Origin of the sequence: Rhodococcus maanshanensis NBRC 100610, from assembly GCF_001894865.1 — a bacterium.
GTDB lineage: Bacteria > Actinomycetota > Actinomycetes > Mycobacteriales > Mycobacteriaceae > Rhodococcus_G > Rhodococcus_G maanshanensis.
The window spans coordinates 1-56126 of record NZ_BCXA01000014.1 but is presented as its reverse complement, the minus strand read 5'-3'; the positions used below and the strand labels follow the sequence as shown (position 1 = coordinate 56126).

61 protein-coding genes (1 of these 61 running past the window's edge) are annotated in these 56126 nt (G+C 70.1%); 31 read left to right on the top strand and 30 right to left on the bottom strand.

Translation table 11 applies throughout. The features are described from left to right. Both glf and RM1_RS08070 read right to left on the bottom strand, forming a co-directional pair. Positions 1-970: the 5' portion of a UDP-galactopyranose mutase gene (gene glf / locus RM1_RS08075; protein ID WP_072750811.1), read on the bottom strand. Its footprint begins 251 nt before the window's first position; only the first 970 of its 1221 coding nucleotides appear in the window; it begins with the start codon at positions 968-970; the stop codon falls past the left edge of the window. A 134-nt stretch (positions 971-1104) separates the two neighbouring features. After that, complete coding sequence (locus tag RM1_RS08070) at positions 1105-1866, bottom strand: MerR family transcriptional regulator (protein WP_072750810.1); 762 nt, start codon at positions 1864-1866, stop codon at positions 1105-1107. Between the two features lie 103 nt (positions 1867-1969). On the opposite strand from RM1_RS08070, the gene RM1_RS08065 reads away from it, so the two are divergent. Then, the gene (locus RM1_RS08065) at positions 1970-2530 is read left to right on the top strand and encodes a hypothetical protein (protein WP_218019684.1); all 561 of its coding nucleotides are present in this window, start codon (positions 1970-1972) and stop codon (positions 2528-2530) included. A gap of 21 nt (positions 2531-2551) precedes the next feature. On the opposite strand, the gene RM1_RS08060 is transcribed toward RM1_RS08065, so the two are convergent. Further along, a complete protein-coding gene (locus RM1_RS08060) occupies positions 2552-3103 on the bottom strand; it encodes a MepB family protein (protein WP_072750808.1) in 552 nt (183 codons plus the stop codon). A gap of 80 nt (positions 3104-3183) precedes the next feature. Here RM1_RS08060 and RM1_RS08055 point away from each other — a divergent pair, with 80 nt between their 5' ends. Beyond that, on the top strand, positions 3184-3915 hold the full coding sequence (locus RM1_RS08055; protein ID WP_072750807.1) for a VIT1/CCC1 transporter family protein: 732 nt from the start codon (positions 3184-3186) through the stop codon (positions 3913-3915). A 6-nt stretch (positions 3916-3921) separates the two neighbouring features. On the opposite strand, the gene RM1_RS08050 is transcribed toward RM1_RS08055, so the two are convergent. From RM1_RS08050 to RM1_RS08030, 5 genes are all read right to left on the bottom strand, one after another. After that, positions 3922-4503 carry a TetR/AcrR family transcriptional regulator gene (locus RM1_RS08050; protein ID WP_072750806.1) on the bottom strand — a complete coding sequence of 194 codons (582 nt, stop codon included), beginning with the start codon at positions 4501-4503 and terminating at the stop codon, positions 3922-3924. Beyond that, positions 4500-5729 (bottom strand): cytochrome P450, encoded by a 1230-nt coding sequence (locus RM1_RS08045; RefSeq protein ID WP_072750805.1) that lies wholly within the window; start codon positions 5727-5729, stop codon positions 4500-4502. The genes RM1_RS08050 and RM1_RS08045 overlap by 4 nt, the downstream gene beginning before the upstream one ends. A 45-nt stretch (positions 5730-5774) precedes the next feature. Beyond that, entirely contained in the window at positions 5775-6272 is a 498-nt protein-coding gene (locus RM1_RS08040; RefSeq protein ID WP_072750804.1) for a winged helix DNA-binding protein, read from the bottom strand. A 44-nt stretch (positions 6273-6316) separates the two neighbouring features. Beyond that, complete coding sequence (locus tag RM1_RS08035) at positions 6317-6790, bottom strand: VOC family protein (protein ID WP_072750803.1); 474 nt, start codon at positions 6788-6790, stop codon at positions 6317-6319. Positions 6791-6933: 143 nt separating this feature from the next. After that, entirely contained in the window at positions 6934-8460 is a 1527-nt protein-coding gene (locus tag RM1_RS08030) for a SpoIID/LytB domain-containing protein (protein ID WP_072750802.1), read from the bottom strand. Between the two features lie 220 nt (positions 8461-8680). On the opposite strand from RM1_RS08030, the gene RM1_RS08025 reads away from it, so the two are divergent. From RM1_RS08025 to RM1_RS08015, 3 genes are all read left to right on the top strand, one after another. Continuing rightward, the gene (locus tag RM1_RS08025; protein ID WP_072750801.1) at positions 8681-10924 is read left to right on the top strand and encodes an N-acetylmuramoyl-L-alanine amidase; all 2244 of its coding nucleotides are present in this window, start codon (positions 8681-8683) and stop codon (positions 10922-10924) included. 159 nt (positions 10925-11083) lie between these two features. Further along, the gene (locus tag RM1_RS08020; RefSeq protein ID WP_169922293.1) at positions 11084-12388 is read left to right on the top strand and encodes a sensor histidine kinase; all 1305 of its coding nucleotides are present in this window, start codon (positions 11084-11086) and stop codon (positions 12386-12388) included. Then, on the top strand, positions 12388-13029 hold the full coding sequence (locus RM1_RS08015; protein ID WP_072750799.1) for a LuxR C-terminal-related transcriptional regulator: 642 nt from the start codon (positions 12388-12390) through the stop codon (positions 13027-13029). Before RM1_RS08020 ends, RM1_RS08015 begins: the two co-directional genes overlap by 1 nt. A 23-nt stretch (positions 13030-13052) precedes the next feature. On the opposite strand, the gene RM1_RS08010 is transcribed toward RM1_RS08015, so the two are convergent. Next, the gene (locus tag RM1_RS08010) at positions 13053-13640 is read right to left on the bottom strand and encodes a TetR/AcrR family transcriptional regulator (RefSeq protein ID WP_072750798.1); all 588 of its coding nucleotides are present in this window, start codon (positions 13638-13640) and stop codon (positions 13053-13055) included. A gap of 110 nt (positions 13641-13750) precedes the next feature. Between RM1_RS08010 and RM1_RS08005 the strand changes: the two genes are divergently transcribed. Continuing rightward, positions 13751-14836: an NAD(P)H-dependent flavin oxidoreductase gene (locus tag RM1_RS08005; protein WP_072750797.1), complete on the top strand. Its 1086-nt coding sequence runs from the start codon at positions 13751-13753 to the stop codon at positions 14834-14836. Here the strand turns inward: RM1_RS08005 and RM1_RS08000 are convergent. Further along, positions 14833-15663: an HAD family hydrolase gene (locus tag RM1_RS08000; RefSeq protein WP_245816140.1), complete on the bottom strand. Its 831-nt coding sequence runs from the start codon at positions 15661-15663 to the stop codon at positions 14833-14835. The two genes, RM1_RS08005 and RM1_RS08000, sit on opposite strands and share 4 nt — an antisense overlap. 244 nt (positions 15664-15907) lie before the next feature. Between RM1_RS08000 and RM1_RS07995 the strand changes: the two genes are divergently transcribed. Next, on the top strand, positions 15908-16825 hold the full coding sequence (locus RM1_RS07995; protein WP_143069491.1) for an Ig-like domain repeat protein: 918 nt from the start codon (positions 15908-15910) through the stop codon (positions 16823-16825). Positions 16826-16888: 63 nt separating this feature from the next. Here the strand turns inward: RM1_RS07995 and RM1_RS07990 are convergent, their stop codons facing one another. From RM1_RS07990 to RM1_RS07980, 3 genes are all read right to left on the bottom strand, one after another. Further along, positions 16889-17467: a SanA/YdcF family protein gene (locus tag RM1_RS07990; RefSeq protein ID WP_425528720.1), complete on the bottom strand. Its 579-nt coding sequence runs from the start codon at positions 17465-17467 to the stop codon at positions 16889-16891. A gap of 65 nt (positions 17468-17532) precedes the next feature. Next, a complete protein-coding gene (locus RM1_RS07985; RefSeq protein WP_072750794.1) occupies positions 17533-18276 on the bottom strand; it encodes a lysophospholipid acyltransferase family protein in 744 nt (247 codons plus the stop codon). Positions 18277-18352: 76 nt separating this feature from the next. Beyond that, entirely contained in the window at positions 18353-19537 is a 1185-nt protein-coding gene (locus tag RM1_RS07980) for an LCP family protein (protein ID WP_245816139.1), read from the bottom strand. Between the two features lie 256 nt (positions 19538-19793). Between RM1_RS07980 and RM1_RS07975 the strand changes: the two genes are divergently transcribed. After that, positions 19794-21341 (top strand): MBL fold metallo-hydrolase, encoded by a 1548-nt coding sequence (locus tag RM1_RS07975; protein WP_072750792.1) that lies wholly within the window; start codon positions 19794-19796, stop codon positions 21339-21341. Between the two features lie 32 nt (positions 21342-21373). Here the strand turns inward: RM1_RS07975 and RM1_RS07970 are convergent, their stop codons facing one another. Beyond that, positions 21374-22405, bottom strand: a complete 1032-nt coding sequence (locus RM1_RS07970; RefSeq protein ID WP_169922292.1) for an alpha/beta hydrolase family protein — start codon at positions 22403-22405, stop codon at positions 21374-21376. Between the two features lie 558 nt (positions 22406-22963). On the opposite strand from RM1_RS07970, the gene RM1_RS07965 reads away from it, so the two are divergent. From RM1_RS07965 to RM1_RS07955, 3 genes are all read left to right on the top strand, one after another. Then, positions 22964-23257 (top strand): hypothetical protein, encoded by a 294-nt coding sequence (locus tag RM1_RS07965; protein ID WP_072750790.1) that lies wholly within the window; start codon positions 22964-22966, stop codon positions 23255-23257. Between the two features lie 95 nt (positions 23258-23352). Beyond that, on the top strand, positions 23353-23946 hold the full coding sequence (locus RM1_RS07960) for a hypothetical protein (protein WP_072750789.1): 594 nt from the start codon (positions 23353-23355) through the stop codon (positions 23944-23946). Between the two features lie 54 nt (positions 23947-24000). After that, positions 24001-24402 (top strand): VOC family protein, encoded by a 402-nt coding sequence (locus tag RM1_RS07955; RefSeq protein ID WP_072750788.1) that lies wholly within the window; start codon positions 24001-24003, stop codon positions 24400-24402. A gap of 13 nt (positions 24403-24415) precedes the next feature. On the opposite strand, the gene RM1_RS07950 is transcribed toward RM1_RS07955, so the two are convergent. Further along, complete coding sequence (locus RM1_RS07950) at positions 24416-25828, bottom strand: MFS transporter (RefSeq protein ID WP_245816138.1); 1413 nt, start codon at positions 25826-25828, stop codon at positions 24416-24418. 105 nt (positions 25829-25933) lie between these two features. Between RM1_RS07950 and RM1_RS07945 the strand changes: the two genes are divergently transcribed. Further along, positions 25934-26383, top strand: a complete 450-nt coding sequence (locus RM1_RS07945; RefSeq protein ID WP_072750787.1) for a winged helix-turn-helix transcriptional regulator — start codon at positions 25934-25936, stop codon at positions 26381-26383. A gap of 3 nt (positions 26384-26386) precedes the next feature. Here the strand turns inward: RM1_RS07945 and RM1_RS07940 are convergent, their stop codons facing one another. Then, a complete protein-coding gene (locus tag RM1_RS07940) occupies positions 26387-28177 on the bottom strand; it encodes an AMP-dependent synthetase/ligase (RefSeq protein ID WP_072750786.1) in 1791 nt (596 codons plus the stop codon). A 68-nt stretch (positions 28178-28245) separates the two neighbouring features. Between RM1_RS07940 and RM1_RS07935 the strand changes: the two genes are divergently transcribed. Then, a complete protein-coding gene (locus RM1_RS07935) occupies positions 28246-28875 on the top strand; it encodes a TetR/AcrR family transcriptional regulator (RefSeq protein WP_072750785.1) in 630 nt (209 codons plus the stop codon). A gap of 32 nt (positions 28876-28907) precedes the next feature. After that, positions 28908-29342: a DUF6841 family protein gene (locus RM1_RS07930; protein WP_072750784.1), complete on the top strand. Its 435-nt coding sequence runs from the start codon at positions 28908-28910 to the stop codon at positions 29340-29342. 4 nt (positions 29343-29346) lie between these two features. Here RM1_RS07930 and RM1_RS07925 read toward each other — a convergent pair whose 3' ends face one another. Beyond that, positions 29347-29739 (bottom strand): ankyrin repeat domain-containing protein, encoded by a 393-nt coding sequence (locus RM1_RS07925; RefSeq protein ID WP_072750783.1) that lies wholly within the window; start codon positions 29737-29739, stop codon positions 29347-29349. A 21-nt stretch (positions 29740-29760) separates the two neighbouring features. Next, on the bottom strand, positions 29761-31017 hold the full coding sequence (serS, locus tag RM1_RS07920; protein WP_072750822.1) for a serine--tRNA ligase: 1257 nt from the start codon (positions 31015-31017) through the stop codon (positions 29761-29763). 221 nt (positions 31018-31238) lie between these two features. Between serS and RM1_RS07915 the strand changes: the two genes are divergently transcribed. The 8 genes from RM1_RS07915 to RM1_RS26750 all read left to right on the top strand — a co-directional run bounded on the left by RM1_RS07915 (position 31239) and on the right by RM1_RS26750 (position 37726). Next, complete coding sequence (locus RM1_RS07915) at positions 31239-32231, top strand: septum formation family protein (RefSeq protein ID WP_072750821.1); 993 nt, start codon at positions 31239-31241, stop codon at positions 32229-32231. A 1-nt stretch (position 32232) separates the two neighbouring features. Beyond that, positions 32233-32583, top strand: a complete 351-nt coding sequence (locus RM1_RS07910) for a metallopeptidase family protein (protein WP_027501940.1) — start codon at positions 32233-32235, stop codon at positions 32581-32583. A 130-nt stretch (positions 32584-32713) separates the two neighbouring features. After that, positions 32714-33022: a PE family protein gene (locus RM1_RS07905; RefSeq protein ID WP_072750782.1), complete on the top strand. Its 309-nt coding sequence runs from the start codon at positions 32714-32716 to the stop codon at positions 33020-33022. A gap of 32 nt (positions 33023-33054) precedes the next feature. After that, positions 33055-34296 (top strand): PPE domain-containing protein, encoded by a 1242-nt coding sequence (locus RM1_RS07900; protein WP_072750781.1) that lies wholly within the window; start codon positions 33055-33057, stop codon positions 34294-34296. After that, on the top strand, positions 34293-35087 hold the full coding sequence (locus RM1_RS07895; protein ID WP_072750780.1) for an ESX secretion-associated protein EspG: 795 nt from the start codon (positions 34293-34295) through the stop codon (positions 35085-35087). The genes RM1_RS07900 and RM1_RS07895 overlap by 4 nt, the downstream gene beginning before the upstream one ends. 192 nt (positions 35088-35279) lie before the next feature. Next, on the top strand, positions 35280-36665 hold the full coding sequence (locus tag RM1_RS07890; protein WP_072750820.1) for an HNH endonuclease signature motif containing protein: 1386 nt from the start codon (positions 35280-35282) through the stop codon (positions 36663-36665). Positions 36666-36929: 264 nt separating this feature from the next. Continuing rightward, positions 36930-37514, top strand: coding sequence for an alpha/beta fold hydrolase (locus RM1_RS07885; RefSeq protein ID WP_245816136.1), 585 nt, complete (start codon positions 36930-36932; stop codon positions 37512-37514). A gap of 41 nt (positions 37515-37555) precedes the next feature. Next, positions 37556-37726 (top strand): alpha/beta fold hydrolase, encoded by a 171-nt coding sequence (locus tag RM1_RS26750; protein ID WP_245816135.1) that lies wholly within the window; start codon positions 37556-37558, stop codon positions 37724-37726. A 99-nt stretch (positions 37727-37825) separates the two neighbouring features. On the opposite strand, the gene RM1_RS07880 is transcribed toward RM1_RS26750, so the two are convergent. From RM1_RS07880 to RM1_RS07860, 5 genes are all read right to left on the bottom strand, one after another. Then, on the bottom strand, positions 37826-38998 hold the full coding sequence (locus RM1_RS07880; RefSeq protein WP_072750779.1) for a lipase family protein: 1173 nt from the start codon (positions 38996-38998) through the stop codon (positions 37826-37828). A 78-nt stretch (positions 38999-39076) separates the two neighbouring features. Continuing rightward, entirely contained in the window at positions 39077-39685 is a 609-nt protein-coding gene (locus RM1_RS07875; protein ID WP_072750778.1) for a TetR/AcrR family transcriptional regulator, read from the bottom strand. A 4-nt stretch (positions 39686-39689) separates the two neighbouring features. Continuing rightward, positions 39690-40364 (bottom strand): histidine phosphatase family protein, encoded by a 675-nt coding sequence (locus RM1_RS07870; RefSeq protein WP_072750777.1) that lies wholly within the window; start codon positions 40362-40364, stop codon positions 39690-39692. A gap of 4 nt (positions 40365-40368) precedes the next feature. Continuing rightward, positions 40369-41286, bottom strand: a complete 918-nt coding sequence (gene pheA, locus RM1_RS07865; RefSeq protein WP_072750776.1) for a prephenate dehydratase — start codon at positions 41284-41286, stop codon at positions 40369-40371. A gap of 39 nt (positions 41287-41325) precedes the next feature. Next, positions 41326-42060, bottom strand: a complete 735-nt coding sequence (locus RM1_RS07860) for a hypothetical protein (RefSeq protein WP_245816134.1) — start codon at positions 42058-42060, stop codon at positions 41326-41328. 170 nt (positions 42061-42230) lie between these two features. Here RM1_RS07860 and RM1_RS07855 point away from each other — a divergent pair, with 170 nt between their 5' ends. From RM1_RS07855 to RM1_RS07835, 5 genes are all read left to right on the top strand, one after another. After that, a complete protein-coding gene (locus RM1_RS07855) occupies positions 42231-43001 on the top strand; it encodes a DUF2470 domain-containing protein (protein WP_072750818.1) in 771 nt (256 codons plus the stop codon). Between the two features lie 22 nt (positions 43002-43023). After that, positions 43024-43833 carry a CPBP family intramembrane glutamic endopeptidase gene (locus tag RM1_RS07850; protein ID WP_072750775.1) on the top strand — a complete coding sequence of 270 codons (810 nt, stop codon included), beginning with the start codon at positions 43024-43026 and terminating at the stop codon, positions 43831-43833. Between the two features lie 241 nt (positions 43834-44074). Continuing rightward, positions 44075-45307, top strand: coding sequence for an LCP family protein (locus RM1_RS07845; RefSeq protein WP_072750774.1), 1233 nt, complete (start codon positions 44075-44077; stop codon positions 45305-45307). A gap of 30 nt (positions 45308-45337) precedes the next feature. Beyond that, positions 45338-45883, top strand: a complete 546-nt coding sequence (locus RM1_RS07840) for a ferritin (RefSeq protein ID WP_072750773.1) — start codon at positions 45338-45340, stop codon at positions 45881-45883. Between the two features lie 98 nt (positions 45884-45981). Next, a complete protein-coding gene (locus RM1_RS07835) occupies positions 45982-46530 on the top strand; it encodes a ferritin (RefSeq protein WP_027501923.1) in 549 nt (182 codons plus the stop codon). Positions 46531-46597: 67 nt separating this feature from the next. Here the strand turns inward: RM1_RS07835 and pdxR are convergent, their stop codons facing one another. Then, complete coding sequence (gene pdxR / locus RM1_RS07830; protein WP_072750772.1) at positions 46598-47998, bottom strand: MocR-like pyridoxine biosynthesis transcription factor PdxR; 1401 nt, start codon at positions 47996-47998, stop codon at positions 46598-46600. Between the two features lie 50 nt (positions 47999-48048). Here pdxR and RM1_RS07825 point away from each other — a divergent pair, with 50 nt between their 5' ends. Together RM1_RS07825 and RM1_RS07820 are read left to right on the top strand one after the other, a co-directional pair. Continuing rightward, positions 48049-48507, top strand: coding sequence for a carboxymuconolactone decarboxylase family protein (locus RM1_RS07825; protein WP_027501921.1), 459 nt, complete (start codon positions 48049-48051; stop codon positions 48505-48507). A gap of 27 nt (positions 48508-48534) precedes the next feature. Further along, a complete protein-coding gene (locus RM1_RS07820; protein ID WP_174562929.1) occupies positions 48535-49473 on the top strand; it encodes an NADP-dependent oxidoreductase in 939 nt (312 codons plus the stop codon). Between the two features lie 81 nt (positions 49474-49554). Here RM1_RS07820 and RM1_RS07815 read toward each other — a convergent pair whose 3' ends face one another. From RM1_RS07815 to RM1_RS07800, 4 genes are read right to left on the bottom strand one after another with little or no spacing between them, the layout of a single operon-like run. Further along, complete coding sequence (locus RM1_RS07815; protein ID WP_072750771.1) at positions 49555-50469, bottom strand: DUF5926 family protein; 915 nt, start codon at positions 50467-50469, stop codon at positions 49555-49557. Between the two features lie 23 nt (positions 50470-50492). Then, on the bottom strand, positions 50493-51251 hold the full coding sequence (locus tag RM1_RS07810; protein WP_072750770.1) for a glycerophosphodiester phosphodiesterase: 759 nt from the start codon (positions 51249-51251) through the stop codon (positions 50493-50495). Further along, complete coding sequence (locus RM1_RS07805) at positions 51248-52216, bottom strand: DUF4328 domain-containing protein (RefSeq protein ID WP_072750769.1); 969 nt, start codon at positions 52214-52216, stop codon at positions 51248-51250. Before RM1_RS07805 ends, RM1_RS07810 begins: the two co-directional genes overlap by 4 nt. Then, positions 52217-52561 carry a rhodanese-like domain-containing protein gene (locus RM1_RS07800; RefSeq protein WP_072750768.1) on the bottom strand — a complete coding sequence of 115 codons (345 nt, stop codon included), beginning with the start codon at positions 52559-52561 and terminating at the stop codon, positions 52217-52219. It abuts the gene before it with no gap. A 73-nt stretch (positions 52562-52634) separates the two neighbouring features. Between RM1_RS07800 and RM1_RS07795 the strand changes: the two genes are divergently transcribed. Beyond that, positions 52635-53564: an LLM class F420-dependent oxidoreductase gene (locus RM1_RS07795; RefSeq protein WP_072750767.1), complete on the top strand. Its 930-nt coding sequence runs from the start codon at positions 52635-52637 to the stop codon at positions 53562-53564. Between the two features lie 16 nt (positions 53565-53580). On the opposite strand, the gene msrA is transcribed toward RM1_RS07795, so the two are convergent. Then, positions 53581-54291 (bottom strand): peptide-methionine (S)-S-oxide reductase MsrA, encoded by a 711-nt coding sequence (msrA, locus tag RM1_RS07790; RefSeq protein ID WP_072750766.1) that lies wholly within the window; start codon positions 54289-54291, stop codon positions 53581-53583. A gap of 125 nt (positions 54292-54416) precedes the next feature. On the opposite strand from msrA, the gene RM1_RS07785 reads away from it, so the two are divergent. Beyond that, the gene (locus RM1_RS07785; RefSeq protein WP_072750765.1) at positions 54417-54809 is read left to right on the top strand and encodes a hypothetical protein; all 393 of its coding nucleotides are present in this window, start codon (positions 54417-54419) and stop codon (positions 54807-54809) included. Here RM1_RS07785 and RM1_RS07780 read toward each other — a convergent pair. Beyond that, on the bottom strand, positions 54731-55867 hold the full coding sequence (locus tag RM1_RS07780) for an acyltransferase family protein (protein WP_072750816.1): 1137 nt from the start codon (positions 55865-55867) through the stop codon (positions 54731-54733). The genes RM1_RS07785 and RM1_RS07780 overlap by 79 nt on opposite strands. Between the last annotated feature and the right edge of the window lie 259 nt (positions 55868-56126).

Sequence of the window (56126 nt, the reverse complement as noted above, 5' to 3'; positions counted from 1 at the left end):
GGGAGAACTCGCGCATGATGACGGTCTTGTCCGCCGGGTACTCGCGCTCGGGGTGGAAGTGCCGGAACTCGTGGATGCGGGTGAACGGCACGTCCGCATCGTTGTAGTTCATGACCGGGGTGCCCTGGAAGTCACCGGTCGGCAGCACCTCGGTCTCGAAATCGAGGGTGCGCCAGCCCAGTTCGCCCTCGGAGTAGTCGAAGTAGCGATCCAGCGGACCGGTATAGACAACGGGAGCCGACGGGGACTGCTCGCGCAGCTCGTCCCGCACGTCGAACCAGTCGGTGTTCAGCCGGACCTCGATCTTCTCGTCCTTGGCCATGTTCTCGAGCCACGCGGTGTAGCCGTCGACCGGCAGGCCCTCGTAGGCGTCGTTGAAGTAGCGGTTGTCGAAGGTGTAGCGGACCGGCAGCCGGGTGATGTTGCCTGCGGGCAGGTTCTTCGGGTCCGTCTGCCACTGCTTGGCGGTGTAGTCCCGGACGAACGCCTCGTACAGCGGGCGCCCGATCAGGGAGATCGCCTTCTCCTCGAGGTTGGTCGCGTCCTTGCTGTCGATCTCGGCGGACTGCTCGGCGATGAGCGCCCGGGCTTCATCGGGGGTGAAGTACCTGCCGAAGAACTGCGACACCAGGCCAAGGCCCATCGGGAACTGGTAGGACTGCCCCTTGTGCATCGCGAAGACGCGGTGCTGGTAGCCGGTGAACTCGGTGAACCGGGTGACGTAGTCCCAGACCCGCTTGTTCGAGGTGTGGAACAGGTGCGCCCCGTACATGTGCACCTCGATGCCGGTCTCCGGCTCGGCCTCCGAGTAGGCGTTGCCGCCGAGGTGGTGGCGACGGTCCAGCACGAGGACCCGCTTACCCAGCTCGGTCGCCGCACGCTCGGCGATGGTCAGTCCGAAGAAACCCGAACCGACGATGATCAGGTCGTACTGGCCAGAGGTGGCGGGGCCTTGGGTTACAGAGGTCACGGGCAACCAGGGTATCGGACCTGGCGTGGAGGTCCCGGCCAACCCGGGGCTGCCGGGTGGTAGGTCACAGACGATCCGGCGGCCACCTCGCCGGGGTGAACTCCGTCTGCAGCCGGAGTTCACGCCGTCGCCACCTACAGGTTGCGCTGGGCATACACCGTCAACGCGTCCCGGACGAAGGCCGCGCCCCGCGTTCCGCCGTAGTTGGCGGCGAAGCGCTCGTCCGCGACGTACATCTCACCCAGACCCAGGATGTACTCCTTGACCGGAGCGGCGCCGTGCCCTGGCGTGCCGGGGATGCCGCCGAGCCACTCGACGTGGCGACGGGCCAGCTCCTGTGCCCGCTCACCGTCGGGCGCCGAGGCCGACTCCGTGGCGTCGATCCAGTCGGCGTTGAGCTGTGCCAGTGCCGCCTGCCAGGCCCGGCGCTGCTCGCCGGTCTGGCCGCGCCACCAGCGGTCGCCGGACTCGTAGGCCTGCTCGCCCCAGCGTTCGATCACCTCGTCCTTGTGCCGGGTGTGGTCGAAGCCGTCGAAAACTTCCTCTGCCATCAGTTGTTCACCTCCTTCCGTCTTCTGCAATGTCGTCCGCACCGACTCGATCTGCCGTCGCACCCGGCCGAGCTCCTGTTCGAGCAGGGCGAGATGGGTGCGCAGCGCGGCCGCGGTGTCCCGCTCGCCGCCGAGGACCTCGGCGATGGCCGGGAGGCCGAGGCCGAGTTCGCGCAGCAGCAGGATCCGCTGCAGCCGCACGAGGGCGTCCTGGTCGTAGTACCGGTATCCGTTGGCGCCGATCCGGCTCGGTTCCAGCAGCCCCCGCTCGCCGTAGTGACGCAGCGTGCGACTGGTGGTCCCGGCCGCCTTGGCCAGGTCCTGGATCGACCATTCGCCCGCCATCCGGGGTTCCTCTCGTCGTGTCGGTGCGATCCGACAAGACAAGGATGAATGTTGACGCTGCGTCAATGTCAAGGCGCGCCCGGCAGTTGATAGCGTGATCGCCGTGACGGAGCTGGAAGAGCTGGTCCTGACCACCGGCGAACGGGCCAGTGGGGTCCGGGTCGAGAGCGTGATGTTCGGGATGGACTGGACCGGCGAGGAGCAGCCGGGCCTGCTGGCGGCGTTCGTGGCCGGTCGGGTGCGGGCCTTCGGGGCAGAGCCGACGGACGTCGACACCGACGTCGTCTACCGGGCGGCCGAGGCCGACCCGACGCTGCGCCGCGGTGATTTCCCGGTTCGCCAGCTCGATCACCTGTCCGCTGTGCTGGCAGATCTCGGCTGCACGCTCGCGGTGTGGGACAACGGCACCGACACCTACGAGGTCCTGGTCGCGCTGAACGGTGAGGGTGAGCTGACCGGATTGATGCACGAGGGCCTCCCGGTGCGGGCCTGGGGCTCGGAACCCGAGGAGACCCTGGTCAGCCTGAACTGCCCGGGCTGCTCACAGATGCTGGTCTGGGAACTGCCTGCGACCGAGACCCTGGCCGACGAGAGCTGCGATTGTGGAGCAGCGTTGTTCGACGCCACCGGCCGCCCACTACCCGGCGTCACTCTCCACGACTGAGCCGACCCTCGGCACTGGCGCCTACCCGCGCGACCTCTGAACCCGATAGAGCGCCAGTGCGCGGGCGGTGTCGAGGGTGGCCGCGCCCGCGATCGGCAGGAAATGGTCCAGCTGCCAAGCCTGCGTGCCGCGGGCCTGTCGGCTGGTGGTCGCCGCCCACGGTGGGTACACGCGGATCGCCCGCTTCCCGCCCGCACCGTCTCGCGACAGCACGCCCCGATCGGCGAGGACCCGCTTCGGGAAGACGAACTGCCCGAAGCGATCACCGTCGCGGGCGCTGACGACGAACAACTCGACCGCGTCGTCGACGTCGAAGGGCGCGATGGGGCCCTGCGCCGACCTCGTCCACAGGGTGACGAACTGGCCGGCCTTCTTCGGTGTCGTCTTGGCGACCCGAAAGCGGATCGGACGGCCGTCGACAGTGAGCTCGTACGCGCCGTAGGCGGCACCCTCGAGCTCGGGAACCGGCGCCGAGCAGGCGAGCCCACACGGGTCGTACAGCAGCGCCTTCGCTGCCAGCAGGTCGGCGTGGACGGCCCCGGCATCCGACCACGGTTCCGGTTCGACGCTCACGCGCCGAGGATACGGCGGCGCGACTTCGGCGAGCCTTGCATTGCTGGCCGAGTCATCTTGATGCCGATAGCGTTCCGCGTATGAGTTCCGATCCGGATCAGCTCCCGACACCGCATCCGTCGGAGCCGCACGCCCAGGGGTTCTCCGCCAAGCTGAACTGGCTGCGCGCGGGCGTCCTCGGCGCCAACGACGGCATCGTCTCCACCGCCGGTCTTGTCGTGGGCGTCGCCGCGGCGAGCACCGCCCGCGGCCCGATCCTCACCGCTGGCATCGCCGGGTTGGCTGCGGGCGCGGTGTCCATGGCGCTCGGCGAGTACGTCTCGGTCAGCACCCAGCGTGACTCCGAGCGGTCACTGCTGGCCAAGGAACGCCGCGAGCTCGCCGAGCTGCCCGACGCCGAACTCGACGAGCTCGCGTCCCTGTACGAGGCGAAGGGCCTGACCCCCGCGACCGCCCGCACCGTGGCGGAGGAGCTGACCGCGCACGACGCGTTCGCCGCGCACGCCGACGCCGAGCTGGGCATCGACCCCGACGAGCTGACCAATCCGTGGCAGGCGGCGATCTCCTCGGCCATCTCCTTCACCCTCGGCGCCCTGCTGCCGCTGATCGCGATCCTCGTCCCGCCCGCCACCTCGCGCGTGCCGATCACGTTCGTCGCGGTGCTGGTCGCGCTCGCGCTGACCGGCAGCGTCAGCGCCCGGCTCGGCGGGTCACCACGCGGGAAGGCAGTGCTGCGGGTGGTGCTTGGCGGCGCGCTGGCGATGATCGTCACCTACGGCATCGGGCAGATCGTGGACACCGTGCAGATCTGAGCCCGGTCAGACCCGGTGCGCCGGCGCCATCAGCACCGGGATGACGAACTGCTCGATCATCGCCCGCTCGTCGGCGTCATCGGCGCCGGGGACGGTGAGCAGCGAGACGATGACCCGCACCAGCCACCTTGCCCGACTGGAGATCTCGCGGTCGTCGCCGCCCCACGCGTCGGCGAGGAAGCTCGCGCCGAGCACCTCGATCACCTCCGAGGTGCCCGCCAGCTCGGAGGCGATGCCCGCGTCGCCGAGCCCGAACCAGGCGGCCAGCGTCGGCGTCGCCCGCACCTCGCGCACCGAGGCGAGGATGGCCGCGGTGATCCGCTCGCGGGGATCCTCGATGCCGGCCACCAGGCCGGTCACCCGCTCGCCGAGCCGCCGCGCCTCCCGGTGCACGAACGCCAGGTGCAGCGCGCGACGGTTCTCGAAGTAGCGGTAGAGGGTCGCACGCGAGCACCCGGCGGCCTTGGCGACCTCGGCCATCCCGGTCGTCGCGACGCCACGCTCGACGAACAGCTCCGCGGCCGCATCGAGGATGCGCTCCGCCGCGAGATCGGTGCGTTCGTCGCGCAGCCAGGTTCCGGAACTCATGGCCGGAACGGTACGTGCGTCGGCCGCCGGACGTAGTTACCGGCCGCGTACTCGATGCCGTCGACGTCGACCTCGAAGTCGGGGCAGCGGGCCAGCAGTTCCTCGAGCGCGACGCGGGCCTGCATGCGCGCGGCCGCGGCGCCGAGGCAGTGGTGGCTGCCGTGACTGAAGGTCATGATCTGGCGGGGCGCCCGCAGCACGTCGAGCTCCTCGGAGTTCGCGCCGTACGCCCTCGGATCGCGGTTCGCGGACCCGTAGACCAGCAGTGTCTTGCGGCCTGCGGGGATGGTGACGCCCTCGATCGTGACGTCGCGGGTGGTCGTGCGGGCCAGCCCCTGGACCGGCGAGGTGAGGCGGAGCAGCTCGTCCACGGCGTCGGGGATGCGGGACCGATCCTCCAGCAGCAGCGCGCGCTGGTCGCGGTGCTGGGTGAGCAGCGCGGAGGAGCCGCCGAGCATGCCGGTCGTGGTGTCGTTGCCCCCGGTGACCATCGTGAACGCGAAGCCGAGGATGGACAGCACGCCCGCGAAGTCCCCGTCGGCGGCGATGCCGGCGGCGACGAGGTGCGAGATGGTGTCGTCGGCTTCCTTGCCCGCGGCGACGTCGGCCTTGCGCCGTTCGATCAGCCCGCCGAAGTAGCCCATCAGGTCTCCGACCGCGGTCGCCGCCTCGAGCGGGTCACCGTTGGCGTTGGCGGCGACGATCGCCTCGGTCCAGCCGTCGAACTGCCCGCGGTCCTCCTCGGGAACGCCCAGGTAGTGCGCCACCACCATGCTCGGCAGTGGCTTGAACAACTCGGTGACGATGTCGCCGCCGCCCGCCGCGCGCAACCCCTCGATGCGCTCGACGACGAACTCACGGACCGCCGGCTCCACGGCCTCGACCTGACGCGGGGTGAACCCGCGGGCGACGAGGCGGCGGAACTCGGTGTGCGTCGGCGGATCGAGCATCACCAGGGGCGGGTTGTCCCTGAGCCCGATCTTGTCGAGCTCGCCGTAGCTCGTGGTCAGGCCGTCCGCGGAGGAGAACGTCTCGTGGTCGCGGGCGGCCGCGTACACGTCGGCGTGCCGGGTCAGCACCCAGTAGTCGTCGGCGGGCGACTCCTCGGGCACCACGTGGTGGACCGGGTCGTGCTCGCGCAGCGCGGCATACATGCCCCAGGGGTCGCGCCAGGACTCTGCGGAACGCGGAACGTAGGCGGCCTGGCCGGACATAGTCGTTGTCATGTGTCGAGCGTGAGACACATGAGCAACTTTGTCAATCACTGGTCGTCAGACCGGATACCGCGCCAACGCCTCTTCCCCGCCCACGTTCAGGATCATTCGGCGGAGCACCTTCACCGTGGTGACGTAGTCGGCGTCGTCGATACCCGCATGGATTTCTCGGCGCACGCCCGGCAACTGCTCCTTGACCAGGGCATGCGCCCGCCGACCCGGCTCGGCCAGCCGCAGCCGACCCGCGGCATCCCGGGTGAGCAGTCCGCGCTCGACGAGATCGGCGGCGTCGGACTCCGGCTCGTCCTGCGGCAGCAGATAGGAGCTCATGCGGGCGGTGAGTTCGGCAGGTGTCAGACCGGACTCGGCCTCTGCCGCCGAGGCCAGGTCATCCTGGTGCAGATTGCGAATGATCCAGTACTGCGGCTGGGTGAGGCCACGGGCGGCCAACCAACGACGGATGAAGGAGATGACCTCGGTGTGCGCCGCATCGGTCCACTGGCCGATGGGAAGCCGGGCCAGGGTGCCGTCGTCGAGTTCTGTCGTGTGCGTCATGCCGACAGTCTGTGACCTCAACCCATCTTGAGGTCAAGCGGAGTTCATCCGCCCTCGTACGCCCGCCGCAGCTCGTTCACGTCCAGCTTCTTCATCTGCAGCATCGCCTGCATGGCACGCTGCGCCTTCTCGGGGTCACCGGCGACCATCATCTCCTCGAATCCAGGGGGCACGATCTGCCAGGACAGTCCGTACTTGTCCTTGAGCCAGCCGCACTGCACCTCCTGCCCGCCGTCCGAGGTGAGCTTGTCCCAGTACTCGTCGACCTCCTCCTGCGAATCACAGTTGACGAGCAGGGAGATCGCCTCGGTGAAGGTGAACTGCGGGCCGCCGTTGATCGCGTTGAACTGCTGCCCGTTCAGCTCGAAGTCCACGGTCATCACGCTGCCCTCCGGGCCAGGCGCTCCCGCCGGGTAGCGCGAGACCGTCAGGATCTTCGAATTCTTGAAGATCGACACGTAGTACTTCGCGGCGTCCTCGGCCTGATCGTCGAACCAGAGTGAGGGGTTGATCTGCATCGTTGCCTCCCGGGTCGTGGATTTCCACTCTCACATGTTGTGACCCGGGAGCGAGCCGAAACTCATCGTCGACAGCGACACAAGATCCGGATGAGTTCCGCCCGCATCAAGGGCAGAACTCATCCGGATCCGGCGACGTGGGGTCAGCTCCCCAGCCCTGGCAGCTTGGCCGTCAGGACGCTGGCGTCGAGCACCTGCGCACCGGTGGTCTTGGTCCAGACGATGGCGCCGTGCGTGTACATCCGGAACCGGCCTGCCTCGTCGGGCATCGCCAACTCCGGACCGACCGGCGCGCCGAGCACGCCCAGATGCCCACCGAGCTCCGCATACTTGCGCTCGATGTCGGTCGGCTCCACCTTCCCGGTCGGGTCGGCGTTGTCGACGCCAGGCGCAGCCAGCGCGGAGGCAGGCGGCGGCGCCGCTGGACCGACGCCCTCGGTGATGGTGAACCAGTCGGACTTCAGCCCCAGCTTGGTGCGCGCCTCGTCGCCGGTCACCTCCTTGGTGCCGGTCGAGCCTGCCACCCTCATCCCGGTGACCCGCCCGCCGTCGGCGCCGAGGTTGTTGCGCGAGGTGACCTCGATCGAGTGCAGCTCGCCGACCCCGAAGGCATGGGCGATCTCACCCGCGGTCACGGTCTGCGTCCACTTGTGGTTGGGGGATTCGCTGTCCCCGAGGTCCTCGACCGCCCCGAACGCGCCGCCCGCGCTGTACCCGCCGGTCGACGCGGAGAATTCCGCCGAGACCGGCTTGCCCTCCTTCATCAGCACCTTGCCGGTTGTCGAGCGGACGGCTTCGGTGGTCTTGGGATTCTCCTTGGAGGAGCCGCCGTACACCTGGCAGTCCTGCGTGTCGCAGGTCTCGGCGTAGGCGTACCGACTCTCGGCCGCCGCGTAGGACCGGGCCGCGACGGCCTGCGCGCGCAGCGCCTCGGCGCCGCCGGTGTCCGCCCACTCGGCCCTCGACTCCGCGGGCACGACGCCGAGCAGATAGTCCTCCATGCCGACGTGGTTGACGACCCGCGGTGCGTCGCCCTCGAGCGCGACGCCGAGCGAGCCGCGGAACGGCGCGCCGCCACCGCACAGTTTCAGGTGTTCGTTCGCCGGCCGGTCGGGGCCGAGGTCGACGGGGTCGACCCAGGGGTGGGTGGTGGAGTCCTGCCACACCACCTCACCGTCGCAGCCCCTGGTGACGACGACGGTCGCGCCGCCGCCGGGCGCCGCGGTCAGGTGCGCGGCCTCCCCCGGCGCCACGGTCCGGCCCGCCACCCCCATCGGCGAATCCGAGAACACGTCGAGACCCTTGCCGTCCAGGCCCATGAGCCGGACACCGATCGCCTTGTCCCCCAACGCCTCCAGTGTGGTCCCGCCGTAGTAGTAGCCGAGGATGCGTTCGGCGGTCCAGCCCTGCTTGGCGTAGCCGTACGCGCCCCACTGCCCCATCCCCCGGCCGTGACCGTGGCCGTAGCCGGTCAGGGTGTACGGGGCGTCGGCGGCGACCGCCTCGGCGACATCGGGGCCCGACGACCTGGTCGCGACCACCACGCCGATGGTGCCGCCGACCAGGAGTGCGGGCGCCAGCCCCAGGATCGCGGCCCGCATCGCGAACGGCGTCCAGCCGCCCCGCATCGGTCGTCCCACGACGAATTTCTTCTTACGGGTCCTCGCCATACCCTGATCTCCTCATCGACGGAGTTGATCGTCAGCGCGCGACATTCGGAATGACGCGCGGTGGCGCGTACGTGCCGATCTCGAAAGCCTCAAGTTAAGGTTGAGCGTTGGAAAGTTTGTGACTAGTGTGGCAAGAGTGACTAGCGATGGCAACAACCGTCACACCTGTATCACCAGTTGCTGACACCGACACCCGCGAACCACAACTGAGGGAGTCCCCTTGCCGTACCGCCGACCAAAGCCGTCAATCGTTCTCGGCACGGTTGCCGCCTTGGCGATCGCGAGCCCGCTCGCGGTCTGGGGCGTCACCAGCGCCACCGGCGTCCGTACCACCACCACCTCCGCGCCGTCGGCTGTCCCGACGCAGATCGCCGAGGTGGTCCTCGCGCAGGTCCCCGACATCGTGATCCCGCTCAAGGACATCACCGGTCTCGACCTGCCCGACCTCCGGCTCTCCGACCTGAAGAAGATCCCGATCCCGGCCAACCTCCCCACCGAGATCCCGCTGCCGCAGAACCTGCCGCTGCCCCCCGGGATCTCGCTGCCGCCGTCGATCCAGATCCCGCAGCTGACCGCGCCCGCGCCCGGCGACATCGCAGGCGGCGCACCGGCTCCCGCGCCGGCACCGGCTCCCGCGCCTGCACCGGCTCCCGAGGAGCAGTTCGGTACCGCGGTCAAGGAGATCACCCGCGACACCCCGTTCAGCATGATCGCGCTGACCTCGGAGCTCGGCGCCGCCGCCGCCAAGGTTCGCGCCCAGCTGGCCGACGGCTCGTGGGGACCCTGGTTCACCACCGAGAAGATCGACTCCCGCAAGAACGACAAGACCACGGGGGGCAAGACGGGCACCGAACCGGTGTTCGTCGGCGCCACCAAGGCCGTCCAGGTTCTGGTCACCAACGTCGAGAAGGCCGCAGCGGCGCTGCCAGCGTCGGGAACCGCCGACGCTCCGGCGCCCGGTGTCCCTGCCCCGGCGCTGCCGAATCAGCTGGCCCCTGCCGATCCCGCGCAGCTGCCGATGGGCTTCGCGCCCGCCGCGCTGTCGACCCCGCTGCGCGGCCAGGAACCCGCGCCGCAACCCGAGGCACCTCAGCAGGCACCGGCGCCGCAACCGGCCGCCGCGCCGCAGACGAACTCCGTGCAGCAGCTCGCCGAGGCGGTCACGGCCGTGCTCATCGAGCCCGGCACCTCGGCATCGGACAGCACCCTCGGCGACATCGCGACTCCCCTCGGCAGTTCGTCCGGCCCGAAGGTGATCACCCGTGCGCAGTGGGGGGCCGACGAGTCCATCCGCTGCCAGGAGCCGGTGTACGACGACTCCCTCGGCGGTGCGACGGTGCACCACACCGCGGGTAGCAACGACTACTCCAAGTCGGAGTCCGTCGAGATCGTCCGCGCGATCTACGCGTACCACGCCTCCACGCTCGGCTGGTGCGACGTCGGCTACAACGTGCTGGTCGACAGGTACGGCCAGATCTTCGAGGGCCGCGCAGGCGGTCTCGACCGCAACGTCCAGGGCGCACACGCGGGCGGGTTCAACGAGAACACCATGGGCATCGCGATGATGGGCGACTTCTCCACGGTGACCCCGCCGCAGGAGACCGTCAACGCGGTCGGCAAGTTCCTCGGCTGGCGACTCGCCAAGGCGGGCCTGGATCCCAAGGGCCGCACCACGATGTACTCCGAGGGCACCGAATTCACGCCGTACGCCCAGGGCGAGGCCGTTGACCTGCCGATCATCTTCGCGCACCGCGACGTGGGCAACACCAGCTGCCCCGGCGACGCCGGCTATGCCAAGCTCGGCCAGATCCGCGACATCGCGGCGGCGAACCTCGGCGGCGGTTCATCGTCCGGCGTGCTCGCCGCAGCACCGAACAACCCGCCCACCGACAACGCGACCCCGGTGCCCGCCCCGGACGCCGCCGCGGCGGGCACCGGTTCGACGGCCGGCGCCCTCGGCGCACTGGTCGGCGAGCTGCTCCGGCTGACCGACCCCTCCCCCATCGCACAGAAGTGGATCGCGGAGGGCGGCGACACCGGGCGCCTCGGGAACTCGCTGTCCGGCGAGATCCCCGTCAAGGGCGGCAACAAGGTCGTGAAGTTCACCAACGGCGCCATCGCCACCTCCCCGAACGGTGGGGTGTGGACGGTGCTCGGCAAGATCTTCGAGACCTGGCAGACCGCCGGCCTCGACGCCGGTTCGCTCGGCCTGCCGACCAGCGACGAGTACACGGTGCCGGACGGCAAGCGCACCGACTTCGAGGGCGGCTCGCTGATCTTCAACGAGGTCACCGGCATCGTCACCACGATCCTCAAGACCTACAACGACGCCTACGCGAAGGCCTACCAGGAGGGTGCGGCCGCGACCCCCGCCGCCGCGCCCGTCGCCGAGGCGGCACCCGCCCCGGTGGCGCCTCCCGCTCCGCCCGCAGCCGCCGAACCGGCGCCGGCCCCCGCAGGCTGAGCCGCAGGCATCGAACGAGAACATCGGCCCCGCATCGGTTTCCCCGATGCGGGGCCGATCCGTATCCGCGGCCGCGCGCCCATGGTGTGGCTGGCCACACCCCCGAGTCGCCTGGCAACACCCTCGAACGCTCCTCGGGCATCGGGAAACATGGTTCCCATGACAACGACCACGCCCCGCGCACCGGCGCTCCTCGAGTTCCTCCGCGCCCCGATCGCCGCGCAGACCTGGCGGGAGACCGGATACCTGGCGGTGACCGCCGTGCTGGCACTCGCAGGCATCACGTTTCTCTTCCTCGGCACCGTGTTCGGGGGCGTCCTCGTGATCACCCTGATCGGCATCCCCCTGTTGGCCGCGATGATCGTGGGGGCCAGGGGATTCGGCCACGCCTATCGTTCCCTCTCTGCGTGGATGCTCCGCTCGCCGGTGGAGGACCCGCCTTCGTTCTCCCCTCGGCCGGGCGTGCTCGGGTTCATCTGGTCCGGGCTCATCGACCGAACGGGATGGCGCGCGATCGCGTTCATGCTGATCAAGACCCTGCTCGCGGTCGCAGCCGTGTGGGGCGCGCTGCTGTTCGCGGTTGTCTCACTTGGCCTTACGATCTCGCCGCTGCTGTGGTGGCTGATCGACCCCGTGAACTACGACTCGAACGGCGTCGCCCGGCATTCGCTTCTCCAGTTCGGCGACGTGTACCTCGACACCTGGGCGCAGATGCTGCTGCTGTCCGCGACCGGCATCGTCGGTCTGTTCCTGGCGCCATGGCCGATCCGCGGCCTCGCCGCGCTGGACCGGGTGCTGATCCGAGCCCTGCTCGGGCCCTCACCTCGCGATGCCCGCGTCGAGGAACTCGAACGCACCCGCACCGAGGCGGTCGAGGACTCGGCCACGAGGTTGCGCCGGGTGGAACGCGACCTGCACGACGGCACCCAGGCCCGGCTGGTCGCGATGGCGATGACCCTCGGCCGCGCGGAGGACCGCATCGCCGCGGGCGAGGATCCCTCCGACCTGGTGCACAGCGCACACACCGCGGCGAAGGACGCCCTGACCGAGCTGCGGGAGGTGGTGCGCGGCATCCATCCGCCCGCCCTCGACCTGGGCCTTGCGCCCGCACTGCAGACGCTGGCCGCCCGCAGCGCCGTGCCGGTCGACCTGGCGGTGTCGGTGGATCCGCGGCCGACTCCCGGCACCGAGACGATCGCTTACTTCTCCGTCGCCGAACTGCTCACCAACGTCGCGAGGCATTCCGGGGCGACCCGCGCCTGGGTGTCCGCGACGTCCGACCGTGATGGGCTGTCGGTGTCGGTGCGGGACAACGGCATCGGTGGGGCGGTGGTCGGTGCAGGCAGCGGGCTCGCCGGGCTGGCGGCCAGGGCCGGTACCGTGGACGGATCACTGCACGTGGACAGCCCGGCCGGGGGCCCGACCGTGGTGACCCTTTCGCTGCCGGTCGACGGGACACACTGATGCGGATCGTGATCGCCGAGGACAACGCCATCCTCCGGGATGGACTGGCGCAGTTGCTGATCGAACGCGGCCACGAGGTCGTCGCCATCGTGGGTGACGCGACCTCGCTGGGGCCGGCCGTCGCCGAACACCTGCCGGATGTCGCGGTGGTCGACATCCGGATGCCGCCGACTTTCACCGATGAGGGCCTGGTCGAGGCGGTGGCCCTGCGCCGCAGGTTCCCCGACGTCGGGGTGCTGGTGTTCTCACAATGGGTGGAGACACGTTATGCCGCTGAGCTTCTCGCAGGAAGGGCCGCCGGCGTCGGCTACCTGCTCAAGGACCGGGTCGCGGACGTCGGCGAGTTCGTTGACGCGCTGCAGCGGGTGGCGGCGGGCGGAACCGCGCTCGACCCGGAGGTGGTGACCCAGCTGATCGGCTCGAGTCGCAAGGCCAAGGCCCTCGATGCCCTCACCCCCCGCGAGCGCGAAGTACTCGGGCTGATGGCGCAGGGGTTGTCCAACGCCGCCCTTGCCGCCTCGTTGCAGGTGACCGAGCGAGCCGTGGAAAAACACATCGGCAACATCTTCACCAAGCTGGACCTGCCGCCGTCGGACGGCCACCACCGGCGGGTGCTCGCCGTGTTGCGCTACCTCGAATGAGATCGCCCGGGCGCCGGCACCTCTCAGCGCATCAGCCGGACCAGCTGCCCCCACAACCCGTCGAGCGCGGCCGCGTCGTTCCGCAGCTTCGCGAACAACACGGCCCCCTCGAGCTGGGCGAGCATGGCCGCCGCCAGCTCGCCGCTCGAACCGTCCGGGGTGAGGCTGCCGTCCACGACGGCATCGTCGAGCACCGCCGCCACCAGGGCGGCCTGCTCGTCGAAGATCGACTCCAGGTCCGCCCGGATGGTCGCGTCCTGCGTCGACAGCTCGAGTGAGAGGTTGGCGAACAGGCAGCCGTTGATCGCCCCGTCCGCCTGCTCGGCGCGCAGGTCCTGGACCTGCATCGCGAAGAGCGCCTCGAGACGCTCCATGGGAGGCCCCCCGCCGGAGAGCACCGCCACCCATCTGGCGCGCTGGGTCTGCCAGTGTTCCTGGATCACCTCGCGGGTGAGGACCTGCTTGGACTCGAAGTAGTGATAGAAGCTGCCCTTGCGCACGTCGGCCACGGCGCACACCTCGGCGACGCCGACCCCCGCGTATCCACGGTCTCGGATCAGCCCGCAGGCAGCGTCGAGCATGCGTTCACGGGCGTCGCTTGTTCGTCCCACCCGGCCACCATACAACCGGACAACTATGACCGATTGACGTTTAGTTGACCGGTCGTCTAGTTTCGGACTCGGGCCGAATCCGACTCGGCCGGACAAGGAGCGTCATCGCCATGGCCGACTGGACAGACACGCACTTCACCAGGGACTTCGGGGTCACCTACCCGATCGTGCAGGGCCCGTTCGGAGGCGGGATCTCGCGCGTCGAGCTCACCGCCGCCGTCTCCGACGCGGGCGGACTCGGCTCGTTCGGCGCCCACCACCTCCACCCCAGCGAACTCGACGCCACCCTCGCCCAGCTGAGCGCCGCGACCGACCGCCCCTTCGCGGTGAACCTGTGGGTGCCGCTGCCCGGCGAGCCGAGAACCCTCGACCCGCGGACGCACGCCCGCCAGAGCGACGCGCTGGCACCGTGGTTCCGCCGCGCCCGGATCGATGCCCCCGCCTACCGGGCGCCCGCCCCGCCCGACTTCGAGGCCCAGGTCGAGGTCCTCCTCGAGCGGCGGCCGGCGGTGTTCAGCTTCGTCTTCGGGATCCCAGAGCCTGACATCCTCGCCGAGTGCCGCCGCCGCGGTATCCGAACCCTGGGCGCGGCAACACATCTCGACGAGGGATTGGCGCTGCGCGACGCGGGCGTCAATGCCGTCGTCGCCTCCGGCTACGAGGCGGGCGGGCATCGACCGGCGTTCCTGCGGCCCGCCGAAGACTCCATCGCCACCGGTCCGCTCACCGCCCAGCTGTCCGCCGCCCTCGACATCCCGGTGATCGCGGCCGGCGGTATCGCGGACGGACGCGGCATCGCCTCCGCGCTGATGCTGGGTGCCGACGCCGTTCAGGTCGGAACCGCGTTCCTGGCCACCGACCAGTCCGGCGCCCCTGAGGCGCACAAGCAGATGCTCCGCTCTCCCCGGGCCAGGTACACCGCACTGACCACGGCGTTCTCCGGGCGGCTCGCACGTGGCATCCGCAACGAGTTCCTCGACGAGCACGCCAACGCCGACCTCCCGCCGTACCCGCAGCAGCTGTGGCTCACCGCCCCCATCAAGGCCGCGGCCGCGCACAGCGGCGACGCCGAACTGCTCGCGCTGTGGTCCGGCCAGGGCGCACCGCTGCTGAGCGAAAGACGCGACGCCACGGAGGTTTTCGAGCACCTGGTTGCCGGCACCACCCGCACGCTTCGCTCAGCGGCCTGCCGCTAGCCCCACCAGCGCTCGAGGACGCGCGCCACGCCGTCCGCCGAGTTCGAGGTCGTCACCTCGTCGGCCGCCGTGATCGCGTCGAGGTGCGCGTTCTCCATGGCCACCCCGTGCCGGGCCAGGGTGAGCATCGGCACGTCGTTGGGCATGTCACCGAACGCCACGATGCCGGACACCGGGATGCCCAGCTGCTCGGCGACCACCGTGAGCCCGGATGCCTTGGTGATCCCGGGGGCGGAGACCTCGATCAGGCCGTTGTCGGTCGAATAGGTCAGGTCCGCGCGGTCGCCGATCAGCGGGGCCAGGGCGGCGGCCATCGCGGCGCTGCGGGTGCCTGGCAGCCGGATCAGCAGCTTCACCGCGGGATGGGCCAGCACCTCGTCCCCGGACATCTCGGTGTTGTCCGGGTTCAGCCAGGCGTGCTCGTAACCCGGTGAGCTGACGAACTGCGGGGTGGCCGCGTCGTGCGCGCTGGCCCCGACCCGCTCCGCGGCGAGGCCGCAGCCGGGCAGGGCGGCCATCGCCAGATCGGCCAGCCAGCCCAGCTCGCCGGTGGACAGCGTGACGGCACTGAGCACCCTGTCCGCGTTGCTGTCGTAGACCACCGCGCCGTTCGCACAAACGGCGAGCGGCGCGAACCCGAGTTCGTCGACCACCGGCGCGATCCACCGCGGCGGGCGCCCGGTGGACAGCACGAAGGGCGTCCCGTCGGCCACTGCCGCCTGGACGACGGCCCTGGTCCGGGGGCTGACCTTCTCGTCGTCGTCGATCAGGGTGCCGTCGACGTCGCTCGCGATCAGCAGGGGTTTGGTGTGTCGGTTGTCCTGCACCGAACCCATCATGCCGGAACCACCGACCGCACAGACCGCGGCGGTCACGCGGACGAGACCGGGTCGATCAGGTGCAACGCGTTCCATCGAAAGCGGCTCGACGGCGCCGATACCCCTCACCACGCTGGGCCGATTGCGGTTTCAACGATTCGGTACCTACGCGAACAAGTTCTCCTCTATGGTCCAGGTCACAGAATCTCTTTACTTCTGTGCAACTAACTATTGACTCAGTAAGGAGCACTACATGTCCTTCACGCACGTTCGCCGGGGTGCGGTCCCTTTGGTCGCTGCCGCGGCAATGGCTGCAGGCAGCCTGCTGCTGGCGTCGCCCGCGTCCGCCGCGCCCACCTCGATCGAGTTCAAGGGCGCCTGCCAGGCGAGGGCGATCCTCACCCAGCACATGTCGCAGCCGCTGGGCATGACGATCGACGCCCCGGCCGCCGTGAAGGTCGGCGAGCAGTTCAGCTACCGCCTGCAGCCGACGGTGAGCTCCCTGCCCGACAAGGAGTCCATCGCCACCACCACCGACATCCAGCGCCTCAAGATCGACTGGGAGCTCCCGGCGAACACCGAGTTCGTCGGCGCGACGGTCGTTGCGGGCACCGGCAAGGGCCTGACCGGCGTCGCGCCCTCGGTCATCCGCGTCAACGACGCGGGCGAGCCCGATGCGGCGGGCACTATCCTGCGGCTGTCCGGTGACAACGAGACCGTCGGCAACGGCCCGAAGTCCAGCCTGAACACCCCGGGCGGCATCGCGGTGGAGAAGACGAAGACCGACATGGACGGCAACCCGACCGCCGACGGTTCCACCAAGTTCCAGCTGCCCGCCGTCGAGGTCACCGTCAAGGCCGTCGCCGAGGGCGTGGTCACCCCCACGGTGCGCGTCTCGGGCGACGCCGCGAACTACAACAGCGAGAAGAACTACGACACCTTCCTTGCGCGGGCGTTCGCGCTCGGCTCGAACCAGAACGCTCCGACCTTCTGCACCCCGAAGGACGGCACCCGGCCCGCCAACGACGTGCCGGTGAACGCGGGCGGCCAGGCCCTCGCGACCATCACGGTCGGCGCGGGCGGGCCTGTCGACCCGGGCGGCCCTGACCCGGTCGACCCGGGCGCCGGCTCCGTCGACTTCGGCTCGATCGGGTCCATCTTCGGATCCTGACCTGACAACGGAGGCCGGCTCCCCATCGGGGAGCCGGCCTCTCGTCGTCTGGGCCCGGCGCGGTCAGCCGGCCAGTGCCCGCTCGAGCGAGTCGTCGGGATCCGAGACGACCTTCGGGTTCCGGCTGCTGAGCATGTCCGCGACCGCCTTCGGGCTGGCCAGCCACTCGCGGACGGTGTTCCTGGCCACGGTGATGAAGCGGCAGTCGCAGTCGCCCTTGACGCCGTCGGCATCGATACCGGCATCCCGGCACAGCGCCACCGCCCTGGCGACGTGATTCCCCTGGCTGACGATGAGGGCCTTGCGCACGCCGAAGGTCGTCGCGGCGCGGGCACAGGTGTCGTAGGTGTCCAGGCCGTAGCCGTCGCCGACGATCAGCGTCCGATCGATGCCCTTGGCCACCAGATAGTCGGTCATCGCGGCGATCTCGTCCCCGGATGTGCCGTTCGCGTCGCCGGAGACCAGTACCGCGCGGGCCTTGCCCTCGCGCACCATCTGCGCGCCGACGTCGAGGCGACCGGCGAGGAAGGACATCGGCTTGCCATCCTTGACCTTGGCGCCGAGCACGATCACCACCGGGGCCTCAGGGGCGTCCTCCGGGTCGTACACGTGCCCGGCCGAGGCGACCGCCACCCAGGCCATCGAACCCAGCAGCAGCACGACAGGAACGGCGACGACCGCACCCGCGACGCGCAGCAGCCGACGCCTCATCGCTGCGCCCGACGTGCCGCCTTCGCCTCGGCCTCTTCGGCATCCATCCGGTTGGCCTCCTCGAGCGTGGGGGCGCCGCCGCCGAGGCGCGCGGGCACCCAGTAGGCGCCCGCCGGGTGCTCGTAGCCCTGTTGCAGCTCGTGCAGCATCGACTCCATCGTCGCGTGCAGTTTCGTGGTGAGCTCACTGGCCGGTTCGAAGGGCTGGATCGGCTCGCCGACCGCGATGGAGATCGGAGTGTTGGTGCGCCCCAACCGCTTCGGGTGACCCTTGGTCCAGACCCGCTGAGCGCCCCAGATCACGATCGGGATGATCGGCACGCCGGCCTCGATGGCCATCCGCGCGGCGCCGGACTTGAACTCCTTGAGCTCGAAGCTGCGACTGATCGTCGCCTCCGGGTACACGCCGACCAGTTCCCCGCCGCGCAGGTCGTCGACCGCCGCCCGGTAGGACTCGGCGCCTGCGGCGCGGTCGACCGGGATGTGCCGGAGCGCACGCATGATCGGCCCGGAGATCTTGTTGTCGAAGACCTCCTTCTTCGCCATGAACCGGATGTAGCGCTTCACGGTGCGCACCGGCAACCCGGCGTAGGTGAAGTCCATGTACCCGGTGTGGTTGACGGCGATCACCGCCCCACCCGTGGCCGGGATGTGCTCGTCACCCTTGACGGTGAACTTCAATCCCTCGGCGGCGAACACCACGCGGGCGACGCCGATGATCGTTCTGTAGACGGGTTCCACGTCGGCCAGCGTAGCCCGACTGCCGTGATCCGGCCCACCACGACGAGAGCGGGGCGAACTCCCCACGCCCGGTCGGTCAGTCGACGCAGGGGATGCCGTCGTCCGCCCGCACGGCCCCGCCCTGCGGCCCCGAGGTGGGCACGTCGCCCGCGAAGGCGCGCAGGCCCGCATCCGGCGCCGCGCCCCGCGCGGGCTCGTCACGGTCCGGGAGACCCGGCGCCTGCCTGCCGCCCTGCACGACCGCGGACCGGCCGCCGCCGAACAGTGCCGCGATCTCCGCCCGCAGCCGGTCCGGGTCGACCCGGTTCACGGACTGCCCGTCGATCGTGGCGTATTCCTCGATCGGCAGCGTGAAGAAGTCCAGGTTGCCGGAGGTCAGATTGTCGGCCTGCGAGGCGAAGGACACCGGGTCCATCCCGGAATCGATGACGATGTCCTTCTTGACCACGTCGACCAGCGCCTGCATCTTGCCGATGTTGCCGATCACGCCGCTGCTCTTGAGGTTGGCGATCACCCCGGCGATGAACGCCTGCTGGCGGTGCGTGCGGTCCAGGTCCCCGTTGTCGAGACCGTGCCGCTGGCGCACGAACGCCAGCGCCTGCGCCGGGTCGAGTGACTGCACACCGGCCTTGAAGTGGGCCCCGGAGAAGTCGTCCTGCACGGCATTGTTCAGGCAGACCTTGACGGGACCGACCGCCTGCGCCAGGTGGTAGAAGCCGAGCATGTTCACCTCGGCGAAGTGGTCGATGGGCACCTGCAGCAGGTTCTGCACCGTCGCGAGCGTCGAGCGGCGACCCGCGTCGCGCGCCTGCCGTTCCCGCTCGGCGTCGTCGACACCCGCCTCGGCGAGCCGACTGTCCTCGTCGGCCTTGGCGAGGCCGTAGGCCTCCTTGATCTTGCGCATCCCGTACCCGGGGACGCTCACGTAGTCGTCGCGCGGGATCGCGGCGGCCGTCGCCCGGCTGCCGTCGCCGGGGACGTGCAGCAGGATCAGGGTGTTCGTGTTGTAGCCGCCGACGCCACTGTCCCCCGCGTGCAGCTCGTCGGTGACGAACTGTGCGGGCAGGTCGCTGCCGTCCATCGCCTTGCGGCTGTCCAACCCGATCAACAGGATGTTCGCGTCGCCATGCCGGGATTTCGGGCCGTCCCCCGCGAGCGCGTCGAGCGCGTCCGAGACCTGCAGCCCCGAGGTCAGGTGGGACTGCGCCGCCCAACCGAGGCCGACACCACCGAGCACCATCGCGGACAGCGAGGCCGACAACAGCCGGGCCCGCCCGCCACGTCGTTGCTGCCGTGCACGGTGTCGTCCCGATGGTCGATCCGCCGCTCGCGGGTGACGGACCGGGTGGCGAGAACTGTTCCGGGCATTCACCGCATCCACCGTACGGACGCGCCGCGCGCGATCGCCGACGGAAGGACCTTGGTCCCTTTCCGGAGTGGCCGACGCCACGCGAGGTGCCGCGCAGCCTCTCGGCCGCCTACCCTGGAGCCGTCGTAAACCCCCAGGAGGACTACCAGTGCAGGTCACCAGCGTCGGACACGCCGGATTCCACATCCAGACCAAGGCCGGATCGATCCTGTGCGACCCCTGGGTGAACCCCGCCTACTTCGCATCGTGGTTCCCGTTCCCGGACAACACCGGGCTCGACTGGGACGCCCTCGGCAACTGCGACTACCTCTACGTCTCGCACCTGCACAAGGACCACTTCGACCCGGAGACGCTCAGCAAGCACGTCAACAAGGACGCGACGGTGCTGCTGCCGGATTACCCGGTGCCGGACCTCAAGCGCGAGCTGGAGAAGCTGGGCTTCACCAAGTTCTTCGAGACCCAGGACTCGGTCAAGCACACCGTGACCGGTCCCAAGGGTGACCTGGACGTCATGATCATCGCGCTGCGCGCCCCCGCGGACGGCCCGATCGGCGACTCCGGCCTCGTCGTCGCCGACGGCGAGACCACCTGCTTCAACATGAACGACGCGCGCCCGGTCGACATGGACGTGCTGCACGAGCAGTTCGGCAAGATCGACATCCACCTGCTGCAGTACTCGGGCGCGATCTGGTACCCGATGGTCTACGACATCCCGACCCGCACCAAGGCCAACTTCGGCAAGCAGAAGCGCCAGCGCGGCATGGACCGCTGCCGCAGCTACATCGAGCAGGTCGGGGCCACCTGGGTGGTGCCGTCGGCCGGTCCCCCGGTGTTCCTGGACGAGGAGCTGCGCTACCTCAACGACGATCGCGGCGACGAGGGCAACATCTTCCCGGACCAGATCGTGTTCCTGGAGCAGATGCGCATCCACGGCAACGACGGTGGCCTGCTGATGATCCCGGGCTCGACGGTGGACATCCACGGGTCCGAGGCCGCCCTGTCGCATCCGATCCCGGACGCCGAGGTCGACAAGATCTTCAGCGACAAGGCCGCCTACATCGAGGACATGGCGCAGCGGATGGCGCCGGTCCTCGCGGCGGAGAAGGCGTCGTGGGCGCCGGCCGAGGGCGAGCCGCTGCTCGGACCGCTGCGGGCGAAGTTCGAGCCGATCATGGCCCAGTCCGATCTGATCTGCGACGGCATCGGCTACCCGGTCGGCCTGGTGATGGGCGAGGAGACGGTCGTCCTCGACTTCCCGAACCGCACCGTGCGCGAGCCGATCGAGGGCGAGGGCAAGTACCGGTACGGCTTCCGCATCGCGCCCGAGCTGGTGCGCACGGTCCTGCGCGACGACGAGCCCGACTGGGTGAACACCATCTTCCTGTCCACCCGGTTCCAGGCGTGGCGGGTCGGCGGCTACAACGAGTTCCTCTACACCTTCTTCAAGTGCCTGACGGACGAGCGGATCGCGTACGCCGACGGCTGGTTCTCCGAGGCGCACGACGACTCCGCCTCGATCGAGGTCGGCGGCTACGAGATCCAGCGACGTTGCCCGCACCTCAAGGCGGACCTGTCCAAGTTCGGCGTCGTCGAGGGCACCAACCTCACCTGTAACCTGCACGGCTGGCAGTGGGACCTCGAGACCGGACGCTGCAAGACGTCGAAGGGCCACGAGCTGCGCTCGTCGAAGCTGTAGGCCCGAACTGGAATACCAACATTCGCGGCGAATCAGCGAAGCACGGCGATCTCCGGATCTGCTGGCGGCTGGTCGAGCACCGTGCCCGACCGGTTCCGCAGGAACTTGTCGAACATGGCCGCGACGTACGTGCGGACGAGGACCGTCGAGCGCTGGGCTGCGATGGGCCCGATGTAGCGCGCGGCGGCAGGCTGTACGGCCGCAGGCACCAGCACGGACATGTCGGTGAAGTCGTAGTGCGCTGAATCCCGCATCGTCACTTGCCGTTTCCAGCCTGTGGCGTGTTGCCAGAGCGCGTCGAGCGACGGCCTGGCGTCCCCGACCTCTTCGATCTGCTGGCTCGTCATGACCAGCACGGGACGGTCCACCCCCTCGGTGACGGCGCGTCCGAACTGCTCGTCGACACCGATCTGACCGTCGAGATCGACTGCGGCGTCGATGCGGCGGTCACCGTGCATCGCCTCGACCGCGGTGTACCCACCAGAGGAGTGGCCGACCATCCCGACATGCTCCAGGTCGATCGCGCGATCGAGACCGGCAGGCAGTTCGCGGTGGTCGGCGTCGGGGTTCGCTCCGCCTGCCAACTGGGTGAGTGAGTCGAGGACGAACCGCGTGTCGAGCAGCCTGGCGGCCATGTACTTGTTCCGGATGTCCTTCCCGTAACCCCCCGCGACCGGCGCGGCCGAGGCGACCCTCCCGCCGGGGAATTCCACGGCGGGGGCCTCGTAGGTGTGGTCGATGGTGACCACCACATAGCCTCGACTGGCCAGATCCTCGGCCTGACCGGTCCCGAGCAGGCGCGAGACCCCGCCGCCCGGCGAGTACAGAATCACGGGATGCGCGGAGTCGGTCAGCGCCGGCGTTTCCGTATACGAATTGGTCAGAAGGCCTGGAAATTCGACTCCCAGACGCTTTTCCAGGCCCGGAACGAACTCGGTGGACGCGTAGTGCGCGCGCGGGTGCATGCCGACGTCGGCCGCCGGATAAAACACCGACACCATCAACTCCCGCCGGCGATCGGGCTGAAACGGATCCTGCCGCGACTCATCGACGAGATGCAGCACGGTCGTTCCCACCGAGGATTGACCGGACGGCGGCGGAAGGACGGTCACGCCCACGGGTGCCGCGCCGGAGGCGTCCGCACTCCCGAGCACCAACGCGCAGGCGCACACGGCCGCAATTGCAATCCGACTGATCAACTTGCCCCCCACAGGCGTACGCGTATCCGCAACCGTCGACATGACCCCCGCCGCACCGACCGTAACAGGCAAGATCTCTTCCCGCGCGGAAGTCCGTCCCGAGGCGAACTCGGTCCGGATCGCCTGTCGCGGGCGCTCGCAGGCATGAGATCGACGTCGTGCCTACCGGGATCGCCCGTCGCCGGGAATTTCAACGGCCGCCCCGTCGTTACACAAAGACACGGTTTATTCGAGGCGCGCCATGTCCACGGCCACCACTTCCGGTGGGCGAGCGGGCGATCGCACAGACCGATGGCACCGCCACGTCGCGAGCATGACGAACGCCTGCCGGAAGGCGGGGCGACGACAATCGGCATTGTCGCCGGGAGAACGCTGTGCCCACATCGCGTCGACCCCTCCTTCCCTCGCAGGAAGGACGAGTCAGTGAAACTCGCGATCACCTGGATGTTCGGATTCCTTGCCGCAGGCGCGGTGCTCTTCGGTGGCTACGGTGACGATCGGGCGGGAACGGCGGTGGCCGCACAGGACCCGGTCCCGTGCCCCGAGATCCAGAACAGCAGCTCGCCCTTCGACGACCGGGACATGGACGACGACGACACGTGGCAACAGGACCGGGAGCGAGAGCGGATCGAACGCAACCAGGACCTCCAGGATCGGCGGGATCAAGTGGTGCCGAATCCCTGCGAGCCCCCCGGAATCTTCCAGAGCGCCGCCTGAGACGGAGAACGGACAACAAACCTGAGCCACCGGACGGTTCACACCCAACGGTTCACGGGCATCGGGTTCGGCCTTCCTGCTGACATAGTGAGCGGGTGCCGAACCTGAACTTCTACGCCGTCGACGATGACTGGTCCGCGGTCGTCCAGGCGGTGTTCGACCTGGAACTGTTCCGCGTCTTCGAGTCCGATTCGGAACCCGGTGCCGAGCTGCGGGAGTTCTCGGAGGCCGCCGACGTCCCCGACAGCCGACGGGGTCGGTCCCTGGCATTGTTCGTCGCGGGGTCGGGGCCGGAACCCTTGGCCAGTCGGATCGACCTACTTCCTGGCGCCGGTGGCGGGGCCACCTTCCGATACACCTGCGAAGGCTGGGGATTGATACAGCTCCGGTACGGCGGACCATGGGCCGAGGAGTTGCGCTGGAGCCACACCAATCACAACAGCGCCAAGCGTGCGGCAGCGTGGGCTGAAACGTTGCCCGAGTTGGGTGATCCCGCCGCCTGGGACTGGGCGGCGGTCACGAGGGCCTCGAGCAGGCTCAACCGCGCCATCCGGCGGATGGCGGTCGACAAGATCGGCTCGCGTCCGGTGCTGCCACACGCCGGTGGATTCATCGCGCACAGCGGACTTCGGCACGAATACGGCACCGGCATCCACGCAACACCGGTCCATGGCATGAGCGCCCGGTAGCGGACGGTCCTCGGCGTCGACGGCTATGGCGAGGCCGACGCGGAGGGGGCGGCGATGATCGGACACCTGGGCATCAACGTGCCGGACCTGGGCCGGGCGGTCGCGTACTACGACCAGATCCTGCCGTTGCTGGGGTTCGAGACGTTCTTCGGCGACATCACCCAGCACTCCTACCGTCCCGCCGACGGCAAGCGTGGCACCTACCTGTTCCTGTACCCGGCGGCGGACCCGGCGTCCGGGTATTCGCGGGAGCGCGCCGGGCTGCAGCACCTGGCGTTCGTGGTCCCCACCCGCACCCGGGTTCGCGAGGTCGCCGATGCCGTGGCCGCGCTCGGCAGCGAGATCGTGCACGCCCCACGCGAATTCCCCGAGTACCCGCCGCCGTACTACGCCACCTTCTGGACCGATCCGCACGGATTCCTCCTCGAGGCCGTGTGCCACCACGACCGGGACTGACCCCTCCCCCGGGTCACCGTCTGCGCAGCCCGAACGCGGTCACCGCTGCGGCAACCGCGATCGCGATCACCGGAACCGTCAGGGCCGCACGGTAACTGTCGAGCAGGCCCGACTCCGAGTGGTCGCCACCGAGCGTGATGACCTGCACCGCAGTGACCATCGCGAGCCCGAGCGCCGAACCGAGCTGCCAGGAGGTGTAGAGCAACGCACCGGCCAGGCCCTGCTCGTTTTCGGCGATCCCGTCCGTGCCCGCGATCGTCAGCGGCCCGTACACCAGCGCGAACGCGACACCGATGAGGATCAGCGCGGGCAGCATCGCCGCGTAGGCCGCGTCGGCGCCGATCCACAGGAACGACGCGTACGCCACCCCGGCCACCAACAGCCCGGCGAAGATCACCCGGACGTTCCCGTACCGGTTCACCAGCCGCGGCGTCAGTGTCGGCGCGAGCACCGCGTCGCCCGCAACCGCGAGCATGGCCAGGCCGGTCGCCAGCGCCGACCACCCGCGCAGTTCCTGCAGATAGAGGACGAGGATGAACTGGAATCCGACGAACGAGCCGGCGAACAGCAGCGCGGCGATGTTCGCCCGGACCAGCGGGCCAGAGCGCAGGATGCCGAGACGAACCAGCGGCGCGGATACCCGGCGCTCCACCGTGACGAACAGCGCCAACAGCGCGACACCGCCCGCCAGGACCGCGAGGGTGGACCCGAGCGCGACGTCGGGCGCCCGGACCACCCCGTAGACCAGCAGCAGCATCGCCCCGGTGACGCTGAACGCACCGAGCAGGTCGAAGTCCCGGATCGACCGCGAGCCCGGCCGCGCCTGTACCGGGATCAGCCGGATGCCGGCGAGCAGGATCAGCGCGGCCAGGATCACGGGAGCGAAAAAGACCCAGCGCCAGGAGAACTCGGCGAGCACACCACCCACGACGAGGCCGAGCGAGAAGCCGGCCGCACCCGTTCCCGCGTAGACCAGCAGCGCCTGATTGCGCTTGCGCCCCTCGGCGATCGAGGTGGTGATGATCGACAGTCCGGCGGGTGCCATGAAACCCGCGGCGACCCCCGTCACGAAGCGCGCCGCGATCAGGACCCAGCCCTCCGATGCCAGCCCGCCGAGACCGGAGAAGGCGATGAACACCGCGAGCCAGATCAGGAACATCCGGCGCCTGCCGAGCAGGTCCGCGGCCCTGCCCCCGAGCAGCATGAAGCCGCCGTAGCCGAGCACGTAAGCGCTGATCACCCACTGCAGTTCGGCGGTGGACATCGCCAGGTCGGCGCGGATCGAGGGCAGCGCAACACCGAACATCGAAACGTCGACGCCCTCGAGGAAGATGGCGCCGCACAGCACGAGGAGCATGGCCCACTCGCGGCCGGTGAAGCGGTCGCGTTCTCGTTCGAGCAGGGTTGCCTGCGGGGATTCCAGCACTGAACGCTCCTTCGATCGGCCGTCGGAAAACCGCACCTTCGGTTCCTCACCGTCTGGTCGGTTCCCTCTTGTAACTTGCCCCATTCTTCGGCACCATCGATGACCATGGAAGAAGGCACTTTGAAGGAACCGACTCACTGCGCCGGTACCGTCGGCGACCGGGACCCCTATCAGTGGGACACCAGGGAGGACTGCGAGGTCCGCCAGATCCTGGACCGGATCGCGGACAAGTGGTCCCTGTTGGTGATCGCGCTGCTCGACCGGCGAACCCTGCGCTTCACCGAGCTACGCCGGGAGATCGACGGCATCAGCCAGCGGATGCTGACCGTCACACTGCGGCAGCTCGAGCGCGACGGGCTGGTCCGGCGCACCGTGTACCCGGTCGTGCCGCCCCGGGTCGACTACGCGCTCACCCCGCTCGGCGAGACGCTGCACGAGACGATCCAGGCGCTGGTCAGCTGGACCGAGGTGCATCAGGACGAGGTCGCAAGGGCCCGCGCCGAGTACGACCTCCGCGCGGACGCCGAGCGGGACCTCGTGACCGGCGCCCGCTGACCGTCAGGCGTAGATCTCCTCGACGTCGACCGCGTGGCGCTCGAGGACCACGTTGCGCTTGAGCGACATCTTCGGGGTCAGCTCGCCGGTCTCCTGCGTCCAGTCGACGGCCAGGATCCGGACCTTCTTGATCTGTTCGGCCGAGGACACCTGCGCATTCGTCTCCGCGACCGCGGCATCGATCTCCGCGACCATCGCCGGGTGACCGACCAGCTCCGCGAGCGGCACGTCGGCGGCGACCCCGTTGCGCTCCCGCCATCCGGGCAATGCCTCCGGGTCGAGTGTGATCAGCGCCCCGACAAAGGGTTTCGCATCACCGACGACCATGCACTGGCCGATCAGCGGGTGCGCCCGCAGCGCATCCTCCGGCTGCGACGGGGAGACGTTCTTGCCCGCCGCGGTCACGATGATCTCCTTCTTACGGCCGGTGATGGTGACGAAACCGGCATCATCGATCGTCCCGAGGTCGCCGGTGCGGAACCAGCCGTCGACGAAGGCGTCCGCGGTGGCCTCCTCGTTGTGCCAGTAACCGCCGAACACCACCGGCCCGCGCACCAGTAGCTCGCCGTCGTCGGCGATCCGCGCCGCGTGTCCGTCGAGCGGGCGGCCCACGGTGCCGACCCGCTGATGGGTCGAGGTGTTCACGGTGACCGCAGCGCTGGTCTCGGTGAGGCCGTACCCCTCGTAGATCGGCAGGCCGACGCCGCGGAAGAAGTGCCCGAGCCGGGCACCCAGCGGGCCACCGCCGGAAACGGCGAGGTCGCACTCGCCGCCGAGCGCGGCCCGCAATTTCCCGTAGACCAGCCGGTCGAACAACGCGTGCCGGAGCCGCAGCCCCATACCGGCCCCGCCCTCGTCCCTGGCGCGACTCCACTCGATCGCGGTCACCGCCGCCTTGTCGAAGATCTTGGCCTTGCCACCGTCGACGGCCTTCTGCCGGGACGCGTTGTAGACCTTCTCGAACACCCGCGGCACGGACAGGATGAAGTTCGGCTTGAACGCGGCGAACTGATCGACCAGCGTCGTCCAGTCCGCGGTGTGCGCGACTGTGACCTTCGCATCGAACGCTCCCACCGAGATCGCGCGGGCGAAAACGTGCGCCAGCGGCAGGAACATCAGGGTCCGCTTGCCCTCGGCGAGGGCGTCACTCAGCGCGGTGCGCGCCGCCACCGACTCGGCGAACAGGTTCGCGTGGGTCAGCTGCACGCCCTTCGGACGACCGGTGGTGCCGGAGGTGTAGATGAGGGTGGCCGGCGAGCTCGCACCCACCGCGCCGCGCCGCGCGCGCAGCTCCGCGTCGTCCACCTGGGCCCCGCGACGGACCAACTCGTCGACCGCGCCCGCGTCGATCCGCAGCGTCTCGCGCAGCGCGGGAGCGGCGGCCGCCACCTCACTGACCGTGTCGGCGTGCCGCTGCGCCTCCACGATCAGCAGCGTGGTCCCCGAGTCCTCGAGGATCCACTTCGCCTGCGCCGCAGCCGAAGTCTCGTAGATCGCCACCGTGCAGCCGCCCGCTGTCCAGATGGCGTAGTCGAGCAGCACCCACTCGTACCGGGTCGCCGACATGATCGCGACCCGGTCCCCGGGCGCGACACCGGAGGCGATCAGGCCCTTCGCCACCGCGGTGACGCTCTCGGCGAACCGGGCGGCGGTGACATCGGACCAGTGACCCGACCCGGTCGGCAGCTGGAACGGGACGAAGTCCGGCGAGTCCTGCGCGTGCCGGAACACCGTGTCCGCCATCGACACATCGGCCGGGATGGTGAACGTCGCTGGTAACTCGTACTCGCGCATGCGCAGACCCCTCCGCTAAAATTAGAGAGCTTTTCTAGAAAGTGTCTTCAATGCGCGGCGGCCTGTCAATGACCTGCCCGTGGGCCCCGGAGGTGGACATCGGCACGCAGCATCGCGGCACCGAGACCAGGCAGCGACTCCTCGACGGGGCGCTGGCGGTGTTCGCGCAGTCCGGGCCCACCGGGTTCACCATGACCGCGGTGACCGGGGAGAGCGGCGTCAGCGTCGGCAGCCTCTACCACCACTTCGGCAGCTTCGACGGCCTGTCGGCAGCCCTCTACAGCCGCTGCATGTCCGATCTGCTGGACTCGCTGATCGCCGAGCTGGTGCGCTGCCGGACCGCGCGGACCGGCATCAAGGCGATGGCCGCGGCCTACCTGCGCTGGGTGGGGCGGCACCGTGCCCAGGCACACTTCATCCACGCCTCGGCCTATTCCGGCTTCCTGCCCGCGTACGCCGAGCAGCTCGCGGCCGAGAAGGGCCCCCGCATGCAGGCGATGGCCGACTGGATGACACCGCACGTCGAAGCAGGCCGGGTGGTGGCGTTGTCCCCCGCCCTGATCGAGATGCTGGTGATCGGACCGGTCGCGGAGACCAGCAGGCGCTGGCTGTCGGCCGCGCCCGGCATCGACCTGGACGAGGCGGCGCGGGTACTGCCCGAACGGATCTGGCAGTCGGTCAGGGGCGAGCACGGCTGAGCGCCCCGGCCGATCGGGCCTATCGTGAAGCGATGGCACTGGATCGGGACACCATCGACCGCTATCTCACCGCCTACGGGAACTCACTGACCTCGTTCGACGCCGAGGCGACCGCCGCGATGTGGGGCATGCCGGGCACCATCCTCACCGACGAGTTCGCCGGGTCGCTCTCGAGCCGGGCGGACATGGCGGAGGGCCTGCGCCAGTCGTACCCGCTGTTAAAGCAGTTGGGACTCGCAGGGATCTCGCATCAGGTCCTCGAATCGGCCGCGCTCACCGACCGGCTGGCCCGGGTCCGGGTGCGGTGGACCTTTCTCGACTCCGCGGGCGAGCCGCTGACGACCAGCGACTACGAGTACGTGCTCCGCGAGGACCCGGACGGCGTGCACACGTATGTCTCGGTCGGCATCGACGACGCGCAGAAGCTGCGCGAGCTCGCCGACCGGCTCGGCGTCGACCTCGGCTGACCGGCTACGAGCGCCACAACTCCAGGTAGTCCTGCCTGCCGAACATCTTCGCCGAGTCGACGGCCGTCGGGTGGCCGGCGTTCGGATCGGCCCCGGCGGCGGCGAGCGCGCGCACCACGGCCTCCTCGCCCTTGAAGATGGCGCCCGCGACCGGTGACTGACCGCGGTCGTTGAGCCGATCGACGTCCGCGCCCCGCTCGATCAGCAGCTGTACCACCTCGGCGTGGCCGTGGTACGCGGCGAGCATCACCAATGTGTCGCCCGTGCCGTTGGTGAGGTTCACCGGCACGCCCGCGTCGAGGTAGGCGGCGATGGTCCCGGCGTCACCCGCCCTGGCCGCGTCGAAGACCCGCTGCGCGATCTCCTGGAGCCGGGGGTCGATCGGATCGTCCGTCATGTCGACCGAAGTTACCGGGAACTACGGCCGCAGGACGTCGGTCCCGACGAACGGCTGCAGCGCCACCGGCACGGTGACGCTGCCGTCGGCCTGCTGATGGTTCTCCAGGATCGCGACGATCCAGCGGGTGGTCGCCAGCGTGCCGTTGAGGGTCGCGGCGGTCTGCGGCTTGCCGTTCTCGTCCCGGTAACGGGTGCCGAGCCTGCGGGCCTGGAAGGTGGTGCAGTTCGAGGTCGACGACAGCTCGCGGTAGGCCTGCTGGGTCGGAACCCATGCCTCGCAGTCGAACTTGCGCGCGGCGGACGAACCGAGGTCGCCACCGGCGACGTCGATCACCCGGTACGGCACCTCGATTGCCGCGAGCATCTCCCGCTCCCATGCGAGCAGCCGCTGATGCTCGGCGTCGGCATCCTCCGGCTTGCAGTAGGTGAACATCTCCACCTTGTCGAACTGGTGCACGCGGATGATGCCGCGGGTGTCCTTGCCGTGGCTGCCCGCCTCACGGCGGAAGCAGGACGACCAGCCCGCGTACCGCTTCGGGCCCTCGCTCAGGTCGATGATCTCGCTGGAGTGGTACCCGGCGAGCGGGACCTCGGAGGTGCCGACGAGGTACAGGTCGTCCTGCTCCAGGTGGTACACCTCCTCGGAGTGCTGGCCGAGGAACCCGGTGCCCTGCATGATCTCCGGCCGCACCAGCACCGGCGGGATCATCAGGGTGAAGCCGTTCGCGGTCGCCTTCTGCGCGGCCAGCTGCAGCAGGCCGAGCTGCAGCATCGCGCCGTAACCGGTCATGAAGTAGAAGCGCGCGCCGGACACCTTGGCGCCGCGCTCCATGTCGATCAGGCCGAGCGACTCGCTGAGCTCGAGGTGGTCCTTCGGTTCGAAGTCGAAGGACGGGATCTCGCCGACGGTGTCGAGGGTGATGAAGTCGTCCTCGCCGCCCGCCGGTGCCCCCTCCTGCACGATGTTCGAGATGGCGCGGGCCGCGGCTTCGAGCGCGGCGTCCGCCTCGTGCTGCGCGGCCTCGGCGTCCTTGACCTTCTGGGCCAGTTCCTTCGACCCGGCGAGCAACGCGGGCCGCTCCTCCGCGGACGCCTGCCCGACCTTCTTGCCGAGCGCCTTCTGCTCCGCCCTGAGGTTGTCGCCGGCCAGCACCGCGGCACGACGGGCCTCGTCGGCTGCCAGCAGCGCGTCGACCAGGGCCGGGTCCTCGCCCCTGGTGCGCTGTGACTCGCGGACGACGTCGGGATTCTCGCGCAGGAACTTGAGGTCAATCACGACCACAAACCTTACTTGGTACGCGGGCACGGCCCTCACCGCGTGCAGGGGAAGGTTCGGCATCGGCGCGACCAACGGGCATGATGGACGAGATGTCCGACGAACACGCCAACGAACGCGACGCCTCCGGGCGGGACGACGACGCGCGCCTCGACACCGAGGCGACCCGCGACTCGGGCACCCCGTCGGCCGACAAGCCCGGACACCATCTGTCCGCGACCATGACCAGGCGTGCCCTCGTCGCGATCGCGCTCGGCGCGGTCATCGCCGCCATCGCGACCGCGGTCTTCTCCGGCGGCTTCAAGAGCGAGAACGACCTCAGCACGCACGCCAACACCGGCGGCCCGATGTCGACCGGCGCGGTGTCGGGCAGCGCGTTCAGCACCGCCCACGCGGGCGACTGCCTGACGTGGACCGAGGACGACGCCAGCGACCTGGAAAAGGTGGACTGCTCCTCGGAGCACCTGTTCGAGGTCGCCTCCGAGGTGGACCTGAGCAACTTCCCCGGCACCGAGTTCGGCCCCGGCTCGAAGTTCCCGGGCGTGCTCCGGTTCTCCCAGCTCCGCGACGAGCACTGCACCCCAGCGGTGAACGAGTACCTCGGCGCCAAGTTCGACCCGAACGGCAAGTTCAGCGTCGGCCTGATCAACCCGGGGGTGGCCGGCTGGGCGGCCGGGGAACGCACGCTGCGCTGCGGTCTGCAGTACTCGGGCACGACCGGCAAACCACAATCGATCTACGGGACGGTTGCCGGGCAGGACCAGTCGAAGACCTGGGACGCGGGCACCTGCATCGGCATCAACCAGAACGTCCCGACGGACCCTGTCGCCTGCACGGACCCGCACGCCTTCGAGGTGATCTCGGTGGTCGACCTCGGCGCCAAGTTCACCGGCGGCTTCCCGGACATCCCGGACCAGGACAAGTACCTGGAGGAGACGTGCACGCAGGCGTCCAACGAGTTCCTCGGCTCGCCGGACGCGCTGCGGAACAAGACCCTCACCCTGTTCTGGGACAACATCGACCTGACCAGCTGGCTGGCCGGCAGCCGGAAGGTCACCTGCTCGGTCGGCAAGGAGCTCGACACCGGCGGGTTCGCCTCGATCGTCAACTCGGCCAAGGGCGACATCCTGATCAACGGCGCACCGCCGATTCCGCCGCCGCCGGTCCCCGAGGGCCGTTCGCTGCCGGTTCCGCTGCCGGGCGCTGGCAACTGACATGACCGTGCAGATGACCGAGGCCCGCTTCGAGGAGCTGGTCTCCGAGGCGCTTGACCTGATCCCCGCCGAGCTCGCCCGCGCGATCGACAACGTGGTGGTCCTGGTGGAGGACCGCGACCCCGAGGAACCCGGGCTGCTCGGGCTCTATCACGGCATCGCGCTGACCGAACGCGACAGCCATTACGGCGGTTCGCTGCCGGACACGATCACCATCTACCGCGAGGCCCTCCTCGACGTCTGCGAGTCCGAGGAGCAGGTGGTCGAGGAGGTCGCGATCACGGTGATCCATGAGGTCGCGCACTATTTCGGCATCGAGGAAGAGCGTCTGCACCAGCTCGGCTGGGGGTAGCGGGCGGGTCGGCGAAATTGGTGGGAACCGGTCGGGCGCGTGCCGCGTCCAACCTCTTGACGACCAATCTCGGTGTCCGCGGATCGCTCCGCAGGCCCCGCTCCGCCGAGCCCTCAAGGAGGCCGCGACCATGTCAGGCCATGTGTTTGTCGCTCCCGAAGCCCTGATCTCCGCCGCCACGCAGCTCGATGCCCTCGCGGCGCGCCTCGAGGCCACGGTCAGGGTCAACGCGCCTGCCCTGCACCTGGCGCCCGCGGGCAGCGAAGAGGTCTCGGCCATGGTCGCCTCCTCCTTCAACTCGGTCGCCGACAGCTTCCTGCCGTCCGCCGCGACCGGCATCACCGAGCTGCGGATCGCCGCCGACACCCTGCGCAAGCACGCCGCCGAGTACGAGAACCAGGACCATTCCCTGGGTGCCTCGCTCGCCGCCGGCATGTGAGCGTCCGACACCGGATCTGAGGAGACACCGATATGACCATGGGATTCACCGGCGTCGTCTGGATGCCTCGCGGGGCCACCTGGAACTCGACCGCCCTCAACGCCGGTGTCGGGCCGGTGCAACTGTCCGTGGCAGGCGTCGCCTGGACCAACATCGCGGCGGGCCTGACGGACGCGTCCGCAACCATGACCAAGGTGATGGGAGAGCTGCGGGTGGGCTGGGAGGGGCTCGCCTCCGATGCCGCCCTCGCCAAGCTCGTCCCGTTCACCGCCTGGACCGAGGAGTCCACAGCGATGGCGACGACGACGGCGGCCAAGGCCGCCGCAGCGGCCAGCACGCACTCCGTGGCCCGGCTGACCATGCCGAGCCTGCCCGAGATCGCGGCCGTCAAGACCGCGAAGGTGGTGGCGCACACCGTCGGGGGCTCGCTGGCCGGTGCAGGCGCAGCCGCGGAGGCCGCCGACCGGGCGATGGACCTGCGGGCGGCACTGGTCATGGAGAGCTATGAGGCCGCGTCGACCGTGGTCTCGGTGCCGCAGAGCTTCACCCCGCCGCCCCCGCTTGCAGCCGGTGCGCAGGCCTCGGGCGCGGGCGGGCAGGAGGCGGTGCCCACGAACAAGGACGACGTCGACTGGCGGACCAACCCGGCGGGCGCCGCGATGGCCGCGGTGATGGCGCAGGCGCAGAACCCGGCCGTGGTCAGCGCCGCCTCGCAGGCGGGCTCGATCGCGGGCGCCGGATTCAGCACCGTCACCTCGACCGCGAGCTCGCTCGCTCCCGCCGCGGTGTCCGCGATCACCGGAGGTGGCTCCGGCCAGTCGTTCGGCGGCTTCTCCGCGACTCCGGCGGGAGACCGGGCAGGCGGCGCGGGTGGCCGTTCGGGCTCGGGATCGGGCGCTACCCGCACCATGACCTCGGCCGGCGGCATGGGTCGCGGCGACGCGGGCGGCTTCGGCGGCGGTGGCGCCGGGCGCGCCACACTGCCCGAGGGTTGGGGCCGCGGCGCAGCCGGCGGGCTCGGCGGTGGGGCCACGGGCGTGCCGGGCGGCTCGGAGGCGTTCGCCTCCGGCGCCGCACGCGCGGAGGCGGCTGACGCGGCCGGGCCGCGCGGGGGCCAGCTCGGCGCCCCGATGATGGGCGGCGCAGCGGGCGGCGGCCGGGACGACGAGGAACACCACACCCCCGCCTACCTGAAGAACTTCGAGCACTTCAGCGACGGTCGCGTCGTCATCCCCGCCGTCCTCGGGGCGGACCCCCAGGAGTACGAGCGGTGATCGAATCGGGCACCCTTGCCCCGCCGTCCCGACTGGAGTCGGTGACGCTCGGCCTCGACGAGCTGGACCTGCTGGTGAACGTCCTCGGGATCGACGAGCTGCCGGTGGTGTTGAACGCGACGGCGCGGTTCGACTCGGTTGCCGCCAGGGACGCGGCATTCGACACCGCCCGGGTGACCCTTGCCGAACGCGGGCTCCTCGAGGCGGGCGCGGTGCACCCGGACGTCGCCGAGTGGCTGCAGGTGCTGGCCCGTCCGAACTGGGAGGTGGCGCTGCGGTGGTATGTCGCAGAGGAGATCTCGCGGCTCTGCCTCGCGCACGGACCGACGGGATCGGTGCTCGCCCTGCGCGGACCCGACTCGTATGTGCTGCAGCGCGCCGAGCATCCCTCCGGGGAACTGATGCTCGACGCGATCGGACGGCAGGCGCCGGTCGACCTGGGAGTGGTCAACGCGCCGACCGAGCAGCTGGCCGCCGCGCTGGCGGACTGCGCCGATGCCAGATCCACCGCGCGTCGGCTCACCGCGCTCGGGGTCGCCGATCAGGATGTCGTGGCGGTCGCCGCCGCGCTGGCCTGCTGCCGGGAGCGCGCCGAGATAGTCGCGATCCGCCACGGGGACGGCAGGGTCGAGCCGGTCGGCGGTCCCGTCACGGTGTTCGACACCGACAGGGGCCGGATCGTCGGCACCTCGAGTGTTTCCGCCGACGGGGCGGCCTGGTCCACGCTGAGCGCGGGCAGCGACGCCCGATTCCGCCAGGCCATCGACGTTCTGGTGGGCGCCGTCAGCTGACGCTCGGCAGACAACCATCTCGCCGCCCGGATATACAGTGCGACAGCCCAATTCATCGATCAGGCGCGTAAGGCTGCTGGGGTTCGTGGTGCCGCCGTTCTGAAACCCCCGGGCGCCGAGCCCAGCCGAGCAGATCTCATCCCGTTCACCGAACCCATTGACATAGAACACGTGTTCGACTACCATCGGACCATGGGTCTCGACGAGATGCTCTCCGCGCCAGAGGATGTGGCCGCATGGCAGCTCGCCGACGCCGATCTCCTACGGCTGATTCCCGAGTTGTCCCTGCGGATGCGGCAGCTCGAGGCACTGCGGGTCCGCCTCACGCACCAGGTCGATCAGCGTTGCGTGGCCGAGCAGGTCGGGGCGTCCTCGCCCGGCAACTGGCTCGCGGGCGCGACCACCATGACATCCGGTCAGGCGAACCGGATCGTCAAGCTCGGGCGGGAGCTGGCCAAGCACCCCGAGGTGGCCGCCGAGTTCGACTCAGGGAAAGCCGATTACGACCAGGTGCGCGTGATCGTCGAACTCCTGAACAAGGTGCCCGACCCCGATGCCCCGGCCCGCAGCAACGACAACACCACGGCCGAGACCGACGGTGACGCTTCCGGCGACGGTGATGCTGAGAATGTGTTCGACATCGTCGGAGCAGACGCCACCCGAACCCAGGCCTGCGCCCGCTACCTCCTCTACGCAGCCCGCACCGAAGACTCCACCACCCTCGCCCGCCGAGCCAGGGCACTCGAACTGATCCTCAACGGAGACAAGAAGAACCCCGACTCCGAAAACGCCGAACTCAACGAGTTCCACGCCTCGCCCGGACTCGGTGGCCGTGTCCACCTCAAAGGACACCTCGACGCCGCCTCCGGCGAAGCCCTCCTCGCCGCCCTCTCCGCCCTCTCCAAACCCCACCCCGGAGCCGACAACCGCGACGGACAAACCGGCAAAGACCAACGCACCCCCGCCCAACGCCGCGCCGACGCCCTCACCCACATCGTCGGCTCATACCTGAACTCCGGACAGGCACCCACCGAAGGCGGCGAACGACCCCACATCAACGTCTTCGTCGACGCCGACGACCTCGCCGCCACCACCGACAACCACCACCAACGGGAACGCGGTCAGGGTCGACGGCGCGGACCGGCTTGGATGCCATGGCTCGGACCGATCACCCTCGACCTCGCCGCCCGGATCTCCTGCGACGCCGACATCACCCCCATCACCATGGACCCCGACGGCAACCCCATCGACGTCGGACGCACCACCCGGCTCATACCCCGCAAACTCCGCCGCGCCCTGAACGCCCGAGACTGCGGCTGCGCCTTCCCCGGCTGCGGCCGACCCGCCGCCTGGACCGAAGGCCACCATATCCAACACTGGTCCAACGGCGGCCCCACCAACCTGTCAAACCTGGTGCTGCTCTGCCGCTTCCACCACACCACCATCCACCGCGGCGACTGGACCGTGACCATCAGCAAAGACAAACACCCCTGGTTCACCCCACCACCCTGGGTCGACCCCCACCGACAACCCGTGCCGGCACACAACCGGCGCAACCAACTCCCCTTCGCCGCCTGAGGCGAAACCAACCGGCACCGCCCGACACCCCCCAGAAATGAGGGGTGCCGGGCGGTGCCCGCCGCGCGTTCGGGAGGAGCGGTGGTAGTTGCCTGCGCCGGATCCGGATTCGGCGAACGGGCCCGCCGGCGCCGGCGTCGCCCGTGCCGTCGCCGAAATCCCGTCCTGGACATCAGGGCACACGGGTGTTACTGGTGAATAGGCCACAAGAACCAGGGGGGAACAATGGTCACACCATCGAATCGCGCGGGATCGGGCGAGCCTGTGCTGCTTCTACACGGATTCACGCTGTCCCATCACGTATGGCACCGCGTGGTGGACGACCTCTCCAGCGATTTCGACGTGCTCGCGCTGACGATGCCCGGGCATTGGGGCGGCCCGCGACTCCGAATCCGCGACCTCGGGGTCCGCGGCATCGCCGATGGAATCGAGCGTGAGCTCGATTCCGCCGGTTGGGACACCTGCCACATCTCGGGCAATTCGCTGGGTGGCCAGGTGGGGTTCGAACTAGAACGCCGAGGCCGGGCCAGGTCCCTCGCCCCGATCAATCCGAGTGGGGGCTGGAAGAGATTCTCCTACACGGAATTTCGCCTGGGGCTGGGGTTCGCTCTGCAGTATCCGCTGGCCGTGGCCGCGCGGCTGCTCGGCGATCGGGCCGCGACTCGCGAGCGCTTTCAACGGCCGGTCATCCGCAACTGCAGTAGGGACATGTCGGCCGTCAGCCCCGGGGACGCGGCCGACGTCATCCGCGCGGTGTCCCACTGCCCGGTCTACATGCCGATCCAGTTGGCGTTTCTGCGCGACGGACCCCTCACCGGGCTCGAGAACGTCGCTGTCCCCACCTCGTGATCCTGTCGGAATTCGACACCTTTGCGACGCGTGAAGACTGCATGCAGCGGCTGATCGACGAACTCCCCGATCACGTCGAGGAGATCACCCTGCCTGGAGTCGGCCACATCCCGATGCTCGAGAATCCCGAGATCGTGGCCGACGCGCTCCGAGCGCATCTGCACAAGGCGACGATGGACGAGACCCGATCGGCCACGTCACCGACCGGTTGATCCGTTCCGCGTTGCCGATACCAACGCCGTTGCCGATACCAACGACACTGGGCGCCACCGTGATTCGATGACGCCCAGTGTCGCACTGCGATCGATCTCTCAGCAGGAGCTACCCATGCACGGCTTCTCGCCTGCAAACAGCTTCGCGATGAACGGCGTGCTGTCCGGCACCGAGGCGGCCACCGTGCCGCCGTGGTCGGTCGGGTAGGTGCGGAACGCGAACTCCACCCCGTTCGCGGTGAGATCGGCGACCAGTTTCAGCGTCAGCGGGATCGGGACGTCCATGTCCTGCTGGCCCTGCGCGATGAGCAGCGGCTGGTCGTAGCCACCGGTGGGGACGGAGAGAATCGAGCGGACCGCGTCCATGAACTCGGGGGTGTCCACCGACCGCGACAGCAGCTGCCCGATCGAGACGTCGGCGTACTTGGTCCGCGCGTCGCCGTAGCAGATCGAGGTCTCCACATCGGCGAGAATGCTGCGCCCGAGGGGGCTGAGGTAGGAGTCGATGTCGACGTCGGGTCGCGCGGCCCGCAGCCCATCGAGGACGTTGGCGATGTAGACCGTGGTGCCCTTGAGCGGCAGCTTCGGGAACGCCGGTCCGCCCAGCGGCAGCGCCATCTCGATGTTCGAAGGCGCACCGGTCGTCACCGCGCCGCGGTAGTCCAGCTCCGGGGCATAGCGGGTGGCGATGTTCGCGGTGAACAGCGTCGCGTGACCGCCCTGCGACTGCCCCGTGGCGACCCACTTCTTCGACAGCTCGGGCGTGACCGCGCGGGCGGCCCGCACCATGTCGATCACGCTGTGCGCGGCCGAGCGCCCGTCCAGGTAGGGATGCACGCCGGGGGTGCCGAGCCCGACATAGTCGGTCGCCACCACCGCGTAGCCCTGGGAGAGCCAATGGCCGAGATGGGTCACCGCCCGCTCGGTCGGCGGATTGACGCTGGGCGCGCACTGGTCCGCGACCCCGGTGGTGCCGTGCGCGTAGGAGATCACCGGCCAACCGCCCTCGGGCGGCGTCCCCTCGGGCAGGTAGACGGCGCCGGTGCTGAGCATCGGCTTGTCCTGCGGACCCTGGGACCAGTACGTCAGCAGCGACGAGGACGCGGCGCCGGGCAGCCAGCGATCGCGCGGGAGTTCCTCGCTGCTCACGACCGAGCCCGGGGCCTCGGCCTGGCCGGCGACAGGCGCGGCCGCGGCAGGCGCCACTACCCACGTCGCGGCGACCAATGTCGCACCCGCGGCCACCAGGGCGGTACGAAGTCGGTGGGTCATCACTCTCTCCTCACGGCTGTGCGCCCGGTCACATTCGGCGCCGGGCACACAGGACGATAAAGTAGACCTACCGATCGGTCAAGCAATCTCCCAGCCGCGGACCCGGGCGGAGAGATCGTCGACGAGGAAGGCGAAAGCCCGGTCCACCCGCTCGCGGTCCCCGGTGGCGAGCAGGTCCAGGGTCAGGCCCCGGATCTGCGCGAGGATCAGCGTGGCCACCTGTCGCACCTGCTCCTCGGGACACCCTGCCCCGCGCAGGCCGTGTTCGAGCACGGCCAGCCACTGGCCGACGAAGTGTTCGAGGAATCGCTCGTGCCCGCCCGGTTCGAGCACGGCCTGCACGTAGATCTCGAGCATCACCCGGAATCGCGGCAGCGTCTCGGGCGCCGTCCGCTCCTCCCACCATCCGGTGAGCAGGGCGATCGGGTCGGCGCCGGACTCGGCCAGCAGCTCAGCGGGGATCGACTCCCCCCGCATCCCCTCGATCACCTCGGCCAGCAGGTTCTCCTTGCTGCCGAAGTGATGCAACAGCGACGCGTGCGAGACCCCGACCGCCTTGGCCAGCGGGCGCATGGACAGCTCCCCGACCCCGTTGGCGATCACGTACTCGGTCACCGACGCGAGCAGCTCGTCCCGCCTGCCTGCGTACCGCATGGTGCGCTTGTCCACACGATCGGACTCGGGCACCGCGTCAGCCCATCGGGTCGTCGGGCCCGGCGCTGGCGAAGGGCTCGAACGGCGGCACCAGCAGACCCCACCGCACGCACTTCCAGCCCCCGTTCGCGGTGGGAACCAGCTCCACCGTCTGGGTGTTGTCCAGGTGGGTGTTCGCGGAGAAGGCACCGTTGATGCCCGCGAGCTGGGCGGCGACCAGACGGATCGCGGCGCCGTGGCTGACCACCAGCACATCGCCGGTGTCGGCCTCGTCCGCCGGTTCCTCGAGGAACTCCTCGCGCAGCGAACTCAGCACCGGCACGTAGCGCTCGAGGATGTCGTACCCGGACTCACCGCCCGGCACCCGCACACCGAGGTCGCCTGCATGCCAGGAGTGATAGACCTTCATGAACAGCTCGTGCGACTCACGGTCCGAGCGGTCCTCCAGCTCCCCCGCCTGCGCCTCGTGGATGCCCTCGCGCACCTGCGCCGTGATGCCCGATTCCCGCTCGACGAAGTGGGCCGTCTGCCGCGCCCGCAACGCAGGCGAGGCCACCAGGGCGCGGGGCGCCCTGCCTGCCACCGCGAGCCCGAGAGCCTGGGCCTGGCTCTCCCCGAACTCGGTGAGCCGGGCCCCTGGCAGCCGGGTGTCCAGCCGCCGCTCGACGTTCGCCTCGGTCTGGCCGTGGCGCACCAGGATCAGCTTGCCCATGCCGTCACCTCCCGTCCGATTCGCCGGACCGTATCCGGCGCAGCCACTCGGTCGCCTCCTCGTCCGACGGCGGCCGCACCCCACCGGGGTTCGCGGCAGGCCACGAACCGAGGAAGCGGACGTCGTGCTTGCGATGCAGTGCCTTGAGCGCCTCGGCCACCGCGGTGTCCTCGAGGTGTCCGACGCAGTCCAGGAAGAACCGGTAGGTACCGAACTCGATACGGGTGGGCCGGGATTCGATCCGGGTGAGATCGATTCCGCGGGTGGAGAACTCCGCCATCGCACTCGCGAGGGAGCCGGGTTCGTTGTTGAGCTGCAGCACCACCGCGGTACGGTCCGCTCCTGTGGCCGCGGGGACCGGAGCCGGGCGGGTCACGAGGACGAATCGCGTTCGCGCGCCGTCGAAGTCGGCCACCGAATCGGCGAGGACACTGAGTCCGAGTCGTTCACCGGCCAGCGCGGTGGACACCGCGGCGTCGGCGATCCCCGCCGCGACATCCTCCGCCGCACCGGCATTGGAGGACGCGGACTGGACCACGGCGTCCGGCAGTTTCCGCTCGATCCACATCCGCACCTGCGCACCCGCGACGGGGTACGCACGGATGGTGCGCACCTGGTCGAGGGTCGTCCCGGCGCGGCCCAGGATCGTAAAACTCACGTCCAGTTCGGTTTCCGCGACGATCTGCAACCGCTCGCCTGCGGCCAGGGAGTCCATGGTCGGTGGCACCGGACCCTCGACCGAGCTCTCGATGGGCACGACCGCCCCGTCCACGACACCCGCGCGCACCAGGTCGAGCGCGGCGGGCGGGCTGGGGGCGGACACCCGCTCCACCGGACCGTCGAAGACCCCGCCCGATTCCATCTGGGCGAGAGCCATCTCGGTGAACGTTCCGGACGGTCCGAAGTAGGCGATACGAGGCACACGACAAGGTTACTCACCTGCCGCGATGCGAGCCGGGGTTCAGGGTGCGGCGGTGGCCGTGATCCCGTGAGCCGCCAGGTGTCGCTCCGCCCCCTCGGCGTCGTCGACCTCGATGCTCAGCAACACCGTGCGGAGCGCCTCGGCTGCGTCCTGGTTCAGCCCGGCGACTCGGGTCGGGTCCGGGGCGGCGAACGCGGCCCGGACGTCGTCCCCGCGCAGGGCCGCGACCGTTGCGGCGAGGATCGCCAGCGCCTCCGCGCCCGAGGCCGCCCTGGCCACGAAGCCGGCATCGGAGTGCGCGAGGACCGCCAGGAAGTCGGCCACCTCGTCGGGGCTCGGGCCCGCGCGCAGTCCGGGGTATGCGCCCGCATCGGCGATCCGGGTGGCCACCTCGGCCGCCCAGCCGGCCTCGGCGTGGTCGTCGGGGGCGACGAACACCGCGAGGGGCGCCGTCAGCGGGTGCGGGTTCGACTCCCCGGACAGCGACAGCTCGATGGCGTCATCGAGCTGTTCCAGGCTGCAGTCGATGTCGAAGCGTGCGACCGCGGGCCCGTCCGACGGGAGGGTGTCGGGCGCGACGTCGAGCACGACGACGACGGGATGGTCCAGGCCCGAACCGAGTGCGCTCGCCGCCAGCACGGGGGGACCGAAGATGGCGCCGAGCCGCCTGCGCGGCACCGCGGCCGCGTCCGGGCACCTCTGCGAGAGCAGGCCCGTGAAGGGCGGCTGCCGATCGCTCGGGGTCGGCGGATGGAGGGTCAGCAGGGTGGACACGGTCCCCACCGTAGCCGCAGGCGGAGCAGTGTCACCTAGCCGCAGGCGCAGCAGTGTCACGCAGCCGCACCGGAGATCTTGCGGGCCATCGAGTCCTGCCGTAACTTAGGCATGGCTAACCTATTGTGATCGGCATCTCCGTTGCCCCGACCGAACGAAGCGAGCGCCACATGACTGCTGCCACCTCCACCCAGGGTCCATCGACCGCGGAGCGGGTCCGCAGCGCCTGCGCCCGAGCCCAGCAGGCGGTGCTGGCCATCGACGGCAGCGATCCCGTCGAGGTCTCCGTGCACCACCTGCGGGCCTGCGGCGACGTGGTGCTCACCGTCCGCACCGACTCGGTCGCCACGGCACTGACCTGGCAGGCGGGCCGAGCCGGACTGCCCGCGGTGCTCGAACTCACCGACCTGACCCCGCTCTCCCTTCGGGAACCGGTGCGGTCGCTGGTCTGGCTGCGCGGCGCCCTGCACCCGGTGCCCGCCGAGGCCTCTCGCGCACTGGCGGCCGCCGTCGCCGACGAGCGCCCTGACCCCGCGTTGCTCGACGTCGGGCACACCACCACCCTGCTGCGGCTGATCCTGGACTCGGCGGTGGTGGCCGACTCGCACGGCGCGGAGCCGGTGCCGGTGGACGCGCTGCTCGCCGCCCGCCCCGACCCGTTCTGGGAGGTCGAGGGCCCCTGGCTCGAACACCTGGAGTCCGACCACGGTGAACTCGTGGATCAGCTCGCGGGCCGATTGCCGCGGGCGCTGCGTGCCGGCCGCGTCCGCCCGCTCGGCATCGATCGATACGGCATCCGGCTGCGTGTCGAGGGCGAGACGGGCGACAGCGACGTCCGGATGGCCTTCGCCCAACCGGTGGACGACGTGACCGAGCTGAGCCGCGCCCTGCGCCTGCTGGTGGGCTGCCCGTTCGTGAACGGCCTGCGCGCCCAGCGCTGACGCGCGGCATACCCTCACCGGTGTGACCCGGTTCGACGACTGGCTCCGGCCTACCCCGCCCCCACAGACCGAACCGCCGCTCGACGCCGCGGGCCGTCGCGCGCTGTGGTTGGAGGTCACCATCGTGCTGCTGGTGACCTTCGGGCTCAGCGGGCTTTCCGGCATCCTCTCCCTCGTCGAGGACGCGCTCGCTCCCGGCGGGCTGGCCGACCAGACAGTGGCGCTGAACGTCTCCCGTTCCGAGCAGGGCTGGATCGATCTCGGCCGCCAGCTGCTCGGCATCGTCAGGCTCTGCGCCTGGGCCGCTCTCGGCCTGTACCTGCTCTGGCGCAGTGGCCTCGGCCCCGCGAAGATCGGGCTCGGCCGACCGCGAGCCCGCGCCGACCTGCTGCCTGGCGTCGGCCTTGCCGCACTGATCGGGCTGCCCGGCCTCGCCCTCTACCTGGTCGCCAACGCCGTCGGCGCCAACCTGACCGTGCTGCCCAGCACCATCGAGGAGCACTGGTGGCGGCTGCCAACGCTCCTGCTGTGGGCGCTCGCGAACTCCGGCGCGGAGGAGGTGCTGGTCGTCGCGTACCTGATCTCGCGGTTGCGCAGGCTCGGCTGGAGCGAGAACTCGTCGCTGCTGGCCTCCTCGCTGCTGCGCGGCAGCTATCACCTCTATCAGGGCCTCGGCGGTGGGATCGGCAACGTCGCGATGGGCCTCGTCCTCGGCCGGTACTGGCAGCGGACCAACCGGCTGTGGCCGCTGATCGTCGCGCACTGGCTGATCGACGCGGTCGCCTTCGTCGGTTACACCGCCCTGCGTGGCCACGTGTCCTGGCTGCCCTGACCAGTAGAGTCGAGCCGTGAACGGCGACAATCCCCAGTACCGCGACCCCCGCGATCCGCGGTGGGACCGCGGTGTGCCGCCGCGCGGGCCGCAGCCCCCGCAGGGTCGTCCGATGCCACCGCAGCAGGGCCGCCCCCTCCCGCCACAGCAGCCGCGTCAGGGCCAGCCGATGCCGCCGCGGCGCGTGCCACCGCCCCAGGGCCAGGGCAGGCCGATGCCCCCCGGCCCCGAGGGCACCCAGGTGATCCGGCGCGACGGCCGCCGCGCCGAACCCCAGCAGGGCGCGCGCGCCTGGTCGCAGGCCCCCGAGCCGGCGCCCCAACACGGCGCCCGCCCCGGCGGAACCGACCCGGCCAGGGCGCACCGCCCCCAGGCCGGGTCCCCCTACGCGCCGACCCAGACACCGCAGCCCTATGACGACCCGTACCGCAGGCAGGCCGGTCACGTCGGTGCACCGCCCCAGCCGCCCCGCCGCACCGGTCCCCCCGCCCCGCCCCCGCAGCCGCCCCGTCCGGCGAAGACGCGCCGGAAGGCGCACTGGGGCAGACGGATCGGGCTCGTCCTGATGGCGCTGCTGGTCCTCGTCGGCGGCTCCGTCGTCTACCTGGACCGCGGGCTGAACCGCGTCGACGCACTCGCCGACTATCCGGACCGGATCGGCGACACCCCTGGCACCAACTGGCTGCTGGTCGGCTCGGACAGCCGCGCCGGGATGACCCCGGAGGAGGAGGCCGCCCTCGCGACCGGCGGCGACGTCGGGGAGGGCCGCACCGACACGATCATCGTCGTGCACATCCCCAAGAGCGGGAAGGCCACCATGGTGTCCATTCCGCGCGATTCCTATGTGCCCATCCCCGGCTGGGGCCGCGACAAGATCAACGCGGCGTTCGCGCAGGGCGGGCCGCAGCTGCTGGTGCAGACCGTCGAGGGCGCGACCGGACTGCGGATGGACCACTACGCGGAGATCGGTTTCGGCGGATTCGCCGGCATCGTCGACGCCCTCGGCGGCGTCAACCTCTGTGTGCCCTACCCGATCGACGACCCGCTAGCGGGAATCAACCTGCAACCGGGCTGCCAGGACCTGACCGGTTCCCAGGCGCTCGGCTTCGTCCGGACCAGGGCCACCCCGCTCGCGGACCTCGACCGGATGAAGAACCAGCGCGCGTTCATGTCTGCGCTGCTGGACAAGGCGACCAGCGTCAGCACCATGATCAATCCGTTCCGGCTCTGGCCGACGGTGACCAAGACGGCGGGTTCGCTCCAGGTGGACGAGGACGACCACCTGTGGAACCTCGCCGGCCTCGGCTGGGCGATGCGCGGCGGCCCGATCACGACCACCGTCCCGATCGCCGGCTTCGAGGACGTCGACTCGGGCAACGTACTCATCTGGGATCGCGAGCGCGCCTCGCAGTTCTTCGGCGCGCTCGCCGAGGACAAGCCGGTGCCGGAGTCGCTGATCACCACGGGGCCCTGATCCGGGGTCCGCGCCGGTAGCGTGTCCGCCATGACCAATTCCCGGCCGGGCAACGAGTTCCACGACCTTCTCCGTGACCAGGTGCGCAACGAGTTCACCGCCTCGCAGCAGTACATCGCGGTCGCGGTGTTCTTCGACGGGTACGACCTCCCCCAGCTGGCGGCCCGCTTCTACGGGCAGGCCAACGAGGAACGCAACCACGCGATGATGATGATCCAGTACCTCATCGACAACGACATCGAGGTCACCATCCCCGGGATCGACTCCGTGGTCACCGAATTCGACTCGGTGCGCGCGCCCGTCGAGTTGGCGCTCGAGCAGGAGCGACAGGTCACCGACCAGATCACCAGGCTCGCCCGCACCGCCCGCGACACCGGCGACTATCTGGGCGAGCAGTTCATGCAGTGGTTCCTCAAGGAGCAGGTCGAGGAGGTCGCCTCGATGACCACCCTCCTCACCATCGTCGACCGGGCGGGCGAGAACCTGTTCGCCATAGAGGATTTCGTCGCGCGGGAGATGAACTCGCCGGTGAAGGCCGATTCCGGCGCTCCGAAACCGGCCGGTGGCGCTATTTAGGCTCGACTCAATTAGGTTCGACTCAATTAGGGAATACTGGCCTCAATAAGGCTGGACTTGGATGACATGCGGCCTGACCAGCTATATCGTTTCGCCGCATGAGCGATTCCGCAGACACTCATCGGACCAAATTTCACGCGCTTCTGCATGATCAGATCCGCAACGAATTCAACGCCTCGCATCAGTACATCGCGACGGCGGTCTTTTTCGACAACGCGGATCTCCCCCAGCTGGCCAAGCATTTCTATTCACAGGCCGTCGAGGAACGCAACCACGCGATGATGATCGTCCAGTACTTCCTGGATCGGGACATGACCGTGGAACTCAGTGGCGTCGACGCATCGAAGTCGCACTTCGAGAACACCCGCGAACCGATCGCGCTGGCCCTCAAGCAGGAGCAGGTGGTCACCGACCAGATCATCCAGCTCGCGAGCACCGCTCGCGAGGAGGGCGACTACCTCGGCGAGCAGTTCATGCAGTGGTTCCTCAAGGAGCAGGTCGAGGAGGTCGCCTCCATGACCACCCTGCTCGCGATCGCCGATCGGGCAGGCAACAATCTGTTCCACCTCGAGGACTTCGTCGCCCGCGAGATGAATGTCGTGAAGGACGCCTCGGGCGCCCCTCCCGCCGCGGGCGGGTCGATCTAGCCGATCCCTGGCGCAGCTTCGCGGCCGAATGTGTGTGCCCCGCACACGCATTCGGCCGCTCTGCGTTTCAGCCGAGTCGGGCGACTTCACCCAGCGCCCGGCACAGCGCCTCCAGCGCCCCCGCGAAGGCGTGCTCGGCGGGGGCCCCGTACCCGACCACAAGACCGTCCCGCGGGTCGTCGCGCGCGTCCGGGTGCCGGAAGGTCGACAGCGCTCCCACCGCAAGGCCTTCCGCGGCGGCGGCCGACAGGACCCTGGCCTCGGTGCCGGACGGCAGGTCCAGCACCGCATGCAGACCCGCCGCGATGCCCGTGACCCGGACTGCGGGAGCCCGGTCCGCGAGGGTGGCCACCAGCTGGTCGCGGCGCCGGTGATAGCGGCCTCGCATCAGCCGGATCTGGCGGTCGTATCGACCCGAGTCGACGAAGTCCGCGAGCGTCAGCTGGTCGGGCACGCCGACCCACCGCTCCCAGACGCCCTTGACCCCGAGCACGGGATCGACGAGGCGGTCGGGCAGCACCATCCATCCCAGGCGCAGCGCGGGCGAGAGGCTCTTGCTCACAGAGCCCAGGTACACGACCCGGTCGGGGTCCAGGTCCTGCATCGCCCCGACCGGCTGGCGGTCATACCTGAACTCGCCGTCGTAGTCGTCCTCGAGGATCAGGCCACCCGACGCGCCCGCCCAATCGACCGCCGCCGCACGGCGTTCCGGATGCAGGGGCCCACCGATCGGGAACTGGTGGGCGGGCGTGAGCAGTGCGGCTGCCGCCCCCGACCGCGCGAGCTCGTCGACGCGTGCGCCATCCGAGTCGACGGCCAGCGGCAGCGTGCGCACCCCCGCCGCGCCGAGCAGTTCCCGGTGCACGTGTAGGCCGTAGCCCTCGACCGCGACCGCCCCACCCAGCAGCGGGGCGAGCAGGGTCAGTGCGTGTGCGGTACCCGCGCAGACCACCATGCGGTCCGGGTCCGCGCGCACACCGCGGGCGCGGGCCAGATAGTCCGCCAATGCCTTTCGCAGCTCCGGACGGCCTCTCGGGTCACCCGGCCCGAACGCGTCGCTCGGGGCCGCCGTCAGGGCGCGGCGCGTCGAGGCCAGCCACGCGGCCCGCGGAAACGAGGCGGCGTCCGGGGACCCGGGCATCAGGTTGTGCGCGGGTCGGACCGGCGGGGCGGGCCGCGGGGTCCGGGGGTCGACCACGGGCGCGGCCCTCGGGGCCACCCGGGTGCCCGACCCCCTGCGGGCGGTCAGCCAGCCCTCGGCGACCAGCTCGGCGTAGGCGTCCGCGACGGTGTTCCGCGCGACGCCGAGGTCCGCGGCCAGCGTGCGCGAGGGCGGTAGCAGCGCACCCGGCGCCAACCGTCCGGATCGGATGTCCTCCCGGAGGCTCGCCATCAGCGCTGCGCGGAGGCCGCCGCGACCACGGAGGTCGAGGTGTAGATCCAACCCCGAATTGGCCCAAGATTCCACCGCTCAATTGAACCACTCATTCGGTCCATTCTCCGCCTAGAGTCATTCCCATGACGACAACCGAGACAGCACAGCGGGTCAACATCTTCAAGCAGTCCCCCGAGGTCTACCAGGCGATGATCGCCCTCGACGCGGCCGCCAAGAAGGGCCTCGACCCGGTCCTCGTCGAGCTCGTGCTCACCCGTGCCTCACAGATCAACCACTGCGCCTGGTGCCTCGACATGCACACCCAGGACGCCCGCAAGATCGGTATCAGCGAGCAGAAGCTCTTCCTCCTCAACGCCTGGGAGGAGGTGCCGAACCTCTACACCGAGCGGGAGCGCGCGGCCCTTGCCCTCACCGAGGCGGTCACCGTGTTGACCGACGGCTTCGTCCCCGACGAGGTGTACGCAAGGGCCGCAGAGCAGTTCGACGAGCGCGAGCTGTCCCAGCTGATCGCCGTCATCTTCACCATCAACTCGTGGAACCGGATCGCGGTCAGCACCCGCCGTGTCCCTCCGGTCCGCTGAGCCGACGTCCCTGAGGGGTATCGAGAAGTGAGAGCCGTTCGGATCCAGGAGAACCGGGGCGCAGACAACCCGGACGCCCTGGTGCTCGAGGAGGCGCCGTACCCGCAGGCCGCAACTGGCGACGTGATCGTCCGCGTTCGCGCCGCCTCCTTCGTCCCGGACGAGCTCGACTGGCCGGGGACCTGGACGGACCGGGCGGGCCGGGACAGGACCCCGAGCATCCCGGCCCACGAGGTCGCCGGGATCGTCAGCGAGATCCCCTATGGCACCACCGGATTCGAGGTCGGGGACCGGGTGTTCGGGCTGACCGACTGGCACCGTGACGGCGCCGCCGCCGAATTCGTGGCCGTGGAGGCCCGCAACCTGGCCCCGATCCCCGAGGCGATCGGGTTCCGGGAGGCCGCCGCACTCCCCCTGGCCGGCCTCACCGCATGGCAGGGACTCTTCCGCCACGGCGGACTGACGTATGGCGAGGCATCCGGACGGACGGTCGTGGTGCACGGCGGCGCGGGCGGCACCGGCTCGCTGGTCGTGCAGCTCGCGCACGCCGCGGGGGCGCGGGTCATCGCAACGGGCCGGACGGCGGGCGAGGAGACGGCCCGCGGTCACGGCGCGGACGATTACGTGACGCTCGAGTCCGGCGGCCTCGACGAGACCCGTTTCGGCCCCGTGGATCTGGTGTTCGACACGGTCGGCGGGGAGGTGCTGGCACGCTCGGCCGCGCTCGTGCGGCCCGGTGGGACGCTGGTGTCGATCACGGCGCCGCCGCCGGTCACCCCCGTCGACGGTCGCGCGGTCTTCTTCATCGTCGAACCCGACCGACACGAGCTCCTGGAACTCGCGCGGCTGGCGGAGCAGGGGGTACTGCGTCCCCACGTCGGTGCCGCCTACCCGCTCGCCGAGGCGCGGACCGCGTTTCTCGCCAAGCGACGGGGTATCCCCGGCAAGGTCGTCCTCGACGTATGAGGAGTGCGGCCGCGCCGCCCGTGCGTGCTTGTGGAGTCCAGGGACCCGGTAAGCGCTCACAGGCGGCGCAGCCGCTCCTGATCAGCGCAGGGTGACCTGACGGGCGCGCAGGCCGTCGCGCGAGCGCAGCTCGTCGGAGGTGAGCGGCGCGTCGACGGCAAGCGCGTCGGCCAGCCGCTCGCCGAGCTCCGCGGTCGCAGGCGCCCACTCCTGGGCGTGCCGCTCGGGGTCGAGGTCGAACACCGGGACCAGCAGACCGTGGGTGCGGAACGACCCGGCGTACCGCGACCCCTCGCCGAGATGCAGCCCACCGGACGCGTGCACGCGGGCCAGGGCCAGCATCAGCTGGTCCTCGTCCTCGGGCCGGACCCAGCGCAGGTGCGCCTTCTCCCCCGCGTCGACCCACCACGCGGCGACGACGCCCTCGCTCTCGAGGCGAGCGGACGGCATGATCACCGAGTTGGCCTGCTCGACCGTGGCGGCGACCTCCGGGGCGGGCGTGACGCCCTCCGGGATCCACCAGTTGAAGTCCTGGTGCACGCTGATCTCCAGCAGCGTGCCCGCCTCGATCACGTCGCCGAGGCGCGGTCCGCCCGGCTCGGCGTCGGCCGCGGCGAGGGACTGCCCCGGCTCCGCGGTGGCGGCCCAGTTGACGGCGGCGGCCAGATCGGCCGAGAGATCGGTGGACTGGCCGGGCACCTGCAGGCCGACGAATCCTGTCGCGGAGTCGGTTTCGTCGCGGACGAGGCCCGCCACCGCGCCGGGCAGCACCGTCGCGGCGACGACCGTGCGCTCGCCGCCGGTCAGCGGCAACGTCGCCGTTGCGGACGGGACGAACTCGCGCATCGCGACGAGATCGCACTCGGCTGCCAGGCCCTCGAACGGGCGCGGCACCGCGGCGGCCGCGGCGCTCTCCTGGGCGGCGCGGCGCTCGGCGAGCTTCGCCGCGCGGTTGCTGCCGGGCTTCGGACCACTGTTTCTTTTGCTCTTACCCACGTCGGGAAACCTACACGTCGCGGCTACCGGGCGAGCCACTCCTTGGTCCGGCCCGGATGGTTGGTGGCGATCCAGCCGACACCGAGCTCCCGGCACAGCTGGACGTCGTCGAAGTCGTCGACCGTCCAGCAGTACGTGGCCCTGCCCGCCGCGGCCGCCCGGTTCACGATCTCCGGGTGCTCGCGCAACGACTTGATGGACGGGCCGACCGCGGTGGCGCCAACGGTGGTCGCCGCGCCGCCACCCAGGTATCGGGACGACTCCCCGAGCAGCACCGTCGGCAGCAGCGGCGCCGACCGGCGGATCCGCCAGACCGCGGCCGCCGAGAACGACATGATGACCGCGCGGGAGTGGTCAGCGGACGCGGGCGAGGACAGCCCGAACCGGGACAGCTCCGCGAGCACCTTGCTCTCCACCAGCCCGCCGAAGCGGACCGGGTGTTTGGTCTCGATGAAGAGCTTGATCGGGCGGCTGGTGTGGTCGAGCACCAGCGAGATCAGCTGAGCGAGGGTGAGCACCGGCTCCCCGTTGGCACCGAACTCGAGCTCGTTGAGGTGCTTGAGCGTCATCTCGCTGACCAGCCCGGTGCCCGACGAAATGCGGTCGATGCGTCGGTCGTGCACGCACACCAGGTGTCCGTCGCGGGTCAGCCGAACGTCGCATTCCAGCCCGTCGGCGCCCTGGTCGAGGGCCAGCTCGTACGCGGCGAGGGTGTGTTCGGGCAGGGCGGCTGATGCGCCGCGGTGCGCGACGACGCGGGGACTTCGATGGTCGGGGCTCACGACGTCCCCGCTTCCACGCGCTCCTGGGTCTTGGTCGGCTCGGTCTGCTCGGGTACCGCGACGACCCAGCGGGTGAGCTCGCGCTGCTTCCCGGTCGGGCTCAGACCGTCGACGCGGTGGATGACCAGCAACGTCAACACCGCAACCGCGACCGCCACCAGATCGGTGACCGCCGCGAGCAGCACCCCGTCGGCCTGCGCCTGCAGCGAGTCCAGCGTGCGCCACCACAGATTCACCGCGAAGAGCACACCGCCGCAGGCCCAGGTGCCCCACCACACCCGGATCAGCTTGCGCGTCTGCGGGTCCGGCTCGTCCAGCTCGGTCAGGAACACCCCCGGCATCGCCAGGTTCACCACCGGGACCAGGCAGCCGAGGGCGAGCGTCGACGGGCGGCGCGGGTCGACGTGCCCGCTGCGGGCGAAGGCCCGTCGCCGGGCCCCCACCAGCCAGCCGACGCCGGCCACGGCGGCGCACACGGCGACGATCGGGGCGAGCAGGCCTGCCGCGCCGACCAGCCCGTCGGACACGGCGAGCAGCCCCGGCCCGATCAACGTGCTCCGGTTGCGCAGCAGCAACCCGTAGCGGAACAGTTCGGCGAGCGCAGCCAGCGCGAACAGCGCCGCGGTGGCGCTGAGCAGGGCGGGAGCCAGCTCGGCGAGCTGCTCACGACGCCCGGCCACCGGTTCCCCGTCGGGCGCGGGGGGCACGTCGCGCAGGCCCCAGCGGGGGATCTCGCGGTAGGACGGCGGGCCCGGTTCGGTCGGGTTCCTGGTCGCGGGGGCCCGCGTTGCCGCCGCCCCTGGCCGTCGGGCGACCCACCGGAAGTTGCGCAGGTTCGGCGGTTCCGGGCGCGCCGGGTCCGTCGGCGAGAGCAGCACGCCGTGGCACCGCGGGCACCACTGCGCCGGGCCCCCGACGACCGGCCATCGGGCGGCGCAGCGCGCACAGACCTGAACGGTGCTCATCTAGTAGATCTTTGCCGACCCGCCGCCGTCGGCGGTCAACGGCCGGCCACATTTCTGCCAGGCCACCATCCCGTCGATGACGTTCACCGCGTCGAACCCGACCTGGTTGAGGTATTCGACCACCCGCATCGACCGGCCACCCGAACGGCACACCACGTACACCTCGGCGTCGATGTCGATCTCGGTCATCCGCGCGGGGACGTCGACCATCGGGATGTGCAGCGCGCCGGGCGCGTGCCCGTCCGCCCACTCATCGTCCTCACGCACGTCCAGCAGGATCACCGAGTCGGACAGCTCGGCCGGTACCTCCGCAGCGGGCACCGAGGGCACGTCACCAAAGCTCACACCATCGATACTGTCACGTTCGGCTGCGGCTCGTCGGTGGAGCGCCCGCGCCGGATACGGCAGGCTGGCACGCATGGAGCTGAGAATCTTCACCGAACCGCAGCAGGGCGCCACCTACGAGCAGTTGCTGCGCGTCGCGCAGGCCGCCGAGGACCTCGGCTACGGAGCCTTCTTCCGATCCGACCACTACCTGGCGATGAACTCCGACGGGCTGCCCGGCCCCACCGATGCCTGGATCACCCTGGCCGGCCTCGCCCGCGAGACGTCGTCGATCCGGCTCGGCACGCTGGTCACCTCCGCGACGTTCCGCTACCCGGGTCCGCTGGCGATCAGCGTGGCCCAGGTGGATGCGATGAGCGAAGGCCGGGTGGAGTTCGGCATCGGCGCCGGGTGGTACGAGGAGGAGCACCTCGCCTACGGCATCCCCTTCCCGTCGCTGAAGGAGCGCTTCGACCGGCTCGAGGAATCGCTGGCGGTGATCACCGGCATGTGGGAGACCCCGGTCGGCGAGACCTTCTCCTTCGACGGCGCGCACCACCGCATCGAGGACTCGCCCGCGCTGCCGAAGCCGTTCCACCATGCCGGGCCGCCGATCATCATGGGCGGCATGGGCAAGCGCCGCACCCCCGAGCTGACGGCCCGCTACGCCGACGAGTTCAACCTGCCGTTCGTCTCCCTCGACGGCACCGCCACCCAGTTCGAGCGGGTGCGCCAGGCCTGCCGCACGATCGACCGCGACCCAGCCGAGCTCACCTACTCCAATGCGCTGGTGCTCTGCTGCGGCCGCACCGAGAGCGAGCTCGCCGCCCGCGCCGCGCGCATCGGGCGGGAGGTCGCCGAGCTGCGGGAGAACGGCGCTGCCGGGTCGCCCGCCGAGCTCGTCGACAAGATCGGACGGTATGGCGAGCTCGGGGCGAGCCGGATCTACCTGCAGACCCTCGACCTCGAGGACCTCGACCACCTGGAGCTGGTCGCGAACGAGGTGCTGCCGCAGCTCGACTGAACGTCGGGCGGTCGGTTCAGCTCGGCGGCAGGATGTCCTTCTGCGCTGGCACCTCGTCCTGCTTCAGCAGCCCGACCGGGCAGCTGACGCCGGTGGCGTGCACAGGGCAGTAGCCGCCGGGGTTCTTGGCGAGGTACTGCTGGTGATAGTCCTCGGCGTAGTAGAACTCGCGGAGCGGGGCGATCTCGGTGGTGATCGCCCCGTACCCGGCGTCGGCCAACCGGACCGCGAACGTCTCCGCGGTGGCGTGCGCGATCGCCTGCTGCCCGTCGTCGGTGGTGTAGATCGCGGAACGGTACTGGGAGCCGTGGTCGTTGCCCTGCCGCAGACCCTGCGTGGGGTCGTGGTTCTCCCAGAACTGCTGCAGCACACTCGCGTAGCCGATTACCGCCGGATCGAAGACCACGAGCACCACCTCGGTGTGCCCGGTCCGGCCCGAGCAGACCTCCTCGTACGTGGGGTTCGGGGTGAACCCGCCCGCGTACCCGGCCGCGGTGCTGTACACGCCGTCGAGCTGCCAGTACTCCTTCTCGGCGCCCCAGAAGCAGCCCATGCCGACGACCGCGGTCTGCATTCCCTCCGGGAACGGCGGGGTCAGCGGGTGCCCGTTGACGTAGTGGGCGCCGGGAACAGGCAGCGGCTGGGTGCGGCCGGGCAGCGCCTCTTCGGCCGTCACGATCGCAGTTTTCGCCGCCGAGCGGCCGAGGATGTCGTCGTACCAGGACATGATCCGATGCTACGCGCGGCCGCCGCGGCAGCAGTTCCGTCGGCGTTCCTCGGGCTCGGCACCCGCGCGCCTCGGTAAGCTCGCCGGTGCAGTCGGGGGGCCGACCGTCGTGGCAGGAGGCGCAGATGTCACCTCAGGAACCCGAGGGCGACGCGCAGGGATCTCCGTTCCCGCCGCCGTTCAAGTGGGGCGCAACGCGACCGGACCCGAAACCCGCGCAGCAGCGATCCGGGCAGCCCCGCTCGGCGCCGCCGGTTGTCGCGGCGCCGCTGCCCGCGCCGCCGAAGCCGACCGAGCCCGTGATCGCGAGGCCGGCGCCCCCTGCTCCGACCGAGCCCGTGATCGCGCCTGCCGACCCCGAGTTCGGCGCGCCCCCGGTCAGCCCGCCCTGGCTCGCTCCGGAACCCGCGGTCGCGCACGATCGACAAGCGCGCGGGCGTCAGTCGATCGCGCCCGCGGTCCTGATCGGCGTGCTGGTCCTCGTGATCGTCGGCGTCGTCGCGTTCGTCGTGCTCTGATCGGACCGCCCGAAGCGGTGTGACTGCGCGCCGATCCATCGGCTCGCGGGCACCTCCACGAACCGGTACAGCAGTTCCGCCGCGCCTGCCGTCACCAGCAGGAAGGCGAGCACCGCGCCCGTCCGGCCCAGGTAGCCGACGGTGTTCTCGTACACCCGGTACAGGATCAGCGTGTGCAGCAGGTAGATCGCGTAGCTGCGGGTCGCGGTCCACCGCACGACACTCGAGCGGCCGAGGTAGCCGTCGTACCGCACCAGTACCAACACCGCGCAGGTGACCACGAACATGGTCCACAGGTAGCGGTCCCCCGCCCAGTAGACGTGACTGTCGGTGGCCAGGCGCACCACCTCGGCCTGAGCCATGGTCGCCACGATGACCCAGCGCCAGTCCGCCAGTCGCGCCCAGCCCAGGTAGATGATCTGGCCCATGAACACCGCGGGCAGGGTGGCGGCGACCTTGGACAGCATCGGCACCGCGTACGGCTGCGGCACGTACAGGTTGTAGAGCAGCACCGCGCTGCACAGCGCCGCGCCCGCGAGGGGCACCGCGATCGGGATCGTCCTCAGCAGCGGCCGGGCCGCGACGCAGTACAGGTAGAACAGGACCTGCACGACCAGGGTCCAGGTGACCCCGAGCACCGCGACCTCGGGCGTGAGGAAGAACCCGCCGAGCACGAAGCTGAGCGCCGCCTCGGAGTTCGAGATCCCGTCCTGGCCGCTGAACATCCCGTTGATGCCGAGACGCACCAGGACGATGGCAATCAGGACCGCCACCCACAGCGCGGGCAGCAGCCGTCCGACCCGGTTGAAGAGGAATCGCCCTGGGCTGTGCCGGGTGGCCGACGCGGTGAGCATCAGCCCCGTGAGCATCATGAAGATCGCGACACCGAGGAACGAAAGATGCTGGTTGAGCCCGCCACCGGCGACCAGCACCGTGTAGACGCCGTCGATCAGCCACCAGCCGGAGCCGAGGTCGTCGATCAGGTAGTACGAGATGTGCGAATAGATGACGGCGAGCACCGCGATCGCACGGAGGAGATTGGCCCCGGCGAACTCGATCCGAGGCGGCGAAGACGCGCGCACGGAAACGTGTTGCAGTCGGAGCACCACGCAATATTAAGGTTTTGTTCACCGACCGGACGAACCGGTGTCGGAAAACAGGGCGTGCGGCGACGCCCCCGGACGCGTCACTGGCATACGCGCCCGCCTGGTCGCAAATCTTGCGGACGGTGTACGAATGAGATTGGGTTATGCCCGAGAAGGATCGACCCAAAATCGACTTGGTACACGCCGGGCGTACGCGCCCGTAAGGAAGGGA

Excerpts from the sequence above, each read along its gene's own strand:
- RM1_RS08070 (WP_072750810.1), bottom strand. The coding sequence starts at position 1,866 with ATGGCGGGCGAATGGTCGATCCAGGACCTGGCCAAGGCGGCCGGGACC.
- RM1_RS08055 (WP_072750807.1), top strand. The coding sequence starts at position 3,184 with ATGAGTTCCGATCCGGATCAGCTCCCGACACCGCATCCGTCGGAGCCG.
- RM1_RS08050 (WP_072750806.1), bottom strand. The coding sequence starts at position 4,503 with ATGAGTTCCGGAACCTGGCTGCGCGACGAACGCACCGATCTCGCGGCG.
- RM1_RS08045 (WP_072750805.1), bottom strand. The coding sequence starts at position 5,729 with ATGACAACGACTATGTCCGGCCAGGCCGCCTACGTTCCGCGTTCCGCA.
- RM1_RS08040 (WP_072750804.1), bottom strand. The coding sequence starts at position 6,272 with ATGACGCACACGACAGAACTCGACGACGGCACCCTGGCCCGGCTTCCC.
- RM1_RS08035 (WP_072750803.1), bottom strand. The coding sequence starts at position 6,790 with ATGCAGATCAACCCCTCACTCTGGTTCGACGATCAGGCCGAGGACGCC.
- RM1_RS08030 (WP_072750802.1), bottom strand. The coding sequence starts at position 8,460 with ATGGCGAGGACCCGTAAGAAGAAATTCGTCGTGGGACGACCGATGCGG.
- RM1_RS08020 (WP_169922293.1), top strand. The coding sequence starts at position 11,084 with ATGACAACGACCACGCCCCGCGCACCGGCGCTCCTCGAGTTCCTCCGC.
- RM1_RS08015 (WP_072750799.1), top strand. The coding sequence starts at position 12,388 with ATGCGGATCGTGATCGCCGAGGACAACGCCATCCTCCGGGATGGACTG.
- RM1_RS08005 (WP_072750797.1), top strand. The coding sequence starts at position 13,751 with ATGGCCGACTGGACAGACACGCACTTCACCAGGGACTTCGGGGTCACC.
- RM1_RS07995 (WP_143069491.1), top strand. The coding sequence starts at position 15,908 with ATGTCCTTCACGCACGTTCGCCGGGGTGCGGTCCCTTTGGTCGCTGCC.
- RM1_RS07990 (WP_425528720.1), bottom strand. The coding sequence starts at position 17,467 with ATGGCCTGGGTGGCGGTCGCCTCGGCCGGGCACGTGTACGACCCGGAG.
- RM1_RS07955 (WP_072750788.1), top strand. The coding sequence starts at position 24,001 with ATGATCGGACACCTGGGCATCAACGTGCCGGACCTGGGCCGGGCGGTC.
- RM1_RS07945 (WP_072750787.1), top strand. The coding sequence starts at position 25,934 with ATGGAAGAAGGCACTTTGAAGGAACCGACTCACTGCGCCGGTACCGTC.
- RM1_RS07940 (WP_072750786.1), bottom strand. The coding sequence starts at position 28,177 with ATGCGCGAGTACGAGTTACCAGCGACGTTCACCATCCCGGCCGATGTG.
- RM1_RS07935 (WP_072750785.1), top strand. The coding sequence starts at position 28,246 with ATGACCTGCCCGTGGGCCCCGGAGGTGGACATCGGCACGCAGCATCGC.
- RM1_RS07930 (WP_072750784.1), top strand. The coding sequence starts at position 28,908 with ATGGCACTGGATCGGGACACCATCGACCGCTATCTCACCGCCTACGGG.
- RM1_RS07925 (WP_072750783.1), bottom strand. The coding sequence starts at position 29,739 with ATGACGGACGATCCGATCGACCCCCGGCTCCAGGAGATCGCGCAGCGG.
- RM1_RS07915 (WP_072750821.1), top strand. The coding sequence starts at position 31,239 with ATGACCAGGCGTGCCCTCGTCGCGATCGCGCTCGGCGCGGTCATCGCC.
- RM1_RS07910 (WP_027501940.1), top strand. The coding sequence starts at position 32,233 with ATGACCGTGCAGATGACCGAGGCCCGCTTCGAGGAGCTGGTCTCCGAG.
- RM1_RS07905 (WP_072750782.1), top strand. The coding sequence starts at position 32,714 with ATGTCAGGCCATGTGTTTGTCGCTCCCGAAGCCCTGATCTCCGCCGCC.
- RM1_RS07900 (WP_072750781.1), top strand. The coding sequence starts at position 33,055 with ATGACCATGGGATTCACCGGCGTCGTCTGGATGCCTCGCGGGGCCACC.
- RM1_RS07890 (WP_072750820.1), top strand. The coding sequence starts at position 35,280 with ATGGGTCTCGACGAGATGCTCTCCGCGCCAGAGGATGTGGCCGCATGG.
- RM1_RS26750 (WP_245816135.1), top strand. The coding sequence starts at position 37,556 with ATGCAGCGGCTGATCGACGAACTCCCCGATCACGTCGAGGAGATCACC.
- RM1_RS07880 (WP_072750779.1), bottom strand. The coding sequence starts at position 38,998 with ATGACCCACCGACTTCGTACCGCCCTGGTGGCCGCGGGTGCGACATTG.
- RM1_RS07870 (WP_072750777.1), bottom strand. The coding sequence starts at position 40,364 with ATGGGCAAGCTGATCCTGGTGCGCCACGGCCAGACCGAGGCGAACGTC.
- RM1_RS07855 (WP_072750818.1), top strand. The coding sequence starts at position 42,231 with ATGACTGCTGCCACCTCCACCCAGGGTCCATCGACCGCGGAGCGGGTC.
- RM1_RS07840 (WP_072750773.1), top strand. The coding sequence starts at position 45,338 with ATGACCAATTCCCGGCCGGGCAACGAGTTCCACGACCTTCTCCGTGAC.
- RM1_RS07835 (WP_027501923.1), top strand. The coding sequence starts at position 45,982 with ATGAGCGATTCCGCAGACACTCATCGGACCAAATTTCACGCGCTTCTG.
- RM1_RS07825 (WP_027501921.1), top strand. The coding sequence starts at position 48,049 with ATGACGACAACCGAGACAGCACAGCGGGTCAACATCTTCAAGCAGTCC.
- RM1_RS07805 (WP_072750769.1), bottom strand. The coding sequence starts at position 52,216 with ATGAGCACCGTTCAGGTCTGTGCGCGCTGCGCCGCCCGATGGCCGGTC.
- RM1_RS07795 (WP_072750767.1), top strand. The coding sequence starts at position 52,635 with ATGGAGCTGAGAATCTTCACCGAACCGCAGCAGGGCGCCACCTACGAG.
- msrA (WP_072750766.1), bottom strand. The coding sequence starts at position 54,291 with ATGTCCTGGTACGACGACATCCTCGGCCGCTCGGCGGCGAAAACTGCG.
- RM1_RS07785 (WP_072750765.1), top strand. The coding sequence starts at position 54,417 with ATGTCACCTCAGGAACCCGAGGGCGACGCGCAGGGATCTCCGTTCCCG.